Here is a 56699-nt window from a genome sequence, read left to right on the forward strand (position 1 = left end):
GTCCACCTGGCGTGGCTGTTCCAGCCGACCAGGGACCCCGCGGCAACCTGGCGGGCCAACGTGCTCGGCAGCATGCGGGTCTTCCGCGCCGCCGCGGAGGCCGGGGTGCAGGCGCTGGTGCACGCCTCGTCCGTGGGCGCGTACTCGCCCGGGCCCAAGGATCGTCGGGTGGACGAGAGCTGGCCCACGCACGGGTGGCCCGGCGCCGCGTACGGGCGGGAGAAGGCCTACGTCGAGCGGGTGCTCGACGTCTTCGAGCACGACCACCCGAGCATCCGCGTGGTGCGGATGCGGCCCGGCTTCATCTTCCAGCGGGCGGCGGCGTCCGAGCAGCGCAGGCTGTTCGCCGGGCCGCTGGTGCCGCGGCGGCTGATCGCCGCGGGGCGCGTCCCGTTCGTGCCGGACATCCCCGGGCTGCGCCTGCAGGTGCTGCACGCCGATGACGCGGCCGAGGCCTACCGGCTCGCGGTCGTGCGCGAGGTCAGAGGGGCGTTCAACATCGCCGCGGAACCGGTGCTCACGCCCGGGGACCTCGCCGAGCTGCTCGGCACGCGCACCGTGCCGGTGCCGCGGGGGCTCGCCAAGGCGGCCGTCGCGGCGGCCTGGCGTCTCAGGCTGGTGCCCGCCTCGCCGGGGCTGCTCGACCTAGCCATCCGGCTGCCGATCATGAACACCGACCGCGCGCGCGAAGTGCTGGGCTGGCGGCCGCGGCACTTGTCGCTGGACGCCATGCGTGAGCTGTTCGAAGGGCTGCACGACGGCGCCGGCATGGACACCGCGCCGCTCGCCCCCGACGGCGGCCCGGCCGGCCGTGTCAAGGAACTCGCCTCCGGCATGGGCGCACGCCCGTGACGCCGATCCGCCCCGAACGCGGAGTGTAATCCCCATCCTTCCGGGAAGAGGAGGGGGGAACGCGAGGTCCTGAGGCGCGGCCCCGGGTGTCACTACGACACGGAGGAACGCCATGGACCCTTTTCCCCGGACCGGTTTTCGCCAGGTCCTTCGCCTCGATCTTCCCGATCTGAGCCAGCACGGCGGAGGCGGCCCGCCGCCGCCCGCCGCCGCGCGCCGGCGCGTCCAGGCCAGGTCGGAGGAGCCTGCCATGCGCACCCTTCTGATCCAGCCCTTCACGCTCCAGGACGTGACCAGGCTCCGCCGCACGGTGGCCGAGAAGGCCGAACACTGCGGCCTGAGCGGTCCCCGTCTGGACGACTTCGTCCTCGCCGTGCACGAGAGCGTGGTGAACGCCGTCGAGCACGCGGGCGGGCACGGGCACATCAAGCTGTGGACCGTGGACGGCGTCATCCGCTCGGAGACCACCGACCGGGGCGAGGGCATCCCCGACGGCTACGTGGCCGGCGACCACCGGCCGTCCGACCTGAGCTACGACGGACGCGGCATCTACCTCATCCGCCGCCTGTGCGACATGGTGGACTTCAGCACCGGCCCCTTCGGCACGACGGTCCGCATCACCATGCGGCTGCCGAAGGCCCCCGGGCACATCACGCGGGGGCACATGCGACGCATCCGGGTCGCCGGCGAGGCCCATCCGCACGGCCGCTTCACCGCCTGAGCCCGCCCTCGTCAGGGGCCCGCCGCCCGGCGGTGCCCGCGTAGCGGCAGGTAGGGTCGGAAGGGTGAGCCGCGAGCAGCTTTCCCCCGCGATCATCGCCCCGGTCCGGCGCATCGGCCGGCGGGAGTTCGACTTCGCGCGCCAGGTCGCCGTGATGGCGATCGTCAACCGCACGCCAAACTCCTTCCACGACCAGGGCCGCACCTACGCGCTGGACAGCGCCGTCGCGGCGGCCAGGCGGGCGGTCGACGACGGGGCCGACTGGGTCGACATCGGCGGCTTCGCCTTCAGCGCCGCGCAGGCCGAGATCGGCGCCGCCGAGGAGATCGACCGGGTCGCCCCCGTCATCGCCGAGGTCAGGGCCGTCACCGACGCGGTCATCTCGGTCGACACCCACCGCCCCGAGGTCGCGCGGGCGGCGATCGAGGCCGGCGCCGACGTCATCAACGACACCAACGGGCTGCGCGAGCCCGGCCTCGCCGAGGTGGCCGCCGCCACCGGGGCCGGCGTCGTGGTCACCCACAGCCTGGGCGGTCCCGGCCGGCGCGTCTTCCGGCCCAGCTACGACGACGTCGTGGCGGAGGTGGCCGGCTATCTGCGGGAGCGGGTGGCGTACGCGCTGGAGGCCGGCATCGCGCCCGACAAGATCATCATCGATCCCGGCCACGACCTCAACAAGAACACCTTCCACTCGCTGGAGCTGACCCGCCGCCTGGAGGAGATCACCGCGATCGGCTACCCGACGCTGGTCGCGCTGTCCAACAAGGACTTCATCGGCGAGACGCTCGACCGGCCGCAGGGCCGGCGGACCGAGGGCACGATCGCCGCCAACGTCGTCGCCGTGCTCAAGGGGGCGCGGATCCTGCGGGTGCACGACGTGCCCGCGACCGTCGCCGCCGTACGCATGACCGAAGCCGTGCTCGGCTGGCGTGCCCCTCTCGCGCCCAGCCACAACCTGGCGTGAAGGAGCGCACGTGAGCGATCGCAAGCCGATCGGGATGCCCTTCGAGAGCTGGATCGACCGGCAGATCCGCGAGGCCGAGGAACGCGGGGAGTTCGACGACCTGCCGGGCGCGGGCAAACCGCTGCCGGGGCTGGACAAACCGCAGGACGACATGTGGTGGATCAAGCAGAAGGTGGAGAGCGAAGGGCTCGCGATGCCGCTGCCGCCCACGCTGATGCTGCGCAGGGACGCGGAGGAGGCGCTGCGGGAGGCGCGCGGGGCGCGGACCGAGGCCGAGGTGCGGCGCGTCCTGGAGGCGATCAACGAGCGGATCAGGGAGGCGATCAGGACGGGGCTGTCGGGGCCGCCGCTCAACCTGATGCCGTACGACGTGGACGAGGAGATCTCGGAGTGGCGGCGCGCCCGGGGATGACCCCCATGGGAACGGGGCCCGGGCGCGAAGGCCCGGACCCCGGTCCGGTTGGCTGAGGGCCCCGGGTCAGGCGGGTCCCTCTGGCCGGCCGGAGCCCCGGGTCAGGCGGGGTCCCGGCCGGCCGGGTTCAGGTGATCCTCAGTTGACCGGCGGGTAGGCGTTGGCCAGCAGCTCGCGGAACTGCGCGGAGAACCACTGGCCGGACAGCGGCGCGTCCGCCTTGGCGCCGGTCATGTTGTTGCCGTTGAGGCTGTTGCCGGTGTACGTCGGGTCGCACATCCGGTCGAGCCTCTTGCCCTCGTCGTTCGGGATGTCCCGGCTGGAGCCGTCGGACTCGCCCGGAGGCTTGATCCAGACGTAGGCGTCGAGACCGGCGACGGGGGCGGCGGTCGGGCGGGCGCCCAGGCCGGCACCGCTCTGGTTGCACCAGTTGCCGGCGTGGATACGACGGTCGATGCGCGAGCCGTTCACGAACTCGTCCACGTTGGTCGAGCTGCTCGGCCCGGACGGGCGGGCGCTACCGCCCCAGCCGTTGCGCGAGGTGTCGATCAGCATGCCGAGCCCGGAGCGGAAGCCCTTGGCGATCAGGGCGGTGCGGAGGGCGAGGGCGAAGGACTGCTCGTCCACGTACCAGTTCCAGTCCACCCACTTGGACTGGCGGACCGTGGTGCCGCCCGGGGTGGAGTTGATGGTGAAGTGCGGCTCGGTCGTGGCCGAGTAGTTGGCGGTGTTGACGATGAAGCCGTCCACGCTGTCCACGCCGGCGGCGGTGCCGGCGACGGTCTCGTAGAAGAGGTTGACGGCGGGCTGGAAGTTCGAGTCCCAGCCGAGCCACGCGTGGTGGGCGGCGTCGATGTAGGTGTAGACGTTGGGGATGGCGTGGAGCTTGTCGAGCGCGTAGCGGACGCCGTCACGGTAGCCGCCGGCGCCGTTGGCCTCGCGGCAGTCGGCGAAGTTGTTGAGGTTGGTGACGAGGTTCGGCAGCGAGTCGGGCTCGATGATGGTGACGATGCGCAGGTTCGCGTAGGCGGAGTCGCGGAGGATGGCCGCGATCGGGTCGATGTACTCAGCCTTGTAGCGGTTGAAGCCGTCCTGGGAGATGCGCAGCTCGCCGTTGGAGGCCAGGGCGGAGCAGTCGCGGTTGGGCAGGTCGTAGATGACGACCTGGATGGTCAGCGGCGTGGAGCCGTTGGCGGCGTCCTGCCGGACGGCCTCGTCCAGGTGGGCGCGCAGGCTCATGGCGCTGCTGGAGCCGGCGATGGCGGCGATGCGGTCCATCCACACGGCGGTGGAGGTGTTGGCGACCGCGGAGCCGCCGGGCTCGGCCGCGGCCTTGGCGCTCCAGTTGGGGTTCACGTAGCCGGTGGCGCCGGCGTACGGGTTCTCCACGTGGGTCGGGGTGGGGCCGCCGTCGTCGTCGGCCTCGGTGGCGGTGACCGTACGCGAGGTCAGGCCGGTGGCGGCGACGGTGAACGTGCGGCTGCCGTTGGTCGTGTCGGAGTCCTGCGCGGCGGCCAGGGTGACCGTCTGCGGGGTGTTCCAGTTCGACGTGGTGAAGGTGAGCGAGGCGCCCGACCTGACGGTCAGGTCGGCGTCGCCGCTGCCCGCCGTCGTGGTGACGGTCACGCTGGAGGAGGGCTGGGCGGCCAGGCGCACGGTGAACGTGCCGGTCGAGCCCTCGGGCACGGTCACCGAGGTCGGCGTCACGATGATGGACTGCTCCACCGTGGCGTCGTCGTCCACCTCGGTCGCGGTGAGCGTGGCGCCGGTGACGCCGCTGCCGCCGATGCTGAAGCTCGCGGTGCCCGCGACGGTGTCGGCGTCCTGGGCGGCGGCCAGGGTGATCGTCTGCGGGGTGTTCCAGTTGCTCGGGGTGAAGGTGAGCGAGGCGCCCGAGCTGACGGTCAGGTCGGTGTCACCGCTGGTACGGACGGTGGTGAGGGTGACGTTCGAGCTGGGCGCGGAGGAGAGGCGCGCGGTGAACGAGGCCGTCGAACCCTCGGGCACGGCGATCGAGCTGGCCGAGAGCACCACGGTGGGCGTGACCGGCTGGGTGCCGCCGCACGTCACACCGTTGACGCTGAACGAGGTCGGGTTGGGGTTGGTGCCGGTCCAGGTGCCGTTGAAGCCGACGGACACCGAGGCGCCGGTGGCGAGGCTGCCGTTGTAGGGCATGTTCGTGCCGGTGACGCGGGTGCCGCTCTGGCTCCAGTTGGCGCCCCAGCCGCTGGGCGTGTACTTCTGCCCGGTGGTCGGGTAGTCGAAGGCCAGCGACCACGACGTGATCGGGTCGCCGGTGTTCTTCAACGTGATGTTCGCGGTGAAACCGCCCTGACCAGGGCTGCTCGTCCACGAGTTGGCAGAGTAGGTCACGTCGCAGGCGACCGCGGCGTTGGCGGCCGTGCTCTGGCCGACGACGAGTCCTAGGGCCGCGACACTCGCGGCGGTCACGGTCACGGCCCATTTGCGGAGGCCGCGTTGGAGTCTCACTTGCGATCATCTCCAGTGCTAGGTGGCTGGGAGCGCTCCCATCGTGAGCCGCCGTCGGGACGGTGTACAGAGGGACCTCCTCGCGCCGCCGCCGGGGGCCCCGCATGCTCCGCGAATGCCCTTCAACGATGATGAAACTTTCATCTAGGGCAGGCAGGTGAGAGGAAACAGAGGGGTTACCGGGCGGCCATTTCGTTGACATACGCCGGAGCACACCCACAATCCCGATTGGGAGCGCTCCCACACCCCTACTCCCTGGAGACCCCGTGAAATTCAGACCTCCGCCCCTTCTGACGCGCTTATCGAGGCGGCTCGCCGTGGCCACGACCCTCGTCCTCGTGGCCGGCGCGACCACGGCCTTGGCGGCCGCCCCCGCCCAGGCCGCGGTCTCGTGCGACGTGACGTACGTGGCCAACCAGTGGACGAGCAGCCCCGGCCAGGGTGGCTTCACCGCCAACATCACGCTGAAGAACACCGGTGACCCCATCACCTCCTGGACGCTGGCCTTCGACTACCCGACCACCGGGCAGAAGTACACGCCCAGCGGCTGGGGCGCCAACTGGAGCCAGAGCGGCACCCGCGTGACCGGCACGAACATGCCCTACAACGGCAGCCTCGCGACCGGCGCCTCCGCCAGCATCGGCTTCAACGGCACCTGGACCGGCAGCAACCCCAACCCGACCTCGTTCACGGTGAACGGCGTCACCTGCGGCGGCGTCGGCAACAACACCCCGCCCACGGTCTCGCTGACCTCGCCGACGGCCGGGCAGACCTTCGCCGCCCCCGCCACCGTGCCGATCGCGGCCACCGCCGCCGACGCCGACGGCACGGTCGCCAAGGTCGACTTCTACCAGGGCAGCACGCTGCTCGGCACCGACACCACCTCCCCGTACAGCTACAACTGGACGAACGTGGCGGCCGGCAGCTACTCGATCACCGCCCGCGCCACCGACAACAGCGGCGCGGTCACGACGTCCTCGCCGGTCGGCATCACCGTCTCGCAGAGCACCGGCCCGGCCCTGGTCGTCAGCCCGACCACGCTGTCGGTGCCCGAGGGCGGCACCGCGACCTTCGGCGTGAAGCTGTCGCAGGCGCCCTCCTCCAACGTGGCCGTCAGCGTGGCCCGCGCCAGCGGCGACGCCGACATCACGGTCTCCGCCGGGGCGAGCCTCACCTTCACGCCGTCGAACTGGAACACCGCGCAGAACGTCACCCTGGCGGCCGCGCAGGACTCCGACACGACCAGCGGCACGGCCGTGATCCGGGTCAGCGCCAGCGGATACACGCCGGTCGACGTGACGGTCAGCGAGGCCGATGACGACGTCGGCGGCGACAACCAGTACGTGCAGCGCTTCGTCGAGCTCTACAACGAGCTCCACGACCCGGCCAACGGCTACTTCTCGCCTGAGGGCGTGCCGTACCACTCGGTCGAGACGTTCATGGTCGAGGCGCCGGACCACGGGCACGAGACCACGTCCGAGGCCTACAGCTACTACCTGTGGCTGGAGGCGACCTACGGCCAGGTGACCGGCGACTGGTCGAAGTTCAACGCCGCCTGGGCGTCGATGGAGAAGTACATCATCCCGGCCACCGCCGACCAGCCGACGAACTCCTTCTACAACGCGTCCAAGCCGGCGACGTACGCGGCCGAGTACAACTCGATCAGCAGCTACCCGTCGCAGATCGACTCCGGCGTGTCCGTCGGCACCGACCCGATCGCCAGTGAGCTGCAGACCGCGTACGGCACCCGCGACATCTACGGCATGCACTGGCTGCTCGACGTCGACAACACCTACGGCTTCGGCCGCTGCGGCGACGGCACCACCAAGCCCGCCTACATCAACACCTACCAGCGCGGCCCGGAGGAGTCGGTCTTCGAGACGATCCCGCAGCCGTCCTGCGACACCTTCAAGCACGGCGGCACCAACGGCTACCTGGACCTGTTCATCAAGGACTCCTCCTACGCCAAGCAGTGGAAGTACACCAACGCCCCTGACGCCGACGCGCGCGCCGTCCAGGTCGCCTACTGGGCGCTGACCTGGGCCAAGGCGCAGGGCAAGACCGCCGACGTCTCCGCCAGCGTGGCCAAGGCCGCCAAGATGGGCGACTACCTGCGCTACGCGATGTACGACAAGTACTTCAAGAAGCCGGGCTGCACGAGCCCGTCGTGCGCGGCCGGGACCGGCAAGGACGCCTCGGCGTACCTGCTGTCGTGGTACTACGCCTGGGGCGGCGCGACCGACTCCAGCGCCGGATGGGCCTGGCGCATCGGCTCCAGCCACAACCACTCCGGCTACCAGAACCCGTTCGCGGCCTGGGCGCTCGCCAACGTGGCCGAGCTCAAGCCCAAGAGCTCGACCGGCGCCTCCGACTGGAGCACCAGCCTGAACCGGCAGCTCCAGTTCTACAAGTGGCTCCAGTCCGACGAGGGCGCCATCGCCGGTGGCGCGACCAACAGCTGGGAGGGCCACTACGCCAGCCCGCCGAGCGGCCTGCCGAAGTTCTTCGGCATGACCTACGACTGGCAGCCCGTCTACCACGACCCGCCGTCGAACCAGTGGTTCGGCTTCCAGGCGTGGACGATGGAGCGGGTGGCCGAGCTCTACAACCAGACCGGCAACGCCAACGCCAAGACCATCCTCGACAAGTGGGTGACCTGGGCGCTGGCCAACACCACCATCAACGCCGACGGGACCTACCAGATCCCCTCGACGCTGCGCTGGACCGGTCAGCCGGCCGGCGACTTCAGCTCGCCGACCGACGTCCCTCCGGCCAACCCCAACCTGCACGTCACCGTCGTGGACCACACGACCGACGTGGGCGTCGCCGGCTCGTACGCCAAGGTGCTGATGTACTACGCGGCGCGGGCCAACCACACCGCGGCCAAGAACACCGCCAAGGCCCTGCTCGACGGCGTCTGGAAGAACCGGGACGCCAAGGGCGTGTCGGTGCCGGAGACCAAGACGGACTACAACCGCATCGACGACCCGGTGTACGTCCCGGCCGGCTGGAGCGGCAAGATGCCGAACGGCGACACCATCAACTCCAGCTCGACCTTCATCTCCATCCGCTCGTTCTACAAGAACGACCCGGACTGGCCGAAGGTGGACGCCTTCCTCAAGGGCACCGGTCCCGCGCCGGTGTTCAACTACCACCGGTTCTGGGCGCAGGTGGACGTCGCCGTCGCCCTGGCCGAGTACGGGCGGCTCTTCCCGTGAGATCCGCAAGAAAAGCAGCGCTGATCGCTGCGGTGTCGCTGGTCCTGCCCCTGGTCACAGGGGTAGGGCCGGCGGCCCCCGCCCACGCCGCGCCCGCCTACAACTACGGCGAGGCGCTGCAGAAGTCCCTGTGGTTCTACGAGGCCCAGCAGTCGGGTGACCTGCCCGCCTGGAACCGCGTCTCCTGGCGCGGCGACTCGGGTCTCAACGACGGCAAGGACGTCGGCCTGGACCTGACGGGCGGCTGGTACGACGCCGGCGACCACGTGAAGTTCGGGCTCCCGATGGCGTACAGCGCCACCATGCTGGCCTGGGGCGCGGTGGAGTACCGCGACGCCTACAGCTCCTCCGGCCAGCTCACCCACCTGCTGAACAACCTGAAGTTCGTCAACGACTACTTCATCAAGGCGCACCCGTCGGCGAACGTGCTGTACGGGCAGGTCGGCAACGGCGGCACGGACCACGCCTGGTGGGGGCCGGCCGAGGCGATGCAGATGGCGCGGCCGGCGTACAAGATCGACGCCTCGTGCGGCGGGTCGGACCTGGCGGGCGAGACGGCGGCGGCGATGGCGGCCTCCTCGATCGTCTTCAGGCCGACGAACGCGGCCTACGCCGACACGCTGCTCACGCACGCCAAGCAGCTCTACTCCTTCGCCGACACGGTGCGGAAGAAGTACAGCGACTGCATCACCGACGCCCAGGGCTACTACAACTCCTGGAGCGGCTACAACGACGAGCTGGTGTGGGGCGCGATCTGGCTCTACCGGGCCACGAACGACGCCTCCTACCTGGCCAAGGCCGAGGCCGGCTACGACAACCTGTCCAACGAGCCGCAGAGCACCACTAAGTCGTACAAGTGGACGCTGGCCTGGGACGACAAGTCGTACGGCGCGTACGTGCTGCTCAGCAAGCTCACCGGCAAGCAGCGCTACCTGGACGACGCCAACCGCTGGCTCGACTGGTGGACGGTCGGGGTCAACGGGTCGAAGGTGGCGTACTCGCCGGGCGGGCAGGCCGTGCTCGACCGCTGGGGCTCGCTCAGGTACGCGGCCAACACCGCGTTCGCGGCGCTGGTGCACAGCGACGCGATCAGCGACGCCACGCGCAAGGCCCGCTACCACGACTTCGCGGTCCGGCAGATCAACTACGCGCTCGGCGACAACCCGCGCAACTCGTCGTACCTGATCGGGTTCGGCGCCAACCCGCCGAAGAACCCGCACCACCGCACGGCGCACGGCTCGTGGACCGACCAGATCACGAACCCCGAGCAGACCCGCCACACCCTGTACGGCGCGCTCGTCGGCGGCCCGCCCGACCCGAACGACGCCTACAGCGACAAGCGTGACGACTACGTCATGAACGAGGTCGCCACCGACTACAACGCCGCCTTCACCGGCGCGCTGGCCCGGCTCCAGAAGGAGTACGGGGGCACCCCCGCGGCCAACTTCCCGCCCGCGGAGACCCCCGACGGCCCCGAGATCTTCGTCGAGGCCGGCGTGAACGCCTCCGGCACGAACTTCACGGAGATCAAGGCCATCGTCCGCAACCAGTCGGCCTGGCCCGCCCGGGTCCTGTCCGACGGCTCGTTCCGCTACTACTTCACGCTCGACGGCTCGACGACGCTCTCGCAGATCAGCGTGTCGTCGGCCTACACGCAGTGCAAGGCCCCCACCCTCGGCTCGCTGGGCGGCGGCGTGCACTACGTGAACATCGACTGCTCCGGGCAGGTCATCGCCCCGGCCGGGCAGTCGCAGCACCGCAGGGAGGTGCAGTTCAGGATCAGCAGCGCGGGCACGTGGGACCCGGCCAACGACTGGTCGTACCGGAACATCCCCACCACGCCCGGCGCGACGCCGGTCCGCACCCCGAACATCACCCTCTACAGCGGCGCCACCAAGATCTGGGGTGAGCCCCCGGGTCCGGAGGAGAAGGACGACACCCCGCCCAGCAAGCCGGGCAGGCCCGCGGCATCCGGGATCACGGGCTCCACCGCCAGGCTGACCTGGACGGCCTCCACGGACAACGTGGGCGTGTCGGGTTACGACGTCTACCTGGGGTCCACCAAGGCAGGCACGTCCCCGACCGCCTCCTTCGACCTGACGGGGCTCACCCCGTCCACGTCCTACTCGGCCACCGTGGTGGCGAGGGACGCGGCCGGCAACACCTCGCCGCCCTCGGACGCGGCGACGTTCACCACCACGGACGCGCCGCCGCCGCCCCCGGGCGGCTGCCAGGCGACGTTCAAGGTGACGAACTCGTGGGGCGGCGGCTTCCAGGGCGAGGTGACCGTGAAGAACACGGGCACCGCGGCCATCACCGGCTGGACGGCCTCCTGGACCTCCCAGAGCGCCATCACCCAGCTCTGGGGCGGCAAGCTCACGCAGTCCGGCTCGGCCGTGACGGTGCGGAACGAGAGCTACAACGGCGCCCTCGCCGCCGGCGCGAGCACCACGTTCGGCTTCCTCGCGAGCGGCGCGGCGAGCGTCCCCGACCCGGTGACCTGCACCACGGGCACCGGCTGAACACTCAGGCCGTCCGCTGCGTATGAGGAGGTGAGGCCACAACTTCATATCCCTGCCCGATGAACCATCCCCGCCCGGATGGGACGGACGCGGTCGATTCCTCCAGTCGGCCGCGTCCGTTTGTCGTTGTGGCTTCAGCCCTGCCGGCGGGTGACCTGCTGCGCGAAGCGCTCGCGGGCGAGGTCGATGAACGACTCGTCGGCGAACTCCTCCTTCAGGGCCTGCGCGTGGTAACGCTCGGGGATCAGCCGGAGGACGTGGTCCCGGTAGCCCGGTCCCGGCGCGGGCACCCGCACCTGCGGCGGGATGCTGATCTTGACGGCGATCGGGCCGGAGGCGCGTACGGACTGCGCCCAGTCCGTGCCCTCGCCGGTGACCGCGCACAGGTGGCGGGCGTAGACCCAGGTCACCTCGACCAGCGACTTCGCGCCCGGCGGTTCGACGCCGAACGGCTCCACCGCGCAGATGACGCGCGTGTCGATGGTGCCGTGGCCGTGGGCGTGGTGCTCGTCCGGCGAGGACTCCTCAAGGATCTTGGTGACCTGCGCGGAGAGCTCTCGATCGAGCTGCGACGACGGCTGCCTGGCGGCGAAGAACATCACCCCGGCCAGCGTCACGCCGGCCAGGGTGATGATCGCCGCGATGAGCCCGCGACGGGTCTTGATCACGGGCTGGTGCAGGTCAGGGTGGGGGCGGGGTTCGGGATCGAGCCGGTGGCGTTGAACCCGAACGTGGTGGTGGCGTTGGGGCTGAGCTGGCCGTTGTAACTGGCGTTCTTGACCTTCACGTTCGGCGGCTGAGAGCTCAGCACGCCGTTCCACGGCGAGCCGTCGAAGCCCTGGCCGCCGCCGTAGGTCCAGGAGACCGTCCAGCCGTTCAGGCTGGAGGTGCTGGTGTTCTTCACCGTCACCTCGCCCTGGAAGTGGCCGGCCCAGCCGGTGTCGGTGGCCTTCCACGTCGCCGTGCAGGCGCCGTTCGGCGTCGGCGTGGAGGTGACCGTCGGCGTGACGGAGGGGCCGGGCGTGCTGCCGCCGGGGCCGACCCCGGTGACCTCGCCGTTGCCGCCGTCGAAGACGACGTCGGAGCAGCTGTAGAAGTTCTCGTTGCTGTCCGAGCGGATCCAGTGCGTGTAGATGATGTGCCGGCCGGTCTTGCCGGACGGGAGCTGGCTGTTCCAGTAGTAGTAGTTGAGCGCGCCGGCCGGGCCGGTGTCCGGCGGGTTGGTGACGCTGCCGAACGGCTCCAGGTCAGACCACTTCAGCGGCCCGTTGGGGTTCCAGCCGTTCTTGGTGATGTAGTAGTTGAACGAGCCGGGGTGCTTGGCCCAGTTGCTGTGCCGCATCTGGATGGTCGCGCCCGAGGTCAGGTGGGTCACCGGCCAGTCGGAGCGGACCGCGTTGTAGGCCGAGAAGTCGTAGGGTCCACCGGTGCCGCCGCTGCAGAGCTGGCCGTCGGGGATGAACCCGGTGGTGCGGCCGGCGCCGTCGGAGCGCAGCACCGCGAACCAGTTGTAGAGGGGCGTGGAGCCGCTTTGGGCGACGGCGGCCGCGCAGGCGGGGTTGTAGGGGAGGATCTGGCCGTTCTCGCGCAGGCCGTCCTGCCAGCACAGGAACGTGCGGCCGCCCGGCATCATCATGACGCCGTGCGCCTGCGCCGGGTTGGGCGCGATCAGGATCGTGGTGATCAGGACCAGGACGGCGGCGATCGCCGTCCGCTTCACTGCTTTCATGTGGGCTTTCCCTTGCGGTGACGACAGAGGAAACTGCCCCACGACCCAGCCCGCCCGGCCAGCGCCAGTGAACCACGCGCCGGGCCGTTCCGACAACGCGCCGTGAAACTTTCAGCCGATCATGGTCATGGTTTCCCCTGGTAGCCGCATCGCGGCAGGTGGTAATTACATGCACGCTCTTGCCGTGCGGCGGAACGCGGAGAAGCCTCCCCTTTGGGAGCGCTCCCACATATCCTGTTCTCCGAGAAGCGGGAGCCACATGTCATGAGGTACGCGCACACCCATCTGCTCATCGGGGCGTTACTGGCGCTGCTCGCCGGCTGCCTGGTCGCCGCGCCCGCCCAGGCCGCCCCGGTGCTCTGCGACAAGTACGCCTCCACCACCGTCCAGAACGGCCGCTACGTCGTCATCAACAACGTCTGGGGCGCCGACACCGCCCAGTGCATCGACGTCAACCAGAACGGCGGCTTCACCGTCACCCAGGCCGCGCACAACAAGCCCACGAACGGCGCCCCGGCCTCCTACCCGGCCATCTACGCGGGCTGCCACTACGCCACCTGCAGCACCGGCAGCAACCTGCCGATGCAGGCGAGCTCGTCGGGGTTCGGCTCGCTGCGCACCTCCGTGAGCATGACCTATCCGGGCAGCGGCGTGTGGGACGCCGCCTACGACATCTGGTTCGACCCCACCCCGCGCAAAGACGGCCAGAACACCGGCGCCGAGATCATGGTCTGGCTCAACCGCATGGGCTCGATCCAGCCGGTCGGCTCCCAGATCGGCACCGTCAGCCTGGCCGGCGGCACCTGGCAGGTCTGGTACGGCAACATCGGCTGGAACGTGATCTCGTACGTGCGGACCTCGCCCACCGCCTCGATGGACTTCACGATCGACACGTTCCTGAGTGACGCCATCGGCCGCGGCTACGCCCAGCGCTCGTGGTACCTCACCAGCGTCCAGGCCGGCTTCGAGCCCTGGGTCGGCGGCGCCGGCCTGGCGGTCAACTCCTTCTCCTTCTCCGGCGGCGGCGGGGGCGGGGGCGGCGGGGGCGGTGGTGGCTGCAGGGCCGCCGCCACCACGCAGAGCCAGTGGCAGGGCGGCTACGTCATCCAGCCGGTCACGGTGACCAACACCGGCTCGTCGACGAAGAACGGCTGGACGGTGACGTTCACGCTCCCTGCCGGCCACACGATCACCGGCTCGTGGAACGCGACCCTCAGCGTCAGCGGCTCCACGGTCACGGCCAGGAACGCGAGCGGCAACGGCACCCTCGCACCGAACGGATCGACCAGCTTCGGCTTCCAGGCGACCAGGCCGGGCAGTGACTCGCAGGTGCCGAGCGGTTACGCCTGCGCGTGAGTTCCGTGCGGGCGTGCTTGAGCGAGGGGCACGGGCCGCGCGGAGGAGGGGTACGGCTGGTGCTGCCGTACCCCTCCGTCAAGATCGAGCTGTCAGTCCCTTTCGAGAGCCTGCTCGATGTCGTCGAGCCGGGCCTGCAGCTCGCTCAGACAGGCCGGCGCGAGCCGGCCCTCCCGCAGCCGGTCGGAGAGCTTGCGCCGCAGGTTCTCCGTGGTGATCTCGTACGGCCCCTGCGGCGCCACCGTGGTCTGGAGCACCTGCTTGAGGTCGAGCACGACGTCGGCGTCGGTCGCGCCGCACGGCGTACGGGCCTCAAGCACGCTCTGGAACTGGGTGACCGCCTGCTCCACGGTGACGGCCGTGGCCGGGCTGCTCTCCAGATAGTGGGCGGTGACGCCGGCCGTCGGCTCGGCGACCACCGGATCCTGTTGTTGTTGTTGCTGCTGAGGCGGCCCGGCGGACGGTTGTGGGAGGGTGCCCTGCTGGATCCCGGTCTGCTGGAACCACAGCAGCGCCGAGAGCGCGACCGCGGCCGATCCCACCACGGTCACGCCCCGGCGTACGTGCCGGCCCATGGAGGCCGCGCCCAGCGCCGAGTTGAGCCCGGCGACGATCTCCGCCGCCGTGGGCCGCTCCTCCGGCCGGTGCGCGAGGCAGCGCTGGCAGAGCGAGGCCACGGCATGCGGCACCCCGGGCACCCGCGGCGGAGGAGCCGTGCGGCGGACCGCCTCGATCTCCTCCCACGTGGTCTCCGGGTACGGTCTGCGCCCCGTGAGCATGGTGTGCAGCAGCACGCCCAGGGCGTAGACGTCCACGGCGGGATGGGTGGGCGCGCCGAGCAGGCGTTCGGGGGCGACGTAGGGCGGGGTGCCGCGGTCGTCCTCGGGGTCGCCCGCCCACGCCGCGATGCCGAAGTCGAGCAGCTTCGGCCCGTCGCCGGTGAGCAGCACGTTCTCGGCGGTGACGTCCCTGTGGACCAGGCCGCGCGCGTGCCCGGCCATGAGGACGCGCGCCAGGCGGAGCGCGATGGCCGCCGCCTCGGGCCACGGCAGCGGCCCCTGCTCGATGCGGTCGGCCAGCGGCGTGCCGTCGAGCAGCGGCATCACGACGTAGGCGGCCAGGGAGCCGTGCGGGGTCACGGTCTCCCCGTAGTCGTAGATCTCGATGGTGTCGGGGTGGAGGAACCTGGCGGCGGCACGGGCCTCGCTGCGCACGCTCACCCGCTCACCCTGGTCGGTGTGCAGGGAGGCGGTGAGCACCTTGACCGCGATCATCCGGTGCAGTGACTGGTCGAAGGCACGCCAGATGATCGACATGCCGCCTCTGGCCAGCGGATCCAGCAGCAGATACCGCCGGGCCAGAACGTCCCCTGGCTCAAGCCGACTCACGGACTACCAGTTCCGTGGGCAGGACGGGGTCCACCCCTGCCGCCCCTGTGAGGAGCAGCCGGGTGGCCACCGTGGCCAGTTCCTCGACGGGCTGGCGGATGGTGGTCAGCGCGGGGACGGTGTGCTTGGCCACCGGCGCGTCGTCGAACCCGATGACCGCGACGTCGGCCGGCACCTTGCGCCCGGCCCTGCGCAGCGCCTGGATGGCGCCCGCGGCCATGAGGTCGGAGGCGACGAACACGGCGTCCAGCCCTGGGGCATGGCGTAACAACCACTGCATGGCGTGGGTGCCGGAGGCGGCGGTGAAATCGCCGTAGGCCACCGGCACGTCAGGGGCGCCGGCCGCCTGGAGGGTGCGGACGAGCCCTTCGAGCCGGTCGCGGGCGGCCGGCAGGGACGGTGGGCCGCCGATCGCGGCGACGTTGCGGCGGCCGGTGAGGAGGAAGTGCTCGGCCGCCTGCCGCCCGCCGTCGAGGTTGTCGACGTCGGCGTACGGCAGTTTGAGGTCGTGGGGCGGCCGGCCGATGTTACGGACCGGGATGCCCGAGGTGGACAGTTTGATGGCCAGGGGGTGGCGTTCGCGCGCGCCGATGATGAGCACCGCGCCGGACAGCGCGGGAAGGGTCGAGGAGGTGGGGGTGACGGTGGTCACCATGAGGTGGGTGCCGTGCTCGGCGATCACGGCGCCGGCCGCGGACAGGAGCCTGGCGTAGTAGGGCTCGGAGAACAGTCGGGGAAGGTGGTCACAGATAACGGCGGTGACGCCGTCGGCGGTGGTTTTCGCGGCCGCGCCCCTGGGCGCCCGATGGCGGACGTAACCCATCCGGGAGACGGCGTCGTAGACTTGGCGGCGGGTCGAGGTACTGACCCGCACCGAGCCCGTGAGGACTCTTGATGCGGTCGCGGGGGAAACCCCTGCAGCGGCCGCCACCTGTGCCAGTGTGGGCTGCTCGGTCATGGAGCACCTCGCGGAAAGATCCTGGGAGCGCTCCCAACGTTACCAACGTTTCGCCGTTGTTAATAGGGCCTTTGCTGAGAGTGCGTCCCGTTGTGCGGACGCATCCGGAATTTGCGGAGCTAGCGGCGGTGGCAACCCTCGGAGTTTTTGTTCCGAGGGTTGATCACCGGCATATTTCCATGTCCGTTTTGTCGTATCCGACCTTTTTGAAAAGAACCCTTTTCGATCAGCCGTCCTCGCCGCCGAAGCGGACGTCGAAGCCGTCGCCCTCGTCGCCCGGCTCGGGCTCCACCGGCCGGCGCGGCTGGCAGCTCGACCCGCACCCGCCGAACCTGGAGTTGTTGACCGGGGTGAAGTCCGTCGCAGGGACGTCCTTCAGCGCCGCGAGCATGGTGTCCTTCCAGATCGGTCCGGGGATGGAGGCCCCGAAGACCGAGCCGTAGTAACGGCCGCCGATCGTGATGTTGTTGAGCTTGTGGTTGATCGCGCCGCGCGGGTCACCGATGCTGACCGCCCCCGCGAGGTCCGGCGTGAACCCGGCGAACCAGGCCGTGGCCTGCGAGTCCGTGGTGCCCGTCTTGCCCGCCGCCGGGCGGCCGATGCCGCCGACGCCGCGCATCGTGCCCTTGGTGAAGACGCCCGACAGGATGTTCGCCGCCGCGTCGGCCACCTCGGGGTCGATCGCCTGCTTGCACTTCGGCTTGTACGTCGTGACCTTGCCGTTGCGGTCCTTGATCGAGCTGATCGCCATGGGCGCGCAGTACTTGCCGCGCGCGCCGATCGCCGCGTAGGCGTTGGCCACGGTCACCGGGTCCATCTCGTTGATGCCGAGCGTGAACGTGGAGTACTCCTGCAGCTTCAGGCCGTCGGAGCGCTTGATGCCGAGGTCCTTGGCGGTCTTCACGACCTCGCAGAGCCCCACCTTCTGCTCCAGCATCATGAAGAAGGTGTTGACCGAGCCCCAGGTGCCGGTGGCCAGCGACTTGAAGCCGCCGCCGCCCTCGTCGTTGGTGACGGTGTGGCTCGGGTCGGCGATGTTCTCGCCCTTGCAGTTCTTGAACGTCGAGTAGTAAGGGGCGCGGTAGCCGCTGCCGACCGTGAACCCGTCGTTGATCTTCATGCCCTGCTTGAGCGCGGTCAGCAGCGTGAAGGTCTTGAACGTCGAACCGGCCTGGAAGCCGACGCCGCCGCCGTGCACCGCGTCGGCGACCACGTTGTACGACATTTCCTTCTTGCGCTTGTTGGTGCCGTACGCGCGGCTGGCCGCCATCGCCTTGATCGCGCCCGTGCCCGGCTGGACCAGCGCCTCGGAGGCCACCGGGTTGTCGCTGGCGAAGACGTGCTTCTTGATGGCCGTGTCGGCGGCCTTCTGCATCTTCGGGTCGATCGTGGTCTTGATCGTCAGGCCGCCGCGGTTGAGGAACTGCTCACGGGCCTTGGCCGTCTTGCCGAAGTCGGAGTTGCTGAGGATCTCGTTGCGCACGTACATGCAGAAGTACGGGTATTTGCTGGTGCCGCAGCCCCCGGGGATCGGGGTGCCCTTGTAGCCGAGCTTCTTGGCCTTGGCCGCGTCGGCCTCCTCCTGCGTGATCTTCTTCAGCTCCGCCATCCGGTTGAGCACCACGTCGCGCCGGTCGAGCAGCTTCGCGCGCTGCTTCTTGCCCAGGTTGGGGTCGGTGGCGTTGGGGTCCTGCACCGCGCCGGCCAGGGTGGCGGCCTGCGCCAGGGTGAGCTTGGAGGCGCTGACGCCGAAGAAGCGCTGGGCCGCCGCCTCCACGCCGTACGCGCCGGCGCCGAAATAGGCGATGTTGAGGTACTTCTCCAGGATCTCGTCCTTGGTGTACTTGTCCTCGACGGCCATCGCGTAGCGCAGCTCCTTGAGCTTGCGGGCGTAGCTGGCCTCCAGCGCGGCGTTCTTCTCCTTCTCGGTGGTCGCCGAGTTGAGCAGCACCTGCTTGACGTACTGCTGGGTGATCGACGAGCCGCCCTGCGCGATGCCGCCGGAGGCGAGGTTCTTGGCCAGGGCGCGCATGGTGCCCTCGATGTCGATGGCGCCGTGCTCGTAGAAGCGGTAGTCCTCGATGGAGATGATGGCCGCCTTCATCACCTCGGCCACCTGGTCGAGCGAGATCGTCTTGCGGTACTGCTCGTAGAACCAGGCGATCTCGTTGCCGTCGGCGTCGAGCACGGTGGTCTGCTCCGCCAGCGGGGGCTCCTTGAGCTCCTCGGGCTTGATGCCCAGATCCTCCGAGGCGCCCACGAACATGGCTCCCGTGCCGCCGACCGCGGGCAGTGCGATGGCCGCGGTCACCACGCCGGCCGCCACCGCCGCCGCGGTGAGACGCGCGATACTTGACAAGCGGGAACCCATGCGGAAATTCCTCCCCTTCGTGGCAATAGGGTGCATCCTAAACCCGGGCATGGCGTGCTCCATGTAAAACGTTGGACCCCGGCGACAGCCGGTTGGTTCGCTCCCGTCCCTCGTGACTTCCGGCACATCGCGCGGCGCGGCACGGTTCCTTCTGGTTCCCGTCAGGCGTCGGCAAAACGTCGTCGCGGCGCAGGGGCGGACGTACGGCCCTCTGGCAGCCTCTACCAGGGCATATCTACCTGCCCCGTTGGAGGTCTCATGCATCGTGTCGGAGATGGCGGGCAATTGGATCGGTTGCTGCGCGTGGCCCGTACGTACTGGGGAGACAGCCCCAGTGGCGAGCGATGCGTCGTGGCGGAGGTGTTCGACCAGGACCTCAGGGCCGCGGTGCGGACACTCATGGTCGCCAGGGCCTTGTGCGGCGCCGCCGCGGCGCGGCTGGTCGTCCTCGGCGACCCGGAGGCCCGTCAGCTCGCCGAGGTGTTCGGCGCGGTGGACGACCACCAGCCCGAGACGCCGCCGGTCGCGCTGGTGACCGGACGGGTGGACGGCGGCACGCCCAGGGACATCCCCGTCGTGCACGTGCACGGCACCGGCACGCTCCAGGCGTACGCGCTGTTCCCCGACGACGGGCCGAGAGCGTTCGAGGACGAGCTGCCCGTCCGCGTGGCGGCCTTCTTCGAGCAGTACGTCTGGCCGAACCGCGAGGTGATCAGGGCCAGCGCCGAGCGGGTCGCCTGGCGGGCCAAGAGCGGCTACCAGGTCCGTACGGACACCGACCGCCGCCAGCTGCGCGCCTACGGCTGCGCCCGCCTGGGCCTCGACCCCGGCCTGCCCACCATCACGGTCACCGCGCACGTGCCCGGCAGGGACACCGAGCTGTTCGGGACCACCGCGCGGTTCGCCGCCGCCGAGGAGTCCGCCAACTGGCTGTTCGTCGACCCGGTCGCCCCCGAGCACCGGCACATGCGCTCCGGCGTGGGCGGGCTGTCGACGAACATCCTGTGGAGCCTCACCGACGTCGCCGTCAGCTTCGGGGACAGCGACCTGCCCGCCTTCGGCATCCCTGTCATCCAGGCGGGCTTCTCGGAGGGCGCCCGCTGCGGCGCCACCCACCTGGCGGGCACGGCGTCGGACCAGGTGCGGCTGCTGGAGGAGGCGGTCGCGACGCACGCCAAGGGCGAGACCATCCTCGGCCCCGAGCAGCGCGAGCGCGCCCGGCTGTGGTTGTGGATGCGCCGCTGCGGCGCGGACGTCCCAACCCAGCTCCTGCCGCACTCGGCGCACGGCCCGGACTACCCGCGCGTGCTGGCGGTCAACCTCCGCTACGTCGAGCGTGACGGCGACCCTCTCTTCAGCGCGGTGCACCGCATGTGGGAGCGGCGTGAACCCCTGCTCACCCGCTTCGACTTCCGTCATCCGGCAGGGCTGTCCACCACTCTCACCCCCGCGAGGAGCATCCGTTGAACAGTGTTGGGTCCGGCACCGACCTCGACCCGGTGATCCTGCCCGCGATCCCGCCCGCGCACCTGCGCAGCGGCCAGATCGCCGCACTCCAGGTGACCGACCGGCTGCAGCGCGGCTCGCAGATCATCGGCCGGTTCGAGACCTCGGGACTGGCTGGCTTCAAGGTGGCCGCGCAGGGCCGCCCGCTGCGGGTGCGCATGTCCCTGTCGTTGGACGAGCACTCGGTGAGCGGCTGGCACAACGGCGTCACCGAGGCGGCGAGCTCGCTGCCCCGGCTGGTCCAGATCCGCTCGCAGGGCCGGCTGCGGCAGTGCGTGCTGCTGCGCGGGCGCCGCCCGCACGCCCAGGTCGCCTTCGACCTGTCCGCCGACGAGATCCCCGACGACGGGCTGATCTGCGTCGAGGCGCTCGACATCATGGAGGGCGACGGCATCAGCCCTGAGGTGCGCGAGCTCGTCCGCGACCGGATCATGCCCGACGGCGTGGCCGGGCTGCGCTTCGACAAGATCGTGTTCGAGGAGCCGCCGGCGGCCGACTTCGACACCGACCAGCTCGACGGGTGCCGCTGCGAGCTGTACTCGCTGATCAGCGCCGGCGGGCTGGCCAACCTCAGCCGGCAGGGCACGCGGCAGCTCCGCTCCAACCTGTTCGTGGTCAACCCGGCGTTGCGGCACACGTTCGGCTCCAGCGGCTACCTCACCTTCCGGCTCGGCACCAAGGCGGAGCCGGCCGCCGTCATCCCCGCGACCTGGAGGCGGATCAACAGCGAGCTGCGCTGGCTGCGGCACGCCACCAGGAAGCTCGTCCGGGCAGCGGCCCCGCACGTGGAGCAGGTGCTCAGCATCCGGGACGGCGACCTCGGCGTGCCCGAGCAGCGCCCCCAGGGCAACGTCACCGAGCTGGAGGTGCGGAGCCCGGCCCGCTCGCCGCTGCTGGTGCTCCTCACGCCCGTCCCGGGCGTGGTTCCCACCCTGGAGTACGGCACCGTCAGCGACCGCCCCTCCGGGACGCGGCCGTCCGAGCTCCGATGAGCAGGCAAAACGGCGATCACCTGTGATAACGCCGCCCTCTGGGCAGGAGGAACAGGTGACCAGCGACGGCCTGCGCATCGACACGACGCGGCATCCGCACTGCACGGTCCTGCGCGCCCGCGGCCGGCTCGACCACGCGGGACGGGTGAGGTTCAGCGCCGACGTCAACGCCGTATGGGACTGGTCCGACGGCCCGGTCCTCGTCTTCGACCTCGCCGAGCTCGACTTCTACGACTCCTCGGTGATCGGCGTGCTGGCGATGGCGATGCAGCGCATGGAGGAGGAGCACGGCGACGGCCGGATCATCCTGGTCCGGCCGTCCGGCCACCTGCTGTCCGTGCTGCGGCTGACGGACCTGCTCTCGCACGTCGAGCTCCGCGACAGCGTCGCGGAGATCCTCGTGGAGCTCGCTACAGTCCGTACGCCTCCAGCAGGCGCAACCACACCTCGCTGACCGTCGGGAACGACGGCACGGCGTGCCAGAGCCGGTCGATCGGCACCTCGGCGGTGACCGCGATCGTGGCCGCGTGCAACAGCTCGCCGACCCCCGGCCCGACGAACGTCACCCCGAGCAGCACCCGCCTGTCCTCGTCCACGACGGCCCTGGCCCTGCCCCGGTAGCCGTCGCCCAGCAGATAGGCGCCGGTCACCGAGCCGAGGTCGTAGTCCACGGCGCGCGCGTGGAAGCCCGCCTTCTTCGCCCCCTCCTCCGTACGGCCGACCGCGCAGACCTGCGGGTCGGTGAAGACCACCTGCGGGGCGCCGTAGTGGTCGGCGAGGTCGCGCATCGCGCACAGCTCGTCGCCGCCGGCCCGCGCCGCGATCACGTCGCCGCACACCCGGGCCTGGTACTTGCCCATGTGGGTGAGCAGCGCCCGGCCGTTGACGTCGCCCACGGCGTAGAGCCAGCCCTCGGGCACGCCGGTGGCGCGCATGCTGTCGTCCACCTCGACGTACGCGCCGTCGGCCAGGCCCACCGAGGAGAGCCCCAGGTCGCCGGTGGCGGGCTCGCGGCCGGTGGCGACCAGCAGCTCGTCGGCCTCCAGCGGCGGCCCGTCGGACAGGTGCACGGTGACCTTCCCGCCGGGCTCGGGCCGCTCCACCCGGACCACGCCGGTGTTGGTGCGCACGTCGATGCCGGCCTCGGCGAACGACTCGGCCACCATCTCGCCCGCGAACGGCTCCATCCGGCCGAGCAGCACGCCGCCGCGCACGAGCATCGTCGTCGTACGGGCGCCGAGCCCGTGCATGGCCTGCGCCATCTCGCAGGCCACGACGCCGCCGCCGATGACGGCCAGCCGCTCGGGGACGGCGGTCGCCGCCGTCACCTCGTGGCTGGTCCACGGCTTGGCCTCGGCCAGGCCGGGCACCGGCGGCACCGCCGCCGTGCTGCCGGTGGCGAGGACCACGGCCTGGCGGGCGGTCAGCACCCGCTCGCCGCCGTCGGACAGCGTCACCCGGACCCGCTTCGGCCCGTCGAGCCGTCCCCGGCCGCGGACGAACTCGGCCGGCACGCCCTCGATCCACCGCACCTGCCCGCCGTCGTCGTAGCGCGAGACGGCCTCGTCGCGGCGGGCCAGCACGGCGGCCACGTCGATCTCGCCGAGCGACAGGCCCGGCACCCGGCTCACCTCGCCGGCCAGGTCCACCGGCCGCAGCAGCGCCTTGCTCGGCACGCAGGCCCAGTAGGCGCATTCGCCGCCGGCCAGTCGCTCCTCCACGATCGCGGCGGTCAGGCCGCCGCGCACCGCCCGGTCCACGACGTTCTCACCGGCGGGACCGGCGCCAATCACGATCACGTCGAACTCGTCGGGCACCCCAGCCTCCCCATACGTTTCGTCCCTGCATCGCACTCTTTCATGTGAAGGGCGCGGAGGTGGGCGTGGCGCGCTCGGGACGGGCGTCAGCCGTCGCCCCGTACGTTCATCACCAGGATGAGCCCGCGGGTGTCGTCGTCCTCGGCCCGCAGGCGGGACACCTGCACCGAGAGCGCCACCGGCCGCCCCCTGCGGTTGAACGCGTCCAGCGCCAGCCCCTCGGCCTTCTCCCGGGGGCCCGCGCCGTCGGCGAGCGCGGCCCGCAGCCGGGGGGAGAGCGTGTCGAGCGGCAGGCCGATGTCGAGCGCCGAGAGGTTAGCGCCCACGGCCTCGCCGGCGCGCACCCCCCACAGCTCCTCCGCCCCTGGGCTCCAGACGATCACCCTGAGCCGGTCGTCCAGCACCACCACCGCGTCGCCGAGGCTGCGCACCACCGACGAGACGAACCGGTTGACCTCGTCCAGCTCGATGGTGCGGGCGGCGAGGGCGTCGTTGATCTGCTGCAGCTCGTCGTTGGTGGACTGGAGCTCCTCGTTCATCGTCTCCAGCTCCTCGTTGGTGGACTGGAGCTCCTCGTTGGTGGTCTCCAGCTCCTCGTTGGTGGACTGGAGCTCCTCGTTGGTGGTCTCCAGCTCCTCGTTGAGCGACTGGAGCTCCTCGTAGGCCTGTTCGAGCTGGCGGTTGGCCTCCTCCAGCTCGTCGCGCAGCCTGCGGTAGCGGGTGACGTCGTTGAAGTGGATGCTGATGCCCGCCAGATCTCCCGAGGCGAGGAGCGGCACCACGGAGATGTCGAAGACGCTGTCCTCGGGCTGGCCGGGCCGGCGCCAGCCCACCTCCCGCAGCTCGACCGTACGCAGCTCGCGGCGGGCCTGCTCGATGACCGAGCGCAGCTCGACCGGCCGGTAGGACACCTCCAGGTCCTGGAACGGCCGGCCGACGTCGCGCGGGCCGAGGTTGAACAGCGCCTCGGCCCTGGAGTTGGCCAGCGCCAGGTCGCCCGGCAGGTCGAGCACGAGCTGCGCCACCGGCCCCGAGGCGAGGGCGACCGACGCCAGGGCGGGCAGCCGCGCGGCCAGGTCGGAGGCGCTGCCGACCGCCGACCAGGTCGCCCGGGAGCTGTGGCCGACCGGTCTCACCTTCTTGAACAGCCGCATCCGCAGATCCACGGGCTCGAACCGGTCGCTGTGGTTGAGCAGCATCTCGGCCTTGCCCATGAACAGGAAGCCGGAGTCGGCCAGCGCGAAGTGGAACCGCCGGACGATGTTGACCTGCATCTCTGTGTTGAAGTACATCAGCGTGTTGCGGACGACCAGCAGGTCCACGCGCGAGATGGGCGCGTCGCGGGTCAGGTCGTTGCGGCCGAAGATGAGCTGACGGCGCAGGTCGCGGCGGAAGGTGAACCCGTTGTCGACCGGCTCGAAGTAGGTCTCGCGCAGGTCGAGCGGCACCTCGCCGAGCGCCCGCTCGGAGTAGACCCCGGTGCGGGCCAGGTGCAGCGCCTTCTCGTCGAGGTCGGTGCCGTAGATCTTGACGCGCTCGCGGAAGGCGTCGACGCCGAGCTCCTCGGCCAGCACCATGGCGATGGTGTACGCCTCCTCGCCGGTGGCGCAGCCGGCGCTCCACACGCGGATGGGCCGGCCGGTGTCCTTGTGCTCGACCAGGGCGGGGAGGACGCTCTCGCGCAGCCGCTGCCAGGCGGCGGCGTCCCTGAAGAAGCTCGTCACGTTGATCAGGAGGCTGTCGAACAGCCGGGTGTACTCCTCGGGGTGCAGCTCCAGGTAGTCCCGGTATTCGCCGTAGGCGTTCAGCTTCAGCGCCTCCAGCCGGCGGGCGAGGCGGCGTACGAGGGTGTTGCGCTTGTAGCCGGTGAAGTCGAAGCCGCGGGTCTCCTTCAGCAGGAGGAGGAGATCGTCGAGGTCGCGCTCATCCTCAGGAGTCACCGCGCCAGCCTACGCCGGGCGGCTCCGCTCAGTCGGTCATCGCGGATTCGTCGCCCCGGCCGATACCGGATCGCAGCGTGCCCTCCTCGGCCGCCGTGCCCGCCAGGCGCTCCAGTGTCCGCACCCGCTCCTCCAGCCGCCGGACGGCCACCCACAGGGCGCGTTCGACGACGTCCGCCCGCGCGTTCACCCGGCTGTCCCGCAGGAGCTGGTCGATCTCCCTGGCCAACTCGTCGTCGCGCACCTGTCACCTCCTGTCGTCCACATGCCTCCTCTCCTGTCCGGAAACGCCGTCCTCATGCGCGCCGTCATGCGGACCGGGCACGTGGGGCGTGGGAGGGGCGGCCTGGCCGTCGATCGCGGACCGGATGCTGACGCGGCTCGTGCGCAGCACCTCCAGGCTGGCGAAGCAGCGCTCGCGGGCCGACAGCAGCAGGGTGCGGGACTGCGTGGTCCGCAGGAGCTGCCGGGTGAGCGTCGAGCGCTGGCGGAGGGCCTGCTCGCGCAGACCACGCGACCGGCTCACCGCCAGGGACAACGCGGGCAGCGTCTCGTCGGGCGGCGTCTCGTCGGGCGGCGTCGCACCGGGCCGGGCCTCGCCTGGCGGCGCCTCGCCGGGCCGGGGGTGCCGGGGCGGGCGCGGCCGGTCGCGCGTGTCCTCGCCCAGCGGGGTGGTGCGGACGTTGCGGAGGACCGGCATGTGGCGGGGGACCGGGGTGGGCGGCCCCGACACCTCGTAGACGTCCACGTCGGTCTGCTCCAGGGCCTCCGGCATGCTGGGATAGGCCGGGATCGGCTCCGCCTGACCGGCCATGAGCGAGATGAGCCGGAGCAGCGGCGGCCTGGCCTCCGCGACGACGAGGCCACCGCCCTTCCTCCGCATGGCGCTGTGCGTGAGCGCGAGCTGCTCCAGCCCGTCGAGGTCGCAGAACCAGAGGTCGGCGGCGGCGATCACCACGTATTTGACCCTCGACTGCGGCAGCGGTTCCAGGAACGCGGCCAGGACGGGCCTGGTCGTCGAGTCCAGCTCTCCCGTGAGGGCGACCACCAGGGTCGTCTCCCCGACGGGCACGAGCCGCACAGAAAGTTGCATCACCGGACGGCCCTCCTCCCCCGCCTCGCGAACGTGGCGGCACACATCGCGGTCCTCCGCCATAGTGCTCCCTCCCGACGCCGAGGGCCAGACGATTCGCAGTCATAGCGATGCGAAGAGTGGATTAGGCAGTTTGATCCAGTTGTCCCCTGGTGGCGTGCAGTCGAGCTGCGCCAGCAGATGGGCCTTCACCATGAGGTACGGGGCGAACAGCGCCTCCCGGTCGGCCCGTACGTCCGGATGGCATGGCAGCCCGTCGAACGCCTCCCGCGCGGCGTCGCGCACGATCCGCCACAGCCCCGCCTCCGCGTCGCGGTCACCGCCCGAGAATCCGGCGACCAGGCCGCCGAACGTCGTGCCGACCAGCGAGCCGTACAGCTTGGCGTGCAGGACGCCGGGATCGTCGTGCAGCAGCCGCGCGGCGACCGGCGGCACCTCGACGCCGTGCCTGGCCAGCCGGGCCGGGCTGAGCCGGACGTCGGCGAGGTCGCGGTAGGCCAGCCGGGCGGGCCGGCCCCGCCCGTCCAGCAGGACCAGGAGGTTCTGGCCGTGGGCCTCCAGCGCCGCGCCGGCGGCCAGCAGCCGCAGGGCGGCGGGCAGCGCGAGCCGGGCGAAGGCGGCCAGCCAGGCGGCCGGGTCGTCCACCGCGCCGGGGGTCACCGCGGCGACCGGCAGCACGTCGGCGCTGTTCCCGGCGAAGGCCCGGGTGGGCTCGCGCAGCATGACCGCCAGGTCGGCGCTGAACTCGCCCTTCGCGGTCGCGGCGGCCCCGGCCAGGTAGCGGATCACGCGCGGGCCTCCGGCGCGGCGGGACAGCTCCGCGAGGAGGTCCGACAGCGGCACGCAGTCGCGGATCGAGCCGGGGGAGATGTCGCGTACGGCCGAGGTCATCCGCGTGGTGAACGCCGTCTTGAGATGCGGCCCGCCGTCCAGCGGGGCGAGGGTGCGCACGGACATCAGCGGCCGGGCCGGGATCGCCCCCTTCCGGTACGGCCGCACGCCGAGGTCCGGCAGCACGTGCTCGCTCTGCCAGGGGTGCACGGGCAGCAGCAGCCGGTCGCCGTCGGTCAGCGCGTCCGGCCACGGGCCGGAGACCAGGCAGTCGGCGGCGGGGACGGCGACCAGGTCGAGGGCGACGACGGGGCGGTGCTCGGGCATGTAGGCGAGCTGTTCGGCGACCGAGACGCCGGGGCGGTTGCGGCAGCACGGGTGGTAGGGGTGGCCGTCCACGACGTCCTGCTCATGGTCCTCTGGGGTGTGGCGACGGTCTGCGCGGGCGTTGGCGCGGGACAGGGCCAGGGAGGCGACGCTGTTGGCCAGGTCGGCGGTCAGTCGCGCGCTGCCGGGCAGCCCGAGTGCGGCGAGGAGCGCGGCCGGCTCCCGGTACGGCGTCCCGTCCAGCCACAGGACGGGCACCTCGCCGAGGTCATGGGGCCGCCGCTCCGGCCCGCGCAGCCGCCGCCCGTCGGCCAGCACCACCTCGCTCCCCTCCGGGGGTGGGCAACCGTGCTGGGCGGTGTGGCCCAGGGAGGTGGCGATGCCGGGCAGGGGCTCGTGCAGGAGGCTGCGCCACAGGCGGCCCAGGACGGCGGCGCGGGCTCCGGGCACCGCCGCGGCGTACGCGGCCGACAGGGCTGGGCGCACGGCGGCGAGCTCCGCGGCGAATTCGCTCTCTCCTCGCCCCATAATTCCCCCGATTTTCACGTACATCCTGGTTGGCTAGCCTGTGTCCGCTGATGGGTACAAACGGTAGGAGAAGGTCGCCATGGCATCCACAGACGGCCTCCTCCCGCCCGTCGGGCCGGAGCGAGAAGCCTGGACGCACGCCACCGCCCTCGCGGTGACGGCGCTGCTCAACTGCCTGCTCCGGGAGGTCGCCCACCCGGGTTCCGACGCCGGCACGTACGTACTGCCCGCGACCGGCGGCGTCCTGCGGGTGAGCGGCGGACGTTTCCCCGCCGACCCCGAGCTGCGCGCCGCGGACGGATGGCGTCCGCTGTCGCTGGACGGCCTCGTCGAGCTCGCCGCCGCCGAGCTGCGCGCCCGTACGGGGACCGCCAACGACTCCCTGCCCGCCGAGATCCGCCACAGTCGTGACGTCGCCGCCGCGCTGCTGGCCGCGCGGCGGGCCACGGAGCCGCCCGCCGAGCTGTACCTGCGTTCGGAGCAGGCGCTCCTCGCCGGCCACCGCTACCATCCCGCGCCCAAGGCCCGGGGCGGCGCGGGTCCGGAGGAGTGGCTGCGGTACTCGCCGGAGGTCCGCGCGAGGTTCGCGCTGCCGCTGTTCGGCGTGCCCGCCGAGCTTCTGGTCGAGGACGGCGACCCGGCCGCGCTGGACGCGCTCGCCCCGGCCGCCGGCGCGGACGGCCTGGTGCCGCTGCCCGCCCACCCCTGGCAGGTGGAGCTGCTGGGCGGGCTGCGTGACGGGCGGCTGCGCCACCTCGGCGTCACGTCGGAAGCGGCGGTGGCCACCTCCTCGATCCGTACCGTGTATCTGCCTGAGACGGACCTGTTCTGCAAGTTCAGCCTCGACGTGCGGATCACCAACGACGTACGCCGCCTCTGGTCCCGCGACCTGCGGCGGCTCCGGGAGGTCGCCGAGCTGGTGGACGGGGCTTTCGACGGGCTGGCCGGGCACGTGCCGCGGCCCGCCGTGCTGCGCGACCGCGGCTACCGGAGCGCGGACCTGGGCGGCGACGGTGGCGAGGCGCTGGCGGTGATCGTACGGGACGGGCTGGGCGCGCACCTGCGGCCCGGCCTGAGCGCCGTGCAGGCGGCCGGGATCAGCGAGGGCTTCCCCGGCAGCCCGCTGGACGGCCTCGACGAGGACATGGCCCTGCTGTGGTGGGAGCGCTACCTGGAGCACCTGGTGCCGCCGGTCCTGCACGCCTACCTGCGGCACGGCGTCGTGTTCGAGTGCCACCTGCAGAACGTGCTGGTCGGCGTGGACGGGCGGGGCCTGCCCGCGCAGGCGATCTTCCGCGACCACGAGGGCGTGCGGGTGCTCGCCGAGCGGCGGCCGGACCTGCCCGGCGCGGCCTCGGTGAGCCGGGCCTACGGCTGGGAGCGGCTGGTCTACTGCCTGCTGACCAACAACCTGCTGGAGATCGCCGGCGCGGTGGCCGAGCGCCATCCCGCGCTGCGGGACGAGCTGTGGGCGCGGGCGCGATCGGTGTTCAAGGGCGCCGGGCGGGAGCACGGCGATCCGGGGGAGCTGCGGGCGCTGCTGTCGGAGCCGTACGTCCCGGCGAAGGCGAACCTGCTGCTGCGCTGGACGGACGCCGAGGGCGAGGCCATGCGCTGCGTCCCGATCCCTAATCCGTTGAGACTCTTTACGCCATAAGCTATTGTTCGGAAGGCAATGCCTTACGGCGTAATGAGATGAGGGGGAGCGGCATGACCGAGGCGGTCCTGCACGACGGCGGCACCATCGAGGTGGAGGTGCACGGCTCAGGGCCGGTCGTGCTGCTTCCCGTGGACCCGCGCCCGATCGAGGGCGAGCAGGCCGAGGAGATGCGCAAATGGGGCGCGGACCCGGCGCTCGGCCGCTCGCTCATCGACGGGCTGAGCGACGCCTTCCGCGTCGTGGCCTTCGACTACACCGGCCACCTCATGGCCGTCCCCAAGCCGGACACCCTCACCCCGGACAACGTGTCCGCCGACCTGCTCGCCGTGGCCGACGCGGTGGGGGCCGGGCGGTTCGCGTACTACGGCTACTCGTGGCTGGCGCTCTCCGGGCTGCAGCTCGCCCTCCGCACCGACCGGCTGACCGCGCTGGCCATGGGCGGCTACCCGCCGTACGAGGGCCCGTACGCCGAGATGCTCAAGGTCACCACGGCCACGTACGAGAAGGCGCTGGCCCCGCCCCCGCCCGCCACCGGCCCGGTGGAGCCGGGCGACTGGTCGTCGGTCCAGAACCTGCCGAGCGAGCCGCAGGCCCGGCAGTTCGTCACGCTGTACGAGGCGCTCCAGGGCTTCGACGACAAGGCCGTCCGGCTGACCTGCCCGCGCCTGTGCTTCGCCGGCTCGGCCGACGCGATCGTCTACGCCGAGGAGTGGGGCGGGACCACGGTGGACCTCGCCGGGCCGCTGAGCCGGCACCGGGGCGAGCTGGAGGCGCGCGGCTGGGAGGTCGCCGTGCTGGACGGGCTCGACCACATGGGGGCGATGCGGGCCGAGAACGCCCTGCCCGTCCTGCGGCCGTGGCTGGAGCGCGTCCTGCTCTAGCGTTTTCAGGCGTTCTCCGGCAGTGACCGCATGCGGCCGATGATCGCCGTGGTGGAGCGGTCGGGCAGGTAGTCGAGCACCCGCACCTCGCCGCCCAGGGCACGGACGAGCGGCGTCTCCGGCAGCATCTCCGGCGTGTAGTCGCCGCCCTTGACGTACAGCTCCGGGCGGATCATCCTGATCAGCCGCTCGGGCGTGTCCTCGTCGAACTCGACCACGTAGTCCACGCCGTGCAGCGCGGCCAGCACCGACATGCGGTCCTCGCACGAGTTGACCGGCCGGCCCGCGCCCTTCAGCCGGGCCACGCCGGCGTCGCTGTTGACCGCCACCACCAGCACGTCGCCGAGCTGCCCCGCCTGCTCCAGGTAGGTGACGTGACCCCGGTGCAGCACGTCGAAGCAGCCGTTCGTGAACACCACCTTCTCGCCGCCGCGCCGGTGCTCGTCCAGCAGCTCGGCCAGGCGTTCCGGGGTCTGCAGCGCGCCCTCGCGGCGGCGCAGCGCGCGCAGCAGGTCGTGGCGGGTGCACACGGCGGTGCCCGGACGGCGTACGACGACGGCCGCCGCCGCCTGGCCCGCCTGCGCGGCCTCCTCCGGGGTGGCCCCGCCGGCCAGCCAGAGCGCGAAGGCCGCCGTGTAGGTGTCGCCCGCGCCGGTCGCCATGTGCTGCGGCGCGGGCTGCGCGTACGTCCGGTACGGCGGCATCCCCGCCCGGTGCAGCAGCGTGCCCTCGCCGTCGAGCGTGGTCACCACCATGTCCGCGCCGGTCAGCTCCAGCACCCGGTCGCTGCGCGCCATCAGGAAGCCCAGCCGGTCCGGCTCGCCGTCCTCCTCGTCGAGCAGCCGGACGACCTCGGCGTAGTTGGGCAGCACGGCGTTCGGCCGGCACTCCCGCCAGGGGGCGACCGCGTGCGCGTCCACGACGAGCAGGGGCAGCCCGGCGAGCGCCCCGCGTACCGCCGGGGTGAACACGCCGCCGCCGTAGTCGCAGGCCACGACCACGTCGGCGGCCGGCGCGACGGCCGCGACGCGGCGCAGCAGCTCGCGCTCGGCCTCCTCGGGGAGCGGGTCCTGGTCCTCGTCGTCGAAGCGGGCGATGAGCTGGCCCTCGGTGACCAGCCGCCGCTTGTGCGAGGTACGCCGTCCCGGCACGGTCAGCAGGTCCGTCTCGACGCCGAGCAGGCGCAGCGCCTGCCGCAGCTCCTCGCCGGGCTCGTCGTCGCCGGTCACGCCGATCAGGTGTACGCGTGCGCCGAGCGCGACCAGGTTGGCGGCGGTGTTGGCGGCGCCGCCCGGGGCGTTCTCGGTGCTCTCCAGGCTCATCACGGGCACCGGAGCCTCCTGCGCGAGCCGCTTGGCCGAGCCGTGCAGCCAGGAGTCGAGCATGACGTCACCGACGACCACTGCGTTGATGATCTTCTCGTTGGTGGTGCCCATGACAGGCGAGTACCAGCAGAAGGGCACTCCAAACCCCCGCGTGCCGGGTGTTGCCACAGGTTATGCAGGGGTTTCGCCTGGGTAGCCGGGCTCCTGTGCACGGCTCAGAACTCGATGTGCTGGTCCCGACCAAGGACCGTCCGGGCGCGCTGGCGGTCACGCTCGCCGGGCTCGCCGCCCAGACCGCGGGCGGCTTCCGCGTGGTCGTCTCCGACCAGTCGGCGCGGCCCGTGGCCGAGGACCCGCTGGTGGCGGCGGCCGTACGCATCCTGGAGCATCGGGGCTCGCCGGTCGAGCCGCTGCGCAACGTGCCGCCCAAGGGCCTGGCCGAGCAGCGGCAGTTCCTGCTGGACCGGGCCCGGCGCAGGTTCGCGCTCTACCTCGACGACGACGTGTGGCTGGAGCCGGACGCGCTCGCCACGCTGACCGGCGCGCTGGCCGAGCTGCGGTGCGGGTTCGTCGGCTACGCGCTGCACGGGCTGTCCTACCGGGAGGACGTGCGGCCGCACGAGCTGGCGTCGTACGAGGAGTGGGCCGGCCCGGTGCGGCCCGAGCGGGTACGGAGGGACCAGCCCGCCTGGCAGCGGCACACCCTGCACAACGCGGCCAACCCGCTGCACCTGGCCGCCAAGGTGGGCGCGGACCGGGCGTGGCGGGCATACAAGGTGGCCTGGATCGGCGGCTGCGTGCTCTACGACCGGGAGCGGCTGGTGGAGTGCGGCGGGTTCGGCTTCTGGCGTTCGGTGCCGCGCGCGCACGCCGGCGAGGACGTCGTCGCCCAGCTCCGCGTCATGGAGCGTTACGGCGGCGCCGGGCTGCTGCCCAGCCGCGCCTACCACCTGGAGCTGCCGACGACCGTCGTGGACCGGCGGGCCGAGTGCTACGACCATGTGCTGGAAGCGTGATGGGCGGGCTGGTCCCCGGGGTCGAGCGGATCGCCGTGCTGCGGGCCAACGCGATCGGCGACTTCCTGCTGTCCGTGCCCGCGCTGGACGCACTCAAGTCGGCCTACCCGGACGCCAAGGTGACGCTGCTCGGCCTGCCGTGGCACGCCGAATTCCTGGCGGGGCGGCCGGGGCCGGTGGACGAGGTGATCGCGCTACCGCCGATCACCGGGGTGTCCACGAGCGAGGGCGGGCATCCGGTCCCCGGCGGCCTGTGCGAGGGGCTGCGCGACCGGTCCTTCGACCTGGCCGTGCAGATCCACGGCGGCGGCCGGTACTCCAACCCGTTCGTCCGGCGGCTCGGCGCGCGGGTGACGGCGGGGCTGCGTACGCCGGACGCCGACGAGCTGGACCGCTGGGTGCCGTACGTGGACCACCACCACGAGAGCCTGCGCTTCCTGGAGGTGGCCGCGCTGGTCGGCGGCAGGGCGGGCGGGCTGGAGCCGCGGGTGGCGGTCACCGGCCGCGACCGCGAGGAGCTGGCCGCCGCGTTCGGCGAGCCGCCGCCCGGCCTGGTCGCGGTGCACCCGGGCGCGCGCGACCCGCGCCGGCGCTGGCCCGTGGAGCGCTTCGCCGCGGTCGCCGACCGGCTCGGCCGGCCCGTCGTGGTCACCGGCTCGGCCGCCGAACGGGACCTGGTGGAGGGGGTCGTCGCCGCGATGCGCCGGCCCGCCGTCGCCGCCGCGGGCATGCTCGGGCTCGGCGCGCTGGCCGCACTGTACGAGCGCTGCGACCTCGTGATCGGCAACGACACCGGCCCCCGCCACCTGGCCGCGGCGGTCGGCACGCCCACCGTCGCCGTCTACTGGTGCGTCAACCTCGTCACGTACGGCCCGCTCTCCCGCACCCGGCACCGGCCGCTGATCTCATGGACCACCGGCTGCCCGGTGTGCGGCGTGGACGGCGTGGACCCGCGGGGCGAGCGCTGCCCGCACGACGTGTCGTGGGTGCGCGACGTGCCGGTGGACGACGTACTGGAGCAGGCCGGGGATCTGCTCGCGGAGACACGCTAGCGGAGGGGTCCACGCGGCCCCCGTCTGAGAAGTAAAGGATCGCCTATACTCGATAGCGTGCAGGACGAGTGGAGCATCTATGTCACCGACGAGGTTGACGCCTGGATCGGCAGCCTTGATCCAGTGCGGCATCGGCTCGTCATCGATGCGCTCGACCGGCTCGCGGAGAGCGTCCAGCATTGGGCAGGCCACTCGTGGGCAAGGTCAACGGCTCGCGGATCACCAACTTGAAGGAACTGCGCCCCCGATCCTCCGGGCGTAGCGCGCTTCGACTGTTGTTCGCTTTCGACCCAAAGCGGGACGCCATCATCCTTGTTGCTGCGGACAAAATAAAGGCGAACCCACATAACCCCAACCGCTGGTATGAGGAGGCCATACCGCACGCGGAGCGTCTGTATGACATCTACCTGAAAGAGCGCGCAGAGGAGGAGGGGCAGAACCAATGACGACGTTCAAGAAGTGGAACCGTGCCAAGCACGTTGAGCAGGCCGGAGGGGAGGATGCCCTTGCCGATACCCGGCGTATGGTTGACGACTTCATCGACGCTTGGCAGCTCGCCCAGCGGCGCAAGAACGCCGCTATGACGCAGAACGAGGTTGCCGCCCTGATGGGGGTGACCAAGGCGCGGGTCTCGCAAATCGAGCGCGGCGAAGTCTCGTCAGTGGATGTGGTAGCCCGTTATGTGGAGGCGATCGGTGGACGGCTTGAGCTCACCGCCAGCTTCCCCGGTAGCACCTACCGGCTACGCGTCGGCAAGACGAGGCAGACGTGCAAGCGGCACTTCAAGTTCAAGGGTTCGCGTATCGAGTCGCACACCGGAGCCCCCCGGCACACTGTTTGATGTCGAGGCATGCTGCGCGATCACCCTGATCCGATGTCTCAACCCTGACGTCGGGTCCGGCGAGGCCGCCTACCACGCGCTCCCCGCCCGGACGGGCGAGGGGCGAGCGCTGCCCGCACGACGTGTCGTGGGTGCGCGACGTGCCGGTGGACGACGTACTGGAGCAGGCCGGGGATCTGCTCGCGGAGACACGCATAGCGGAGGGGGCCGCGCGGCGTCTGGAAGGGTGACGTCGAACCTTCCGGAGGTGATCGTGGACGCCGCGGACGAGCAGCGTTTCCGTGAGTTCGTCGCCGCGCGTTCCCCCGCGCTCATGCGGCTGGGGTTCCTGCTCGCCGGCGGCGATCAGCACGCGGCCGAGGACCTGGTGCAGAGCGCGCTGGCCAAACTGGCCGCGAAGTGGCGGCGGGTGGCCGCGCCCGAGGCGTACGTACGGCAGACCATGTACCGCCAGCAGGTGAGCTGGTGGCGGACGAGCGCGCGGCGCGGCGAGGTGATCCGGGCCGACCTGCCGGAGACCGCGGGCCGGGACCTCAACCACCAGAGCGAGCTGCGCATGGTGCTGCGCGCCGCGCTCGCCCGGCTCACCGCCCGCCAGCGCGCGGTGGTGGTGCTGCGTTACTTCGAGGACCTGCCCGAGCGGGAGGTGGCGCGGACCCTGGGCTGCTCGGTGGGCACGGTCAGGAGCACCGCGCACCGGTCGCTGGCGCGGCTGCGCGAGATCGCCCCCGAACTGGCACGAGAGCTGGAGGTGGCCCGGTGACCCGGTTGCTGCGCGACACGATGCGGGAGTGGGCCGGGGAGGCTCGCGTTCCGCACGACCTGGCCGATCGGGCGCTACGGAGGCGTGCCCGTCGGCCGGCCGGGGTGGCCGTCCTGGCGGCGGGGCTGGTGGCGGCGCTGATCACGGGCGTCGCGTTCGTGGCGGGCACGGTGGGGGACCCTCCCGCGCCGGCGGTCACCGTGCGCCCGGCGGGCGGGATCCCGCTCCCGCCTCGGCCCTCGCCCGCCCCGACCGACGTGCGTGCCGACACCGAGCACAGCCCGCCCACCCGGCTGGTCGCCGCTGGACGCCTGGCGATGTCGGCGTACTACACCATGAAGGAGGAGCCGGCCGGGGGGCGGCTGCGGCACGTCGTACGGACCTGGTCCCTGTACGACCCCCGCACCGGCGGCTACGAGCGGACCTCCTGGGGCTGGGTGGACGTGGCCCCCGGGCTGCAGGTCGCGGCCGTGCTGGAGCGCGAGCTGCCCGCCCGGCGGCTGGGCATACTCGACCTGAACACTCGGCAGATCCTCAAGTGGTTCGACCTGGAGCATCCGGTGGCCTCGGTCACCTGGTCGCCCGACGGCACGAAGGTCCTCGCCACCGCCTACTCCAGCCATCCCGACGCGCGGGAACACGGGTCCGAGCCCGGGAGCATGATCCTGCGCGACAGCCCGCGTACCGGCTACTTCGTTCTCGACCTCGGGACCGGCGAGGCCGCCTACCACCCGCTCCCCGGCCGGACGGGCGACGACGTCCCGTCCAACATGAACGGCCGCCAGGACCTCGGCTGGAGCCTGGACGGCGCGGCGATCTGGGCGCCCACGGACACCATGCCCGATCGCGTCTGGTACACCCTCGACGGCGAGCCGCGGGACGCCCCGCAGGGCCAGCGCTACGTCGGCTACTCGGCGGAGTCGGCGCTCTCGCCCGACGGCCGCCGCGTGCTCGGGCCCGACGGCCTGCCCACCGGGATCACCGACAGCGCGACGGGCGAGCTCGTCGGCCGCCAGGACGTCCTGCAGCTGCACGCCTGGGCGGACGACGACAACGTGCTCGCTCTGGGGTGCGCGGGCTCCTGCGGCGACGAGTTCGACAACGGCCTGGTGCTGGTGAGCGTGGACGGCAAGCGGATGACCCAGCTGGCCGCGTACCGGAACTCCAACAAGGAGGGCGCCTGGCGCTGGATCCTCACGCCGCGCTGATTTTTGACCGATCGTTCTCGATAGTGTTAGCGTGACTCGCGTGGCACGGAGCAAGGAGTTCGATCCCGAGATCGCGCTGGAGAAGGCGCTGGAGCTGTTCTGGGAGCGCGGCTACGAGGGCACCTCGATGGCCGACCTCGTGGAACGGCTCGGCGTCGCGCGGGCCAGCATCTACGGCACCTTCGGCGGCAAACGTGAGCTCTACCTGAAGGCGCTGGAGCTCTATCTCGCGCGGAGGGACGTGGTGGGGCCGCTGGCGCAGCCGGGCCCCGTGCTGCCGGCGCTGCGCGCCTTCCTCGACGGCTACGTGGCCGAGTGCCTGGCCGACGAGCTGCGGCGGGGGTGCATGGTGGTCAACACGGCGGTCGAGTTCGGCTCGCGCGATCCGGTCGTGTCGCGGCGGGTGGTGGAGAGCTGGGCGGGGCTGGAGACGGCCGTCGCGGCGGCACTGGTGCGGGCGCGGGCCCAGGGGGAGATCCCCGAGCACAAGGACCCGTACGCGCTGGCCAGGTTCCTGCTCGTGCTGCTCCAGGGCATCCGGGTGCTCGGCCGCGCCGACCCCGACCCCCGCCGCCTCCGTGCCGCCGTCGAAGAGGCCATGACGGCCGTCCAAATATGAGAACGATTGGTCAAGAATCATGAGTGAGCGTTTCGCGGGGAAGGTCGCCCTCGTCACCGGCGCGACGGGCGTCGTGGGCGGGGCGGTGGCGCGGGCTTACGCGCGGGAGGGCGCCGCCGTACTGGTCGCCGGCCGCGACGCCGGACGCCTGTCGGGCCTGGTCAAGGAGATCGAGGCGGCCGGCGGCCGGGCGAGCGCGTTCGCCGCCGACGTCTCCCGCTCGGCCGAGGCCGCCGCCATGGTCGCCGCCGCCGTCTCCCGCCACGGCGGGCTCGACGTGGCCTGCAACGCGGCCGGGATCTTCGGCGCGCTCGCGCCCGTGGCCGACTACGACGAGGACGTCTTCGACGAGGTGCTGGCGGTCAACCTCAAGGGCGTGTTCCTGTCGATGAAGCACGAGGTGGCCCACATGCGCACCCACGGCGGCGGGACGATCGTCAACGTCGCCTCCAACATGGGCGCGCACTGGCGGTTGGCGGGAGCGGGCGCGTACGTCGCGTCGAAGGCCGCCGTCAGCCACCTGACCCGCACCGCCGCCCGCGACCACATCGCCGACGGCGTCCGCATCAACGCGGTCAGCCCGGGACCGATCGACTCGCCGATGTCCACCCGGCCGGGCGAGACCGCCGAGCAGCGCGACGAGCGTATGCGCGACGCCCTGCCCATCGGCCGGGTCGCCGCACCGGAGGAGATCGCGGCGGCGGTGCTCTGGCTGACCTCGCCCGAGTCGAGCTACGTCGTCGGCCAGGACCACGTCGTGGACGGCGGCGCCACCGCCTGACGCTCCCACGGCCCGGTAGGTGAAGCATTTGCTACACTTTTGGGCGTGGAGGAGTGGGAAATCCGCGTCACCAACGAGATCCTGGCCTGGATAAAGGCCCTGGACGAACGATCTCGGGTGCAGGTCGTCGATGCCATCGACCGACTGGCCGAAGCTGGTCCGAGCCTGGGTCGCCCACTGGTCGACAAGTTGGAAGGCACTCGCGTCCACAACCTGAAGGAACTGCGTCCCGGCTCGGCGGGTCGCTCCGAGATCCGGATCTTGTTTGTGTTCGATCCGTGGCGCTCGGCCATATTGCTGCTCGGTGGGGACAAGTCCGGCGACTGGTCGGGTTGGTATCGACGGGCCATCCCCCACGCCGAAGAGCTGTACGAGAAGTACCTGACCGAACGCGAGGCGGAGGAGAAGGACCGATGACGAGTTTCCCAAAGTGGAACGACGTGCGCGCCGACATCGTGGCAACCTCCGGCGGAGAGGAGGCCGTGGCCGAGGCCCGGCGGCGCAATCAGGCCTACATCGACGGCTACCGGCTGGCCGAACGGCGCAAGAGCCTGGGTATGTCACAAGTTGAGGTTGCTGACCTGATGGGAGTGACCAAGAGCCGGGTGTCCCAGATCGAACGCGGTGAAGTGTCCACCGTGGAGGCCATCGCTCGCTACGTGCAGGCCCTCGGCGGGCAGCTCCAGATCTCGGCCGTGTTCGGCGATGACCTGTACATCTTGCGCGGTGCCGACACCCACGCCGCATAACTCGTACACCATTTCACGACCCGATTTCGGCGGGTGACTCGCTGGACGGCGGCGCCACCACCTGAGAGGCGCGCGGCCTGCGACGGCGCGTCTCCTCCTCCAGGTGCCGGTGCAACTCAGCCAAGGTCGCGCCGCACCGCACATTGGAGAGCCCGCTGGCGGACGGCACCAGGACAAGGCGAATGGCGATGTAGCCGCCTCCCGCGCCGTCGATGATCTGCCAGCCGGGAAAGAGCCGGGGCGTCGTCATCCTGCCGCTACGTCGGCCCAGACGACACGACGTCCGCCCGCGAGTAGGCGCGTTCCCTGGCGGAGGCTGAGGCAGGCCACGATGCCGAGGCCGCGACCCGACTCCGCCAAGGGTCCGGCCTGGCGGGGGGCGAAGCACGGCACGGGGGACGGGGTGCCCGGGTCGATCACCTCCAGGCGGACGAAGCCGTCGCCGAAGCCGAGACGGAGTCCGACCCAGTTGCGGCCTCGGCCGTTCGGGACGTGCTGGACGACGTTGGCCACCAGTTCGGCGACGATCTGGAGCGCGTCGGACCGGACCGCCGGATCATGGTCGGCGAGCCACAGTCCGGTGGCTTGGCGCGCGTGCCATGACGTTCTGGCGTCGCGGCGCAGCGTCGTGCTGCGCCATAGGACGACCTCTGAGTTGCCCATAGTGTGGCTCCGACTTTGCGAGTGTCCGAGAACACTCCTCAGAGTGACGACCCGCTGCTATTTTGTGATCGATCAGTCACCGTCCGTTGCCGGACAGACCTCCTGAGGCTTGTCCGGATCCCCCGAAGGGGCGTGGCATGCCGGCACAGGTCTATGGCGAGATCCTGAGGAAAGCGCGCGAGGCGGCAGGGCTGTCGCAGGCGGCGCTGGGGGAGCTGCTCTCGTGCAGCGAGAGCCTGGTCGGCCTGATCGAACGCGGCAAGCGGCGGCCGAGCAAGGGGTTCACGCTGGCGGCTGAGGCGGCGCTGGGGTTGAACGGCGAGCTGTACGGGCTCCTGCCCAACACGACGGTCATGTCCACGCCTACGTGGTTCAGCGAGTGGCCGAAGGTAGAGGAGAAGGCGCACACCATTCGGACGTGGCAGCCCCTCGTGGTGCCGGGCCTCCTCCAGACGGCCCGCTACATGCGCGCTGTTCTCTCTTCCGCGCCGTGGGCGACCAAGCAGTGGGTCGAGGAGGCCGTTGAGACGCGGCTTCGGCGGCAGTCCATCTTCGAGCGCGGGATTCCGCCCCTGTACTGGGCGCTCATCGACGAGTGCGTGCTCCTTCGGGGGGTCGGCGACGACGACGTGATGCGCGAGCAGTTGACGCACCTGCTGGAGATGACCGAGCGGCCCAACATCTCGCTCCAGGTCGTGCCGCTGGACGTAGGCGTCACAGCGGGAGTGCTCGGCGGCTTCGCCCTCGCACAGGGCGACCACATTGCGGACCACGTGAGCATCGACGCCGCCGCACAGGCGACGGTCACTGCTCGCGAGGAGACGGTGCGGCGGGTTAACGTCATATACGACGCAATCCACAAGTGGGCGCACCCCATACACGTGAGTCGGCGACTGATACGTGAGGTGGCGGCAAGGTATGAAGATCAGCGATGAACTGCGTGCCGAGCTGGAGGGCGCGAGGTGGACGAAGTCCTCGCTCTCTGGTCCGGATGGCGGTGACTGTCTCTACGCCGCGAAGCTCAGCGGTGACCGTTATGCGATTCGTGACTCCGAGCAGCCTGAGGTTGCGCCGCTGATTCTTCGCGGTGGGGTGTTCCGGGCGTTCGTCGGGGGCGCGAAGCTCGGGGAGTTCGACTTCTAGAGGGGAAGGCCCGCGCCCACCGCTGCGGTGGTGGGCACGGGCCTTGGTTCTGGAGGGGGTCAGACGCGGCTGATGCGGACGGCGTCGGCGATGACGTAGCCGGTGCCGGCGGTCCACCGGCTGATTCCGACCACGTTGTACGTCCCCGCGTTCAGCGAGAACGTGCCGATGCTCTTCCAGGAGCCGCCGCCGCTGCGTTGGTCGACGTAGACGGTCTGGTTGCCGCCTGATGCCGCCACGATGTACGGCGCCGAGCTGTTGTAGCCCGCGTCGGCCGGATACCAGACCTCGACGCGGTACGTGCCCGCGCTGGGGATGGCGGCCGAGTACCACGCCGGGTCGCTGGAGGAGACCGGGTCGGCGAAGCGGTAGTCGGAGCCGTAGCGCTGGCTGGAGTAGGTGGAGGTGCCCCAGTTGGCGCTGGCGCTGAACTGGCCGGAGGTGGCGTTGTCGATCGTGGTGCTCCACGAGGGCGTGCCGCCACCGGTCACGTAGTTCATGTACGTGGTCCAGTTCCAGTAGGAGCCCGGGTCAGTGTGGGTGGCGCCGGGCACCTGGTTGTGGCCGATGATGTGGGTGCGGTCCTTGGGGATGCCGTACTTGTCGCAGATGGCCTTGGTCAGGGCCGCGGACGCCCGGTACATCGCGTCGGTGAACCACGAGGCGTCGCTGACGTAGCCCTCGTGCTCGATGCCGATCGACCGGGTGTTGTAGGTCCAGTTGCCGGCGTGCCAGGCGATGTCCTTCTCGCGCACCATCTGGGTGATGGCGCCGTTGGAGGACTTGACCACGTAGTGGGCGGAGACCTGGGCGGAGGCGTTCTGGAACCAGGAGATGGTGCCGGCGTACGAGCCCTGCGTGACGTGGATGACCACGCGGTCGATGGCGTAGCTCGACGGGCGGCTGGAGGCGGTGTAGTTGCTGGAGCTGGCGGCGACCCAGGCGGCGGGGCCGTAGTCGGTGCTCAGGATGCCGACGTCGGCCTTGGCGTTGAGGTCGCGGGCCTTGGCGTACTCGCCGCGGTCGGCGGTGACCTCCTGCGGCTTGACCTTGACGCCGCGGATGTCGATGCCGAGGCCGAGGCTCTCGTAGACGGCGTCGGCGTAGAGGCGGGCGAGCTCGGGCGAGGTGGCGTTGCCGTACTTGGCGACGGCCTGGTACCAGCGGCCGGCGTCCTTCCTGGCCGCTTCGTCGAGGCCGAGGGCGTCGGCGTGGGAGCGGAGGACGGCGGCGCCGCCGAGCACGTTGGCGGCGTCGTCGGCGCGCAGTTCGTCGGCGGAGCGGCCGGTGAGCTCGGCGGCCTTCTCCAGTGAGTGGTTGGTGGGGTTGCTGACCAGGTGCATGACGCCGTAGCCGCCGCTGGCGCTGGGCTTGCCGTCGTGGCCGTCGAGGTGGGTCTCGGCGTAGCCGAGGGCGACCAGCAGGTCGCGGGGCACGTCGTACGCGGCCGCCGCCTTGGCGAAGGCGGCGGTGAGCGGGCCGTCCGCAGCCGTGGACGCAGTCGTGGACGCGGCCGTGGGCGCGGCCAGGGCGGGGCTGCCCGTGGCGACGAGGACGAGGACGGCGAGGAAGGAGGTGGCGAGGGCTGTTAATCGCGTGCGGGCGAGTCTCATGGGGGGCTCCTCGTTCACAAGGGTGACGGCTCGCACGCTACGGCAACAACCGGACGAATGTCGATAATTGACATTACTCGCCAGTTCGGTGAAACTTTTCACCTTCGTTGACTCGGTGTCCGAAGTTGGGCCCCCGCAAATGCGTGAAAACTATTGCGCTTTCCGGTTGATGCGCTGAAACTTCCCTTCGTGACCGCGCTCCCGCGTACCCTCCTGGCGGCGCTCACCGCCGCACTCGTCACCCTCGCCACCCTCGTCGTGCCCGTCCCCGCCGCCGTCCCCGCCGCCGCGGCGGCCGCCTGCCAGACCGACCCGGCCACCCCGAAGCGCCAGCTCAGGGCCATGTGGATCTCCTCCGTCGCGAACATCGACTGGCCCAGCCGCACCGGCCTCACCGCCTCCGCCCAGCAGGCAGAGTTCCGCGCCTGGCTGGACCTGGCCGTGGCCAAGCGCATGAACGCCGTCGTCGTGCAGATCAGGCCGACGGCCGACGCGTTCTGGCCCTCGTCGTACGAGCCGTGGTCGCAATGGCTGACCGGCACCCAGGGCGGCAACCCCGGCTACGACCCGCTGGCGTTCATGGTCAGCGAGGCCCACGCCCGGAACCTGGAGTTCCACGCCTGGTTCAACCCGTACCGGATCGCCAACCATGACGACCCTGCCAAGCTGGTCTCCACGCACCCCGCACGGAAGAACCCCTCCTGGCGGTTCGCCTACGGCGGCAAGCTCTACTACAACCCGGGCATCCCGGCGGTCCGCGCCTTCATCGAGGACGCCATCATGGACGCGGTCTCGAAGTACGACGTGGACGGCGTGCACCTCGACGACTACTTCTACCCCTATCCGGTGAGCGGCGAGTCGATCCCCGACTCGGCCACGTACAGCCAGTACGGCGGCTCCTTCGGCAACGTCGCCGACTGGCGGCGGGAGAACGTCAACCTCCTGATCCGCGAGCTCGACCAGCGCATCCACGCCGCCAAGCCGCACGTCTCCTTCGGCATCAGCCCGTTCGGGATCTGGCGCAACTCCGGCACCGACCCGCTCGGCTCGCGCACCTCCGGCCTCCAGTCCTACGACGCGATCTACGCCGACAGCCGCACCTGGGTCAAGCAGGGCTGGGTGGACTACATCTCCCCGCAGATCTACTGGCACCTCGGCTTCTCCACGGCCGCCTACGAGGTGCTGACCGCCTGGTGGTCCGACGTCGTCAGGGGCACCGGCGTGCAGCTCGTCGTCGGCCAGGCCGCCTACCGCGCCGGCGCCTCCGGCCAGGAGGCCGCCTGGCAGGACCCGGCGGAGCTGAGCGACCACCTGAACGACAACAGGCAGCACCCCGAGATCGTCGGCGACATCTACTTCAGCGCCAAGGACGTCAAGGCCGACCGGATCGGCGCGATCACCCGCCTGGTCAACGCCCACTACACCAGGCCCGCCCTGCTGCCCGTCCGGGGCAGCGCCGCCGCCCCCGCCGCGCCGGTCATCACCGCGGCGACCCAGGGCAGCGGCGGCGTCCAGCTCACCTGGACCGGCTCCGGCACCGCGTACGCGGTCTACCGCGTCGCCGGCACCCCGTCCGCCGCCGACCCGTGCTTCTTCGCCGACGCCCGCAACCTCGTCGGCACGACCAGGGCCAAGACGTTCACCGACACCACGGCGAGCGGCACGAACACCTACTACGTGACCGCGCTCACCCGTACGCACCAGGAGAGCGCGCCCAGCGCGGGCCGGACCGCCGGCTCCTCGGGAGGCGCGTTCAGCGTGATCCTGGACAACGCCGCCGCCGGCTTCACCGCCAGCGCCAACTGGGGCACCTCCGCCTACTCCACCCAGCTCTACGGCGCCGACTACCGCTTCGCCGACCCGGTCGCGGCCAGCGACCCGGCCTGGTACGCGGCCACCATCCCCAGCGCGGGCAGCTACCGCGTGGAGGTGTGGTATCCGGCGAACGCCGGCTACAACAGCGCCACGCCGTTCATCGTGGCCGCCTCCGGAGGCAACCAGACGGTCACCGTGGACCAGCGGTCGGGCGGCGGGGCCTGGCGGGTGCTGGGGACGTACACGCTGAACGCGGGCACGTACAACGTGGTCGGCGTGAGCCGATGGACCTCGGCCACCGGCTACGTGATCGCCGACGCCGTCCGCATCACCAAGGTGTGAGTGACGCTGGGCAGGTGCCGTCCGTGCTCGTACGATGAGCCGGTGGACGGTGCCCGCCCGCGGCTCGCCGATGCGGTCGCGGTCCTCGTCGCGGCGGGCCTGACGCTGGCGGCCTACCCCAGGGGGCCGTTCCTGCCGCTCCTCCTCGCCGCCACGGTGCCGCTGCTGTGGATGCGGCGCGCGCCGCTGACCGTCGCCTGGATCAGCGCGGCCACCGCGGCCGCGCTGCCCGTGCTCTGCGCGCTGGCGCCGGCCGCGGTGCCGCCGCTGGCCGACCTGCCGGTGTGGCCGCCGGCGGGCCCGTTCGCGGTGTACGCGGCCATGGCCTTCGCCGCCGAACCTGACCGCGCCACCCGGCGGTGGCTGCCCGTGCTCGCCCTCGCCCTCGCCGTGCTGCTGCCCGCCGAATGGCCGGGCGCGGCCTTCCTCGTCCTGCGCACCGAGGTCGTGCTCGCCCTCGCCGTCCTGTACGGCCTGTACGCCGAGACGGGCGCCCGGCTGCGGCGCGCGCTGGAGGAGCGGGCCGAGCGGGTGGAGCGCGAGCGGCTGGCCGGCGAGATGCACGACGTCGTCACCCACCGGGTCAGCCGCATGGTCCTGCGCGCCGGCACCCTGGCCGACCAGGCGGCCGACGAGCGCGCCAGGGCCGCCGCCGAGGAGCTGCGGGCGACCGGCCGGGCGGCGCTGGACGAGCTGCGGCACATGAGCGTGCTGCTGCGGCGCGGCACCGGGGAGGGCTTCGACCTGGGGCTGCCGCTGCCCGATCTGCGGTCGCTGGTGTCGGAGTCGGCCTTTCGCGGCGTTCCCGTGGAGCTGGTGGTGAGCGGCGTGCCGGTGCCCGTGCCGGGGGCGGTGGGGCGGACTGCGTACCGGGTGGTGCAGGAGGCGCTGGCCAACGTGCGCGAGCACGCGCCGGGCACGGACGCCCGCGTGGAGGTGCGCTACCTGCCGGGGGTGGTGCGGGTCAGCGTGCGCAACACCCGGCCGGAGGAGGCGTTCGCGCCGCCCGGCCTGGGCGGCGAGGGGCTGAACGAGGTGAGCCAGTGGGTGGAGCTGGCGGGCGGCACGCTCAAGGCCGGGCCGGTGGAGGACGGCGGCTTCCTGGTCACCGCCATCCTCCCGACCAACTGACAGGACCCCGGGAGCTCAGCTCCACTCGCCGAGCATGGCCTCCATGCGGGCCTCGGCCTCGGCGGGGTCGTAGCCGGGCAGCGCCTCGCGCATGAGGTCGTGGGTCTGGCGCTGGGCGTCCGCGCACGCCTCGCGCACGGCGGCCAGCGTCTCCTCGGCCAGGTCGCGGCTCGGCAGGCGGGTGGCGCGGGGGCCGTAGGCGATCTTGAGCACCCGGCCGTTCGCGTCGACCCGCGCCTCGACCTGCCCCGAGCGCGACCTGCCCGCGCCCACGATCCGGTCGAGGTCCTCCTGGGCGCTCTCCAGCCAGGCCAGCATCCGCTCGCCCGCGCGGCCGGCCTCGTCGAGGTCGCGCTCCTTGATGTCGGCGGGGTCGTACCGGTGCTCGAACACGAGTGGCCTCCTCAGAGCAGGTCGCGGGCCACCTGCTCCACCCGATCGCGGACGAAGGACTCGTCCAGCGGCTCGGGCAGGGTCGCGGCCCCGGCGACCTTGTCGGCGATCTCCTTGGCCCTGCGCTCGGCGTCGTCCTGGGCCGCGCGCAGCACCGCCGTCACCTCCCGGCTGAGCGCCGCCTCGCCGAGCCGCAGGGCTCGGGGGTCGAGGCGCAGGCCGGTGAGCTCGCCGTGGCCGGTGGCGACGGCCTCCACCAGCCCGTCCTTGCTCTGGGCACGGCCCTCGACCTGCCCGATGGCGGCACGGGCGGCCTGGAGGTCGCGCATGACCTGCCGGGCCCGTTCGTAGTAGTCGGCCAGGTAGCGGGCGTCGTCCTCGGGCGCGGGGGACGGCATGTGACCTCCTCCGACATGACGGACAGCTGAACAACGAAGGCACAGTCTAGACGGACCCGATCCGGTAGATGTCCGCCAGATCACAAGATCATGACTGGAAAGTGTCGTCGGAAGTGACAGAAGGGCTTATATCGTCATTCGCCATGACGGATGTTGAGATCGCCTTCGGCGCGGTGGAACGGGAGGCCGCGCGTGTCAGGGCCCACGGCGAGGACTACGGAGCCGTGCTCACCCCGATGCACGCGCGGGGCGACGGCGTGTCGTCCTGGGGGGACGACGGTCTGTTCTCCGTGTTCACCAGCTTCTACACCGAGTGCCGCCAGACCTCGATGGCCGCGCTGGGCGGCCTGCACGCGATGCTCGTCAGGACCGGCGACGGCCTGCACGACACCGCCAGGAACAGCCGCGACGCCGAGACGGCCAACACCGAGGTCGCCGGGGACGTGGGTGCCACATGGGTGTGATCCTGCCGCCGGCGGCGGCCTCGATGATGGCGATGCTCGGCCCCTGGCCCAACATCGACGAGGACGACATGGGGCGGGAGAGCGTGGCCGTGCGCACCGCCCACAACGCAGCCCTGCCCGCGGCGGGCCAGGTCGATGCGGGCGTGCAGGGCGTGCAGCAGGTCCACAAGGGTGAGTCCGCCACCCACCTGCAGTCCTTCTGGGACCAGAACGGCGGGCAGAGCGGCCACCTTGCCCAGGCCGACGCCGCCCTCCGGTCGATGCCCCGGGTGATCGACGGCGGCGCGTCCGTCGTGTCGGCCGTGAAGGTGGCGGCGGGCACGCAGGCCGTGTTCGCCGCCGTGGACGTGGCCAAGCTGCTGGCCTTCGGGGGCGCGGTCGGCGCGACGTACGCGACGGCCCGCGTGCTCGCCGGGCGCAAGGCGGTCGGCGGGATCCTGCGCCAGGGCGCCGAGGGCACCGGCAAGGTCCTCGCCCCGCTGATGCGGCGCAAGGTCACCGAGCCGATGCGCCGCGTCCTCGACACCATGAAGCTCCCGCGCGGGCCGATGGGCTCGCCGGCACTCGCCGGCGGCCCGCGCGGGGTCGTCCCCATGCGCCCCGTGGGCCTGCGCAACCCGTCCGGGCCCCGGTCCGTACGGGACGGCATCGCGCAGATGGGCCGCAGGAACAACCGGGGCAACAGCGGCGGCCGAGGCGGCGGCGGAGGCGGCGGACGGGGCCGCAGGGACGAGACCGGTAAGTTCCATGGTGCGATCCCGCAGAGCACCAGGGGCATGAGCGAGGCCGAGAAGAAGAAGCTGAAGGACGACCTGGAGAAGAGCATCGCGAAACGGAAGGCGGAGGAGCAGCGACTGGGCTACGAAGTCGGCCACGCGGAGCGGATCCAACGGGAAGAAGGGGCTCTGCGGCGGCTCTTCGGAAGGAACAAGTAGCGCATGCAAACACAGACAGGCGACGACCTGATGGCACGCGTCCTCGCCCACGCGAACGACGACGACGTCCTCGGCTCGGCGGCCAACGACCTGCTGGAGGAGGTGTTCGCCGGCTATCCGGTGGACAACCTGCGCCGGCTGCTGCGCAGCGACCACGAGAAGATCGTGCGCACGGGCGCCTGGCTGCTGTCGGAGCTGGGTGAGCTCGCCGCGCCGCTGGCCGACGAGCTGCCCGCCCTGCTCGCCAGCCCGCTGCGCCAGGTGCGCTTCTTCGCGGTCGAGGCCGTGCTGAACGCCGGTGACGCCGACGGCCCGCTCGCCGCCCGGGCGCTCGCCCTGGTCCGCGACGGCGACGACGCCGTGCGCTGGAAGGTCCTCTCCTTCCTGTCCGCGGCCGAGACCGAGCAGCTCGCGGCCGGCGCGGAGGCCCTGGAGGACGCCGAGCTCAAGGGGCTGACCGAGTGGCTGGTACGCCTCGACAGCGAGGAGGTCGACCCGCGCGAGGTCGTCGCCCGGCTGGAGGGCGGCGACCGCACGGCCCGGATGTTCGCCGCGGCCGCCGCCGCCCGCCTGTCCGACGAGGATGACACCAACCTGCTCGCGCACGCGGCCACCGCCGAGGACGAGGAGATCCGCTCGTTCGCCCTGGAGCAGCTCGACGATCTCCAGTGACCGTCAGCCCGTGCCGTAGAGGACCGACAGGAAGCGCACCAGCACGGCCTCGCGGCTGCTCGCGGGCAGGGCGTCCAGCACGGTGTTGACCACCGCCATCTCAGGCCGGCCGGCGCCCGGCCGCAGGTCGGCGCCGACCGAGGCGGCCAGCTCGGCGAAGGAGGCGTCGTCGAGCGCGTCGAGGTCCAGCCCGGCCACCAGCTCGACCAGGCCTTCCGGCAGCTCGACGGGGCCGCGCTCGCGGGCGGCGGCGGCCGACTCGGCGATCACCTTGAGCATGGCGTCCACCCCGGCCAGCGTCACGCCGGTGACGGTGATGTGCAGGTTGGCCGGGATGCCCGCGTACGAGAGCTGCGGCTGCAGGAACCAGCCCCGTGCGCGGGCCTCGTCGGCCAGCACGAACACGTCCACCCCGTCGCCGGCGAAGGCCACGAGCGACGACTCCGGCTCGCCCAGCGGACGCAGCCCGGGAATCTGCGCGATGCCCTCGCGCAGCCGCTTGGCCGCCTCCAGCGTGGCGCGGCCCAGCTCGACGTACCCCTCCCGGCCGAGCGCCTGGAGGGTGGCCCACGCGCCGCCGAGCGGCCCGGCCGAGCGGGAGCTCTGGACGGTCGCGTTGATGATCGTGTATCCGGGCCAGGCCGCCGAGGCGAAGTACGCCTTGCGGCGCATCGCCGGATCGGCGAACAGCACGACCGAGGCCCCCTTGGGGGCGTAGCCGAACTTGTGCAGGTCGCAGGAGAGTGACGTGACGCCCGGCACCGACAGGTCGAACGGCGGGATCTCGGCGCCGGCCGCGCGCAGCCACGGCAGCAGCCAGCCGCCGACGCACGCGTCCACGTGGCACGGCACCCCGGCCGCCGCCGCGACGGCGGCCACCTCCTCGACCGGGTCGATGACGCCCTGAGGGTAGGACGGCGCGGAGACGACGACGAGGACCGTGTCCTCGGTCATGGCGGCGGCGACGTCCTCCGGCCGCACCCGGTAGGTCTCCAGGTCCACGGGCACGGCGATCACCTCGACGCCGAGATAGTGGGCGGCCTTGTGGAAGGCGGGGTGGGCGGTGACGGGCACCACCAGGTTGGGCCGCTCCCGCCCGGCGTGGTCGCGGGCCGCCTTCACCGCCAGCATGATCGACTCGGTGCCGCCGCTGGTGAAGACGCCGTGGCCGCCGCCCAGCTCGTCCGCGACCGCGCCGACGACCTGGCGCTCCATCTCGACGATGCTGGGGAAGGCGGTCGGGTCCAGGCAGTTGACCTCCAGCATCTCGAAGTAGGCCCGCGCCGCCGCGTCGTTGACCTCGGCCCGGCCGGTGTCGTACACGTAGGCGGTCACCTGGCCGCCGCGCACCGGCAGGTCGTCCGCCTTGAGCCGGGCGATCTCGGCCAGCAGGTCGGCGGTGGCGCGTCCGGTCGGGGGGAGGTTCACACGGGCTCCTTCGCGAGGCGGCCGTACCAGGCCACGAACGGCAGACTGATCAACATGAGCAGGGCGGGCAGCGCGGTGAAGCCGAGCAGCAGCCCGGTCAGGGCCGCGGGCTCCTGCGCGACGGGGGATCCGGTGGGCGCGCTGACGAACCCCGAGAGCGCCAGCACGAGCGCGAACAGCCCGGGGCCGAGCGCCAGCCCCGCCGTCTCGCCCGCCGTCCACAGGCCGGTGAACGCGCCCGACTGCGCCTGCCCGGTACGGGCGGCGTCGGCGTGCACGGTGTCCGGCAGCAGCGACAGCGGCAGCAGTTGCAGGGCCGCGTAGCAGACGCCGGCGAGCGCGGTCAGCGCCAGCGTGGCGGCCAGCCCACCCCCGGCGACGGCCGGGATCAGCGCCACCGCGACCGCGCAGAACCCGATCGAGGCGGCGAGGTAGCAGCGCACCGCCCCGTGCCGCCGGGCCAGCCACGCCCATCCGGGCACCGCGAGCATGCTGGGCCCGACCAGGCAGACGAACATCACCGACGTCAGTCCGTAGTCGCCCAGCCGGTACGAGGCCACGTACGGCGCCCCGGCCAGCATCACCGCCACCGCCAGCGCCTGCGTCACGAACGCGGCGAGCAGCACGAAGAACGGCCGGTTGCCGCGCGCCAGCCGGAAGGCGGCCACCGGCCCGAGCGGGCGCGGCCCCGGCCGCGACGGCACCCAGCGGGTGCCCAGCGTGGCCGCGACCAGCGCCGCCGCCATGAGCGCGCCGATGACGACGCCCATGACGGCGTATCCGGCCCGGCCGCCGCCCGCCAGGTCCACCACGGCCGGGGCCAGGCCGCCCGCGACGAGGATGCCGACGGTCAGGCACACCACCCGCCAGGACATGATGCGGGTCCGCGCGCTCTGGGTGCCCGCCATCTCGGCGGGCAGGGCCACGTACGGCACCTGGAAGCAGGCGAACGCGGTGGCCGCAAGCAGGAACGCGACTCCTGACCAGAGCGCGCCCGGCACGCCGCCGGGGACGGCGAACATGAGCGCGAACGTCACCGGCAGCGCCGCCGCGCCGATCGCGAGCAGCCGGGTGCGGCGGCCGGTGCGTACGGCCTCGCGGTCGCTGGCCGCGCCGACGAGCGGGTTGAGCAGCACGTCCCAGATCTTGGGCGCGACGAGCACGACGCCCGCCACGGCGGCGGGGACGCCCAGCATGTCGGTCAGGTAGTAGAGCAGCAGCAGGCCGGGGACGGCGGAGAAGACGCCGGTGCCGATCGAGCCGACGCCGTAGCCGAGCAGCCGGCCGCGGCCGAGCGGGCGCTCGACGACGCCTGCGGGGTGCGTCATGGGGCGTCGCCGGGGAGGCCGAGGGTGCGGTGCAGGCTCTGGTGCAGGTGGGCGCGGAAGCGCCGCAGCGCTGCCCGGTCGCCGGCGCCGCGGCGGCGTCCTTCGGCGTCCAGCACGCCGCCCTTGGCGAAGCCGTGGATGGACCAGATCGCGGACCAGATCGTGTACTCGAGGTCCACGCCGGCGTCGATGACGCCCGCCTCGCGGGCCGGGAGCAGCGCCGCGCCGACGTTGGCGATCAGCGGCTGGACGTACTCGCGTTCCAGCTCGGTGATGTCGCTGGCGTCGGAGAGCCAGCGGTGCATCCACAGCGCGGGGATCTCGGGGTTGTCGACGCAGAAGTCGAGGTAGTCGTCCATGAGCCGGTGGATCGCGACGACGGGGTCGGCGCCGCCGATCCGGGCCATGGCCTGCTCCAGCGCGGTCCGCTCGGCCAGGTGGGCGCGTTCCATGACCGCGAGGTAGAGCTCGCGCTTGCCGCCGACGTGGTAGTTGACGGTGGCGATGTTGAGTCCGGCGGCCTCGGCGATCTGGCGGGTGGAGGTGCCGTCGTAGCCGAGGGCCGCGAAGAGCTGCGTGGCGACCTTGACGATCAGGGCGACCTGACCGCCGTCCGCTGGTGTCATGCGCCGAACATAGTTCCACCACGCCCTGCCGGTCAATCACTTGATGGAATGCGGGCTCAGTCCGGCGCCCAGTACTTCGTCATGGCCGCGTCGAGCTGCCGCACCACCGGCTGCCAGCTCTTCGGGAGCGTGTAGCGGCTCGCGCGGTGCCCCTTGTGGGCGAGGGTGTACTTCAGGAAGTCCGCGCCCCGCGGGGCCGGCTCCGAGCGGCCGACGCGGAGGCCGCTCAGCGCCGTACGGAGCCTGCGCTCCTCCTTGCCCGTGAGGCACTTGTCCACGGTCGGCCCGGTACGGCGGCTCAACCGCACCCGTGAGCGCGATGCGCCAGATCCTCATGCCCCTATGACGGGCCGGCGGGCCGATCGGGTTCACCGCAACGCGTCCACGGGCTCCATCCGGGCCGCGCGCCACGCCGGATGCAGCCCGGCCAGCAGCCCCACCAGCGCTCCCGCGAGCGGCGCGGCGATCGCCAGCCGCACGTCCAGCAGCGGCGTCCACTGCTGGACGGCCGAGACCGCGACGATCGCGACCACGCCCAGGCTCGCGCCGATCACGCCGCCGGCCAGCCCGATCAGCGTCGACTCCAGCAGGAACTGGGCGGCGACATGCCGCCTGGCCGCGCCGAGCGCCCGGCGCAGGCCGATCTCCTGGACGCGCTCCATCACGGTGACGAGCGTGACGTTCGCGATGCCGAGCGCGCCCACGACGAGCGAGACCAGGCCGAGGATGAGGAAGAGCGCGTCGGCGTCGTCCCGCGCCGCGTCCCTGGCCCTGGCGGGGCTGGGCGGGGCGATCACCTGCAGCAGGTCGCCGGCCCCGGGGCTGAGCGCCGCCGGGGCCTGACGCGCGATCAGGTCCGTCGCGCCCAGGCTGGTGTTGACCAGCACCCTGGTCACCTCGCGCAGCCCGAACCGCCGCCCCGCGGTGGGCGGCAGGATCACGGCCGCGCTCAGGTTCCGCTCCCGCCGCAGGTCGCCGAGCACCCCGAGCACCGTGTACGCGTGCCCGCCGACGAAGATCGCCGGCGCCCGGTCGAGCCGGGTGATCCCGAGCATCCTGGCCGCCTCCTCGCCGATCACGGCCACCCGGTCGCCGCGCCGGACGTGCCCCTCGTCGTAGAAACGGCCCAGCGTCATCCGGCCGCGCGCGGCACCGGGCAGCCCGGTCGTGGCGGCCAGCACGGTCAGGGCGTGCGTGGTGACCCGGGCGGGGTCCACGAGGGCGTTGGAGCGCACGGACACGTTCGCGCCCTCCACCGCGTCGGCCACCGCGGCGGCCGACTCCACGCCGCGCAGCCGGGTCAGCCGCTCCACCGCGTCCCAGGTCACCACCGGCGCCCCGGTGGTCGATTCGGGCACCTCCACGGTGACGGCCGTCGCGGCCAGCTCGTCGAAGCGGCCGACGATCTGGTTGCCCGCCGTGGCGGCCACGCCCAGCGTGACGACCAGCGTGGTGATGCCGAGCACGGTGCCGAGCGTGGTCAGCGCCGTCCGCACCGGCCTGGCCAGCAGGCCGGCGACCGCCTCGCCGGCCAGGTCGCGTACGTGCATCACTCCTCCTCCACCAGCACGCCGTCGGTGATCCGCACCCGGCGCCCGGCCCGCTCGCTGACCTCCTGCTCGTGCGTGATGACCACGATCGTCAGGCCCTGCTCCCGCAGCTCCCCGAACAGGTCGAGCACCGCCTCGGTGTTGCGGCTGTCCAGGTTGCCGGTGGGCTCGTCGCACAGCAGCAGCGACGGGCCGCCCAGGAGGGCGCGGGCGATGGCCGCCCGCTGGCGCTCGCCGCCGGACAGCCGATCCGGCGCGAACCCGGTCCGGTGGCCGAGGCCCACCCGCTCCAGCGCCGCGAGGGCCCGCTCCCGCCTGCCCCTGCGCGGCCGGCCGCCGTAGATCTCGGCCAGCATGACGTTCTCCAGCACGCTGCGGTGCGGGAGCAGGTGGAAGGACTGGAAGACGAAGCCGATCCGGCCGCCGCGCAGCCGGGTCCTGGCCCCGTCCCTGAGCGTCGTGGTCTCCACGCCGTCCAGGCGGTAGCCGCCGGACGTCGGGCGGTCCAGCAGCCCCACCACGTTCAGCAGGGTGGACTTGCCGGAGCCCGACGGGCCGACGATCGCCAGGTGCTCGCCCCGCTCCACGCGCAGCGACACCTCGCGCAGCGCGCGGACCGGCGGCGCGGCGGGATACTCCCTGGAGACCTTCACCAGCTCGACGACGGGTGGCGGTGTCCCCCGATCAGCCACCGCTCACCACCACCCGGTCGCCCTCCTTGAGCGCGCCGCCGACCTCGACGTTCCCGTCGGCGGTCAGGCCCGTACGCACCTCGACGTCCCTGGTCCGGTCCGTCGCGTACTCGACCCGCACCCGGGCCCTGCCGTCCGCCGACGTGATCACCGCGGCCACCGGGACGACCAGCACCGGCTCCTCGGTCGCCCCCACCGTCACCCGTACGGTCACCGCGACGCCCGCCCGCAGGCCCGCGCGCCCGGTCGGCGAGAGCAGGACGGCCTGGGAGCCCTCGGGCGGCTCCTCCCCGCCGGGCCGCCCGGCCTGCTCGCCTACCGCGCTAAGCCGGGCCTGGTACGTCCGGCCCGAGTCCAGCTCGACGGTGGCCTTCATGCCGGGCCGCAACAGCTCGGCCTCGGCCGCCTCGACCGACCCGGTCACCGCGAACGCCGAGCTGGTCACCGTCGCCACCTCGCCCTCGACGGGCCGGCCCGGCTTCGCCGCGACCTTCTGGACGCGGGCGGGCAGCTTCGGCAGGAACACCACCTCGCCCGGCGGGATCGACACGCCGTAGGTGCGGGCGTACTCGGCCAGCATCTCCTCGGCCGCGGCCACGTCCGCCCTCGCGCCGGCCACCTTCATGCGGGCCGGGGAGAGCTGCCTGGCCTGGCGTAGCGCCTGTTCGGCGGTCACCACCGCCTCCTTCGCGGCCCTCACCGCGCTGCGCAGCTCCGCCAGCCTGGACTCGCCGGCCTCCTCGGCCTTGCGCAGTGCCAGGTCACGGGCCTGATGGGCCGCCGCCAGGTCCGCCCTGGCGTTGGCCACCTTCAGCTCCAGCAGGCTCGTGTCGACGGAGGCGGTCGGCCGGGGGGTGGCCGTGACCTCCGCGGTCGGCGAGGTCGCCGGGTCGGTCGTCGGCTGGGAGACGGCCTGGTAGAGGGCCTGTTCGGCTTCGAGGAGGCGTTCGCGCGCCGCTCGGACGGCCGCGTCCGCCGCCGCCAGGTCGGCCTCGTCGGCGGGCGTCGGCCCGCCGGACTCGGCCTCGGCCAGCGCGGCGCGCGCCGCCTTCAGGTCCTTCTCCGCGTTGTCCAGCCGGACCTTCAGCGGCAGCACGTCACGCCCACGGTCCAGGGCCTGCTGCTCGGTCGCCAGGCTCTCCCTGGCCGTCCGTACGGCCTTGCGCAGCGTCTCGTACGTCTGCCGCTCGGACAGCGTCGGCTGCTGGGCCTCGTACCCCTTCTTGGCGTACATGCGGGTCACGGCGGCGATCGTGGCGCGGTCGAACACGCCAGAGGCGGGCGCGCGGTAGCCGAGCCGGCGCAGGGCCCGCTGCAGTTGCCGTACGTCGGCCCCCTTGCCGCCGGGGGCGATCGTGCGGTGCATCGGCACCGCGCCGCGCAGGGCGAACACCGGGCGGCCGTTGACCTCCATCAGCACGGCGCCCTCGCCGATCCGGCCCTTGCGCGGCGCGCGGGTGGCCCGCTGCAGCTCGGCGTCGCCGCCGACCACGCCGGCCAGGGTGACCGGCAGCGGGGAGCCGTACTCCAGCATGCCGCTGAGCACCACCGTGCTGACCAGCTTGCGGCGCTCCACGGCGGCGGTGACGAGCGAGGCGGCGGGCGCGGCGCGGCGGGCAGCCTCGTCGGCGGGGGAGCGCAGCCGGGCGCCGACCGCCCAGCCGGCGCCCGCGATGACGACCACGCCGGCCACGACGCCGGCGAGGAGCCTGCGTGGGGATCTCATGAGGGCCGGTCAGAAGGCGAAGCGGTCGTTGACCTGCCGCTGGAGCACGGTCTCCTTGGGCAGGTAGGCCGCGTAGAAGTCCTTGCCGCACTCCAGGTCGTCGAGGGCCGCCTTGATCTCCTTGGTGAGGTACGGCCTGGCCTGCTCGGGGGTGAGCGTCGGCATCTGGATCTGCTTGGTGTCCTTCGTCATCTTCGGTCCGCCGGGCTGGTCGCCCTGCTGCTCGCGGCCCAGCTTGCTCTGCTGGTCCAGGAACGTGAGCTCGCCGCGCCTGTCCATGGCGGTCGGCTTGGTGTCGCTGACGGCGTAGCCCTTGCCTTTGAGGCAGGTGGCCATGGAGCCGGCCAGGCTCACCAGCTCCTGGTCGCCGTCGAGCTCGGCGGCCTTGGCCCGCTTGTGGGCCTGGGCGATCTGGCCGTAGTAGTCCATGCCCGACTTCAGGGTCAGACCGAGGGCCTGCTTGCCCGCCACGGCGACGCAGGCGTCCCTGGCCTCCTGGTAGGCCTCCCCCTGGGACGGCGAGAGCGCTCCCGCGATCTTGATGTTGGGGTCCTGGACGGGCTCTCCGCCCATGTGCTCCGGGGCGTTCAGCTCCTTGGGGTAGACGTGCAGGGCGAAGACCCCGAAACCGTACTTCTCGCGGTAGGTCCGCATCGCCTCGTAGTCGCCGGAGGCGAGCTTGCGCTCCTGGTCGCTCTCCTGCTTCTCCGGCTTCACGTACGGCACGTACGTGAAGCCCTTCTGCTTCATGCAGTCGGCCTTGGCGGCCTCGAACTGGCGCTTCTTGTCCTGGACGGCCGTGCTCGGGGCGGCCGTGTCCGGGGCGGCGGCCGGGCTCCCGGCGGCGCCTCCGCAGGCGCAGAGGGCGGT

Annotated in this window: 54 protein-coding genes (2 of these 54 cut by a window edge); 29 read left to right on the forward strand and 25 right to left on the reverse strand. The window is 71.9% G+C overall.

Annotated elements, in window-relative coordinates; all coding sequences use genetic code 11:
• The 4 genes from BMW85_RS14230 to BMW85_RS14245 all read left to right on the forward strand — a co-directional run.
• Positions 1-852: the 3' portion of an NAD-dependent epimerase/dehydratase family protein gene (locus BMW85_RS14230; protein ID WP_177240675.1), read on the forward strand. 198 nt of this gene lie to the left of the window's left edge; the window shows 852 of its 1050 coding nt (coding positions 199-1050); the start codon falls outside the window, past its left edge; its stop codon occupies positions 850-852.
• 250 nt (positions 853-1102) lie between these two features.
• On the forward strand, positions 1103-1573 hold the full coding sequence (locus tag BMW85_RS14235) for an ATP-binding protein (RefSeq protein ID WP_177240676.1): 471 nt from the start codon (positions 1103-1105) through the stop codon (positions 1571-1573).
• A gap of 64 nt (positions 1574-1637) precedes the next feature.
• Entirely contained in the window at positions 1638-2537 is a 900-nt protein-coding gene (folP, locus tag BMW85_RS14240; protein WP_091081417.1) for a dihydropteroate synthase, read from the forward strand.
• 10 nt (positions 2538-2547) lie between these two features.
• Positions 2548-2949, forward strand: a complete 402-nt coding sequence (locus BMW85_RS14245) for a DnaJ family domain-containing protein (protein WP_091081419.1) — start codon at positions 2548-2550, stop codon at positions 2947-2949.
• Positions 2950-3087: 138 nt separating this feature from the next.
• Here BMW85_RS14245 and BMW85_RS52320 read toward each other — a convergent pair whose 3' ends face one another.
• The gene (locus tag BMW85_RS52320; protein WP_091081420.1) at positions 3088-5439 is read right to left on the reverse strand and encodes a glycoside hydrolase family 6 protein; all 2352 of its coding nucleotides are present in this window, start codon (positions 5437-5439) and stop codon (positions 3088-3090) included.
• 317 nt (positions 5440-5756) lie between these two features.
• On the opposite strand from BMW85_RS52320, the gene BMW85_RS14255 reads away from it, so the two are divergent.
• Together BMW85_RS14255 and BMW85_RS14260 are read left to right on the forward strand one after the other, a co-directional pair.
• Complete coding sequence (locus tag BMW85_RS14255) at positions 5757-8657, forward strand: glycoside hydrolase family 48 protein (protein WP_245774789.1); 2901 nt, start codon at positions 5757-5759, stop codon at positions 8655-8657.
• On the forward strand, positions 8600-11179 hold the full coding sequence (locus BMW85_RS14260; protein WP_425434334.1) for a glycoside hydrolase family 9 protein: 2580 nt from the start codon (positions 8600-8602) through the stop codon (positions 11177-11179). Before BMW85_RS14255 ends, BMW85_RS14260 begins: the two co-directional genes overlap by 58 nt.
• Positions 11180-11313: 134 nt before the next feature.
• On the opposite strand, the gene BMW85_RS14265 is transcribed toward BMW85_RS14260, so the two are convergent.
• A complete protein-coding gene (locus tag BMW85_RS14265; protein WP_091081424.1) occupies positions 11314-11847 on the reverse strand; it encodes a hypothetical protein in 534 nt (177 codons plus the stop codon).
• Positions 11844-12908 (reverse strand): lytic polysaccharide monooxygenase, encoded by a 1065-nt coding sequence (locus BMW85_RS14270; protein WP_091081425.1) that lies wholly within the window; start codon positions 12906-12908, stop codon positions 11844-11846. Before BMW85_RS14270 ends, BMW85_RS14265 begins: the two co-directional genes overlap by 4 nt.
• 264 nt (positions 12909-13172) lie before the next feature.
• On the opposite strand from BMW85_RS14270, the gene BMW85_RS14275 reads away from it, so the two are divergent.
• Positions 13173-14264 carry a glycoside hydrolase family 12 protein gene (locus tag BMW85_RS14275; RefSeq protein WP_091081427.1) on the forward strand — a complete coding sequence of 364 codons (1092 nt, stop codon included), beginning with the start codon at positions 13173-13175 and terminating at the stop codon, positions 14262-14264.
• A 92-nt stretch (positions 14265-14356) separates the two neighbouring features.
• Here the strand turns inward: BMW85_RS14275 and BMW85_RS14280 are convergent, their stop codons facing one another.
• The 3 genes from BMW85_RS14280 to BMW85_RS14290 form a co-directional block, all read right to left on the reverse strand.
• A complete protein-coding gene (locus BMW85_RS14280) occupies positions 14357-15652 on the reverse strand; it encodes a serine/threonine-protein kinase (protein WP_143082278.1) in 1296 nt (431 codons plus the stop codon).
• The gene (locus tag BMW85_RS14285; protein WP_026214357.1) at positions 15639-16610 is read right to left on the reverse strand and encodes a LacI family DNA-binding transcriptional regulator; all 972 of its coding nucleotides are present in this window, start codon (positions 16608-16610) and stop codon (positions 15639-15641) included. The genes BMW85_RS14280 and BMW85_RS14285 overlap by 14 nt, the downstream gene beginning before the upstream one ends.
• Positions 16611-16836: 226 nt before the next feature.
• The gene (locus BMW85_RS14290) at positions 16837-18981 is read right to left on the reverse strand and encodes a transglycosylase domain-containing protein (RefSeq protein ID WP_245774790.1); all 2145 of its coding nucleotides are present in this window, start codon (positions 18979-18981) and stop codon (positions 16837-16839) included.
• A 258-nt stretch (positions 18982-19239) separates the two neighbouring features.
• On the opposite strand from BMW85_RS14290, the gene BMW85_RS14295 reads away from it, so the two are divergent.
• The 3 genes from BMW85_RS14295 to BMW85_RS14305 are packed head-to-tail and all read left to right on the forward strand — an operon-like array spanning position 19240 to position 21933.
• Entirely contained in the window at positions 19240-20448 is a 1209-nt protein-coding gene (locus tag BMW85_RS14295) for a hypothetical protein (RefSeq protein WP_143082279.1), read from the forward strand.
• Complete coding sequence (locus tag BMW85_RS14300; RefSeq protein ID WP_091081433.1) at positions 20445-21479, forward strand: hypothetical protein; 1035 nt, start codon at positions 20445-20447, stop codon at positions 21477-21479. The genes BMW85_RS14295 and BMW85_RS14300 overlap by 4 nt, the downstream gene beginning before the upstream one ends.
• A gap of 55 nt (positions 21480-21534) precedes the next feature.
• The gene (locus BMW85_RS14305; protein WP_177240677.1) at positions 21535-21933 is read left to right on the forward strand and encodes an STAS domain-containing protein; all 399 of its coding nucleotides are present in this window, start codon (positions 21535-21537) and stop codon (positions 21931-21933) included.
• On the opposite strand, the gene BMW85_RS14310 is transcribed toward BMW85_RS14305, so the two are convergent.
• From BMW85_RS14310 to BMW85_RS14330, 5 genes are all read right to left on the reverse strand, one after another.
• The gene (locus BMW85_RS14310) at positions 21890-23296 is read right to left on the reverse strand and encodes a dihydrolipoyl dehydrogenase family protein (protein WP_177240678.1); all 1407 of its coding nucleotides are present in this window, start codon (positions 23294-23296) and stop codon (positions 21890-21892) included. The genes BMW85_RS14305 and BMW85_RS14310 overlap by 44 nt on opposite strands.
• Before the next feature lie 86 nt (positions 23297-23382).
• Positions 23383-25236, reverse strand: coding sequence for a CheR family methyltransferase (locus BMW85_RS14315; protein ID WP_091081436.1), 1854 nt, complete (start codon positions 25234-25236; stop codon positions 23383-23385).
• 28 nt (positions 25237-25264) lie between these two features.
• A complete protein-coding gene (locus BMW85_RS14320; protein WP_091081438.1) occupies positions 25265-25480 on the reverse strand; it encodes a hypothetical protein in 216 nt (71 codons plus the stop codon).
• A gap of 3 nt (positions 25481-25483) precedes the next feature.
• A complete protein-coding gene (locus BMW85_RS14325) occupies positions 25484-26329 on the reverse strand; it encodes an STAS domain-containing protein (RefSeq protein WP_177240679.1) in 846 nt (281 codons plus the stop codon).
• Between the two features lie 102 nt (positions 26330-26431).
• Positions 26432-28015, reverse strand: a complete 1584-nt coding sequence (locus tag BMW85_RS14330) for an IucA/IucC family protein (protein ID WP_091081441.1) — start codon at positions 28013-28015, stop codon at positions 26432-26434.
• Positions 28016-28094: 79 nt separating this feature from the next.
• Here BMW85_RS14330 and BMW85_RS14335 point away from each other — a divergent pair, with 79 nt between their 5' ends.
• Positions 28095-29672 carry an IucA/IucC family protein gene (locus tag BMW85_RS14335; protein WP_245774791.1) on the forward strand — a complete coding sequence of 526 codons (1578 nt, stop codon included), beginning with the start codon at positions 28095-28097 and terminating at the stop codon, positions 29670-29672.
• Between the two features lie 53 nt (positions 29673-29725).
• Positions 29726-30556: an alpha/beta fold hydrolase gene (locus BMW85_RS14340; protein ID WP_091081443.1), complete on the forward strand. Its 831-nt coding sequence runs from the start codon at positions 29726-29728 to the stop codon at positions 30554-30556.
• A gap of 5 nt (positions 30557-30561) precedes the next feature.
• Here BMW85_RS14340 and rfaE2 read toward each other — a convergent pair whose 3' ends face one another.
• Positions 30562-31992, reverse strand: a complete 1431-nt coding sequence (gene rfaE2, locus BMW85_RS14345; RefSeq protein WP_091081444.1) for a D-glycero-beta-D-manno-heptose 1-phosphate adenylyltransferase — start codon at positions 31990-31992, stop codon at positions 30562-30564.
• Between the two features lie 95 nt (positions 31993-32087).
• Here rfaE2 and BMW85_RS14350 point away from each other — a divergent pair, with 95 nt between their 5' ends.
• The 10 genes from BMW85_RS14350 to BMW85_RS14395 all read left to right on the forward strand — a co-directional run bounded on the left by BMW85_RS14350 (position 32088) and on the right by BMW85_RS14395 (position 38910).
• A complete protein-coding gene (locus BMW85_RS14350; RefSeq protein ID WP_218155774.1) occupies positions 32088-32897 on the forward strand; it encodes a glycosyltransferase family 2 protein in 810 nt (269 codons plus the stop codon).
• On the forward strand, positions 32897-33949 hold the full coding sequence (locus tag BMW85_RS14355; protein ID WP_091081448.1) for a glycosyltransferase family 9 protein: 1053 nt from the start codon (positions 32897-32899) through the stop codon (positions 33947-33949). The genes BMW85_RS14350 and BMW85_RS14355 overlap by 1 nt, the downstream gene beginning before the upstream one ends.
• Positions 33950-34143: 194 nt before the next feature.
• Entirely contained in the window at positions 34144-34395 is a 252-nt protein-coding gene (locus BMW85_RS14360; protein WP_245774792.1) for a type II toxin-antitoxin system RelE/ParE family toxin, read from the forward strand.
• Positions 34392-34790 carry a helix-turn-helix domain-containing protein gene (locus tag BMW85_RS14365; RefSeq protein WP_091081450.1) on the forward strand — a complete coding sequence of 133 codons (399 nt, stop codon included), beginning with the start codon at positions 34392-34394 and terminating at the stop codon, positions 34788-34790. The genes BMW85_RS14360 and BMW85_RS14365 overlap by 4 nt, the downstream gene beginning before the upstream one ends.
• A 226-nt stretch (positions 34791-35016) precedes the next feature.
• Positions 35017-35553 (forward strand): SigE family RNA polymerase sigma factor, encoded by a 537-nt coding sequence (locus BMW85_RS14370; protein ID WP_281249577.1) that lies wholly within the window; start codon positions 35017-35019, stop codon positions 35551-35553.
• Positions 35550-36761 (forward strand): WD40 repeat domain-containing protein, encoded by a 1212-nt coding sequence (locus BMW85_RS49560; RefSeq protein ID WP_177240680.1) that lies wholly within the window; start codon positions 35550-35552, stop codon positions 36759-36761. Before BMW85_RS14370 ends, BMW85_RS49560 begins: the two co-directional genes overlap by 4 nt.
• 40 nt (positions 36762-36801) lie before the next feature.
• Positions 36802-37380, forward strand: a complete 579-nt coding sequence (locus tag BMW85_RS14380; protein ID WP_091081453.1) for a TetR/AcrR family transcriptional regulator — start codon at positions 36802-36804, stop codon at positions 37378-37380.
• A 19-nt stretch (positions 37381-37399) separates the two neighbouring features.
• Entirely contained in the window at positions 37400-38161 is a 762-nt protein-coding gene (locus tag BMW85_RS14385) for an SDR family NAD(P)-dependent oxidoreductase (protein ID WP_091081455.1), read from the forward strand.
• Between the two features lie 45 nt (positions 38162-38206).
• Positions 38207-38578, forward strand: a complete 372-nt coding sequence (locus tag BMW85_RS14390) for a type II toxin-antitoxin system RelE/ParE family toxin (protein WP_091081456.1) — start codon at positions 38207-38209, stop codon at positions 38576-38578.
• Positions 38575-38910: a helix-turn-helix domain-containing protein gene (locus BMW85_RS14395; RefSeq protein WP_091081458.1), complete on the forward strand. Its 336-nt coding sequence runs from the start codon at positions 38575-38577 to the stop codon at positions 38908-38910. The genes BMW85_RS14390 and BMW85_RS14395 overlap by 4 nt, the downstream gene beginning before the upstream one ends.
• 13 nt (positions 38911-38923) lie before the next feature.
• Here the strand turns inward: BMW85_RS14395 and BMW85_RS14400 are convergent, their stop codons facing one another.
• Positions 38924-39160, reverse strand: coding sequence for a hypothetical protein (locus BMW85_RS14400; protein ID WP_091081459.1), 237 nt, complete (start codon positions 39158-39160; stop codon positions 38924-38926).
• Positions 39157-39573, reverse strand: a complete 417-nt coding sequence (locus BMW85_RS14405; protein ID WP_091081461.1) for an ATP-binding protein — start codon at positions 39571-39573, stop codon at positions 39157-39159. Before BMW85_RS14405 ends, BMW85_RS14400 begins: the two co-directional genes overlap by 4 nt.
• Positions 39574-39710: 137 nt before the next feature.
• On the opposite strand from BMW85_RS14405, the gene BMW85_RS14410 reads away from it, so the two are divergent.
• Positions 39711-40508 (forward strand): helix-turn-helix domain-containing protein, encoded by a 798-nt coding sequence (locus tag BMW85_RS14410; protein WP_091081463.1) that lies wholly within the window; start codon positions 39711-39713, stop codon positions 40506-40508.
• Positions 40492-40716: a DUF397 domain-containing protein gene (locus tag BMW85_RS14415; RefSeq protein WP_091081464.1), complete on the forward strand. Its 225-nt coding sequence runs from the start codon at positions 40492-40494 to the stop codon at positions 40714-40716. Before BMW85_RS14410 ends, BMW85_RS14415 begins: the two co-directional genes overlap by 17 nt.
• 59 nt (positions 40717-40775) lie before the next feature.
• Here the strand turns inward: BMW85_RS14415 and BMW85_RS14420 are convergent, their stop codons facing one another.
• Positions 40776-42329, reverse strand: a complete 1554-nt coding sequence (locus BMW85_RS14420) for a golvesin C-terminal-like domain-containing protein (RefSeq protein ID WP_091081466.1) — start codon at positions 42327-42329, stop codon at positions 40776-40778.
• A gap of 189 nt (positions 42330-42518) precedes the next feature.
• Here BMW85_RS14420 and BMW85_RS14425 point away from each other — a divergent pair, with 189 nt between their 5' ends.
• Complete coding sequence (locus BMW85_RS14425; protein ID WP_091081468.1) at positions 42519-44486, forward strand: family 10 glycosylhydrolase; 1968 nt, start codon at positions 42519-42521, stop codon at positions 44484-44486.
• 42 nt (positions 44487-44528) lie between these two features.
• The gene (locus BMW85_RS14430) at positions 44529-45617 is read left to right on the forward strand and encodes a sensor histidine kinase (RefSeq protein ID WP_091081469.1); all 1089 of its coding nucleotides are present in this window, start codon (positions 44529-44531) and stop codon (positions 45615-45617) included.
• A gap of 15 nt (positions 45618-45632) precedes the next feature.
• On the opposite strand, the gene BMW85_RS14435 is transcribed toward BMW85_RS14430, so the two are convergent.
• Together BMW85_RS14435 and BMW85_RS14440 are read right to left on the reverse strand one after the other, a co-directional pair.
• The gene (locus BMW85_RS14435) at positions 45633-46010 is read right to left on the reverse strand and encodes a YbaB/EbfC family nucleoid-associated protein (RefSeq protein ID WP_091081471.1); all 378 of its coding nucleotides are present in this window, start codon (positions 46008-46010) and stop codon (positions 45633-45635) included.
• Between the two features lie 11 nt (positions 46011-46021).
• Positions 46022-46408, reverse strand: coding sequence for a YbaB/EbfC family nucleoid-associated protein (locus tag BMW85_RS14440; protein ID WP_091081472.1), 387 nt, complete (start codon positions 46406-46408; stop codon positions 46022-46024).
• 143 nt (positions 46409-46551) lie between these two features.
• Here BMW85_RS14440 and BMW85_RS14445 point away from each other — a divergent pair, with 143 nt between their 5' ends.
• The 3 genes from BMW85_RS14445 to BMW85_RS14455 are packed head-to-tail and all read left to right on the forward strand — an operon-like array spanning position 46552 to position 48479.
• Positions 46552-46872 (forward strand): hypothetical protein, encoded by a 321-nt coding sequence (locus tag BMW85_RS14445; protein ID WP_091081474.1) that lies wholly within the window; start codon positions 46552-46554, stop codon positions 46870-46872.
• Positions 46863-47807, forward strand: coding sequence for a hypothetical protein (locus BMW85_RS14450; protein ID WP_143082280.1), 945 nt, complete (start codon positions 46863-46865; stop codon positions 47805-47807). Before BMW85_RS14445 ends, BMW85_RS14450 begins: the two co-directional genes overlap by 10 nt.
• 3 nt (positions 47808-47810) lie before the next feature.
• Positions 47811-48479 (forward strand): hypothetical protein, encoded by a 669-nt coding sequence (locus BMW85_RS14455; protein WP_091081477.1) that lies wholly within the window; start codon positions 47811-47813, stop codon positions 48477-48479.
• Between the two features lie 3 nt (positions 48480-48482).
• On the opposite strand, the gene BMW85_RS14460 is transcribed toward BMW85_RS14455, so the two are convergent.
• From BMW85_RS14460 to BMW85_RS14495, 8 genes are all read right to left on the reverse strand, one after another.
• Positions 48483-49907, reverse strand: coding sequence for a pyridoxal phosphate-dependent decarboxylase family protein (locus BMW85_RS14460; protein WP_091081479.1), 1425 nt, complete (start codon positions 49905-49907; stop codon positions 48483-48485).
• On the reverse strand, positions 49904-51235 hold the full coding sequence (locus tag BMW85_RS14465) for an MFS transporter (RefSeq protein WP_091081480.1): 1332 nt from the start codon (positions 51233-51235) through the stop codon (positions 49904-49906). The genes BMW85_RS14460 and BMW85_RS14465 overlap by 4 nt, the downstream gene beginning before the upstream one ends.
• Positions 51232-51861, reverse strand: coding sequence for a TetR/AcrR family transcriptional regulator (locus tag BMW85_RS14470; protein ID WP_091081482.1), 630 nt, complete (start codon positions 51859-51861; stop codon positions 51232-51234). Before BMW85_RS14470 ends, BMW85_RS14465 begins: the two co-directional genes overlap by 4 nt.
• A 56-nt stretch (positions 51862-51917) precedes the next feature.
• Positions 51918-52139: a hypothetical protein gene (locus BMW85_RS14475; protein WP_143082281.1), complete on the reverse strand. Its 222-nt coding sequence runs from the start codon at positions 52137-52139 to the stop codon at positions 51918-51920.
• A gap of 90 nt (positions 52140-52229) precedes the next feature.
• Complete coding sequence (locus BMW85_RS14480) at positions 52230-53411, reverse strand: ABC transporter permease (RefSeq protein WP_091081485.1); 1182 nt, start codon at positions 53409-53411, stop codon at positions 52230-52232.
• A complete protein-coding gene (locus BMW85_RS14485) occupies positions 53411-54103 on the reverse strand; it encodes an ABC transporter ATP-binding protein (RefSeq protein ID WP_091081486.1) in 693 nt (230 codons plus the stop codon). The genes BMW85_RS14480 and BMW85_RS14485 overlap by 1 nt, the downstream gene beginning before the upstream one ends.
• Complete coding sequence (locus BMW85_RS14490) at positions 54096-55829, reverse strand: peptidoglycan-binding protein (protein ID WP_091081488.1); 1734 nt, start codon at positions 55827-55829, stop codon at positions 54096-54098. Before BMW85_RS14490 ends, BMW85_RS14485 begins: the two co-directional genes overlap by 8 nt.
• Before the next feature lie 9 nt (positions 55830-55838).
• Positions 55839-56699: the 3' portion of a hypothetical protein gene (locus BMW85_RS14495; RefSeq protein ID WP_091081490.1), read on the reverse strand. It continues 45 nt past the right edge of the window; 861 of the gene's 906 nt are visible here — the last part of the coding sequence; the start codon falls outside the window, past its right edge; the stop codon is at positions 55839-55841.

This window comes from Nonomuraea wenchangensis (genome assembly GCF_900111685.1).
Classification (GTDB): domain Bacteria; phylum Actinomycetota; class Actinomycetes; order Streptosporangiales; family Streptosporangiaceae; genus Nonomuraea; species Nonomuraea wenchangensis.

Bases quoted from the DNA above. Each gene is read 5' to 3' on its own strand.
- BMW85_RS14335 (WP_245774791.1), top strand. From the start codon at position 28,095: ATGGCATCCACAGACGGCCTCCTCCCGCCCGTCGGGCCGGAGCGAGAA.
- BMW85_RS14395 (WP_091081458.1), top strand. From the start codon at position 38,575: ATGACGAGTTTCCCAAAGTGGAACGACGTGCGCGCCGACATCGTGGCA.
- BMW85_RS14440 (WP_091081472.1), bottom strand. From the start codon at position 46,408: ATGCCGTCCCCCGCGCCCGAGGACGACGCCCGCTACCTGGCCGACTAC.
- BMW85_RS14455 (WP_091081477.1), top strand. From the start codon at position 47,811: ATGCAAACACAGACAGGCGACGACCTGATGGCACGCGTCCTCGCCCAC.
- BMW85_RS14470 (WP_091081482.1), bottom strand. From the start codon at position 51,861: ATGACACCAGCGGACGGCGGTCAGGTCGCCCTGATCGTCAAGGTCGCC.
- BMW85_RS14355 (WP_091081448.1), top strand. From the start codon at position 32,897: ATGGGCGGGCTGGTCCCCGGGGTCGAGCGGATCGCCGTGCTGCGGGCC.
- BMW85_RS14445 (WP_091081474.1), top strand. From the start codon at position 46,552: ATGACGGATGTTGAGATCGCCTTCGGCGCGGTGGAACGGGAGGCCGCG.
- BMW85_RS14415 (WP_091081464.1), top strand. From the start codon at position 40,492: ATGAAGATCAGCGATGAACTGCGTGCCGAGCTGGAGGGCGCGAGGTGG.
- BMW85_RS14410 (WP_091081463.1), top strand. From the start codon at position 39,711: ATGCCGGCACAGGTCTATGGCGAGATCCTGAGGAAAGCGCGCGAGGCG.
- BMW85_RS14365 (WP_091081450.1), top strand. From the start codon at position 34,392: ATGACGACGTTCAAGAAGTGGAACCGTGCCAAGCACGTTGAGCAGGCC.
- BMW85_RS14325 (WP_177240679.1), bottom strand. From the start codon at position 26,329: ATGCAACTTTCTGTGCGGCTCGTGCCCGTCGGGGAGACGACCCTGGTG.
- BMW85_RS14290 (WP_245774790.1), bottom strand. From the start codon at position 18,981: ATGGGTTCCCGCTTGTCAAGTATCGCGCGTCTCACCGCGGCGGCGGTG.
- BMW85_RS14285 (WP_026214357.1), bottom strand. From the start codon at position 16,610: ATGACCGAGCAGCCCACACTGGCACAGGTGGCGGCCGCTGCAGGGGTT.
- BMW85_RS14420 (WP_091081466.1), bottom strand. From the start codon at position 42,329: ATGAGACTCGCCCGCACGCGATTAACAGCCCTCGCCACCTCCTTCCTC.
- BMW85_RS14340 (WP_091081443.1), top strand. From the start codon at position 29,726: ATGACCGAGGCGGTCCTGCACGACGGCGGCACCATCGAGGTGGAGGTG.
- BMW85_RS14235 (WP_177240676.1), top strand. From the start codon at position 1,103: ATGCGCACCCTTCTGATCCAGCCCTTCACGCTCCAGGACGTGACCAGG.
- BMW85_RS14405 (WP_091081461.1), bottom strand. From the start codon at position 39,573: ATGGGCAACTCAGAGGTCGTCCTATGGCGCAGCACGACGCTGCGCCGC.
- BMW85_RS14275 (WP_091081427.1), top strand. From the start codon at position 13,173: ATGAGGTACGCGCACACCCATCTGCTCATCGGGGCGTTACTGGCGCTG.
- BMW85_RS14480 (WP_091081485.1), bottom strand. From the start codon at position 53,411: ATGCACGTACGCGACCTGGCCGGCGAGGCGGTCGCCGGCCTGCTGGCC.
- BMW85_RS14385 (WP_091081455.1), top strand. From the start codon at position 37,400: ATGAGTGAGCGTTTCGCGGGGAAGGTCGCCCTCGTCACCGGCGCGACG.
- BMW85_RS14450 (WP_143082280.1), top strand. From the start codon at position 46,863: ATGGGTGTGATCCTGCCGCCGGCGGCGGCCTCGATGATGGCGATGCTC.
- BMW85_RS14400 (WP_091081459.1), bottom strand. From the start codon at position 39,160: ATGACGACGCCCCGGCTCTTTCCCGGCTGGCAGATCATCGACGGCGCG.
- BMW85_RS14465 (WP_091081480.1), bottom strand. From the start codon at position 51,235: ATGACGCACCCCGCAGGCGTCGTCGAGCGCCCGCTCGGCCGCGGCCGG.
- rfaE2 (WP_091081444.1), bottom strand. From the start codon at position 31,992: ATGGGCACCACCAACGAGAAGATCATCAACGCAGTGGTCGTCGGTGAC.
- BMW85_RS14295 (WP_143082279.1), top strand. From the start codon at position 19,240: ATGCATCGTGTCGGAGATGGCGGGCAATTGGATCGGTTGCTGCGCGTG.
- BMW85_RS14270 (WP_091081425.1), bottom strand. From the start codon at position 12,908: ATGAAAGCAGTGAAGCGGACGGCGATCGCCGCCGTCCTGGTCCTGATC.
- BMW85_RS14330 (WP_091081441.1), bottom strand. From the start codon at position 28,015: ATGGGGCGAGGAGAGAGCGAATTCGCCGCGGAGCTCGCCGCCGTGCGC.
- BMW85_RS14490 (WP_091081488.1), bottom strand. From the start codon at position 55,829: ATGAGATCCCCACGCAGGCTCCTCGCCGGCGTCGTGGCCGGCGTGGTC.